Origin of the sequence: Hymenobacter qilianensis (genome assembly GCF_014638675.1) — a bacterium.
Lineage (GTDB): Bacteria > Bacteroidota > Bacteroidia > Cytophagales > Hymenobacteraceae > Hymenobacter > Hymenobacter qilianensis.
Map to the genome: position 1 here is coordinate 1782689 of NZ_BMFN01000001.1, position 57671 is coordinate 1840359.

Sequence of the window (57671 nt, forward strand, 5' to 3'; positions counted from 1 at the left end):
GCAAAGGGCTTTTCCACGTAAGCATCGCAGCCGGCTTTTACGGCTTCAATGGCGTGCAGGGCGTGCTGAAAATCGGCGGTGCCGATAAATACGGCGTCTACGGCCTTCTTAGCATACATCTCTTCGTTGTTGCGGTAAGCCGCCACGTCGTAGCCCAGCTTGGCTTTCCAGGCGGCCGCGCCTTCTTCCCGCCGCTGCTTCCAGATGTCCGACACGGCCACCACGTCGAAGTTCAGCTCCTTGTAGTGATTCATGAAGCAAGGCATGTGCGAGTCACGATGCCGGTCCGAGAAGCCAACTACGCCGACGCGCACCCTGTCATTGGAGCCAAGTATCCGCTTGTAGCTGCTGGCCGACCAGCTGACCTGCGAAAAAAGCACCCCAGCGCTGGCTAAGGCCGTTTGCTTAATAAATTGACGACGTTCGGTAGACATAGGATTTGGGTATATGGACGTAGAAAACCAGGCGGTCATGCAGAGCAACGCGAAGCATCTCGCGTGCTGATGCAGAAGTAGTAATTCATCATAAAAAGAACGTCATGCTGAGCGGAGTCGAAGCATCTCTACCGCTTCGCTGTGCACCGATTGAGATTAGTAACCAGTAGAGATGCTTCGACAAGCTCAGCATGACAGTTAGCTTGGCAACATCAGCACGCAAGATGCTTCGCTACCGCTCTGCCTGACGGCCTTAATAGCTGGAAAAGAGCTAATTAAAGCTATTGCTACTTCAGCTCTTTTATTTTGATGCTGCGGAAAGAAACCAGGTTGCCGTGGTCCTGCAAGAGGATGTGGCCCGCTGCCGCCTCGCCGAAATTCGGCCAGATCTTATACTTGCTCTGGGCCACTAAGTCCCGGAATTCCTGTGAGCCACGCACGTATTCGAGCACTTTCGCCCCGTTCAGGTAGTGCTCTACCCGGTTGTCGGGGTACACGACTACGCGGCCCACATTCCACTCCCCGATGGGGTGAAGAAAGCGCGGGTTCTTGTCAGCTTTCTGCAAATCATAAAGCGAGGCCAGGGTGCGGTTGCCGTCGCGGCCGAGCTTGGCGTCGGGGTGCAGCTCGTCGTCGAGAATCTGGTATTCCAAGCCAATGGCCGAGCCTTGGGTCTTTTCGTCCAGGGTCACGAAGTATTTCACGCCGCTATTGGCCCCCGGCGAGAGCTTGAATTCAAAAGACAAATCGAAGGCTTTGTACTGATCTTTGGTAACGATGTCGCCGCCGTTGGCCGCCTCTTTGCCCTCCGACGACAGCACGGTTAGCGCGCCGTCTTTGGTTTGCCAGCCCTGAGCCGGAAACGTCGCGGCCTTGGCGCTGCGCCAACTGGTTGGCGTTTTGCCGTCGAAAAGCAGCTTCCAGCCATGTTGTTTTTCGTACTCCGTCAGGTAGTTAGGCACAAAGTTGACCACGTAGATATCGGCGGGGAAAGCGCTGGGCTTCAGGTTCGTCGTCTTGATTTTGATGTTTTTGAAGTAGACTTTTTTGCCCTCCTGCTCTTTGGTGGTGATGCCATGCACCTGCAGACCAATGAATCCCCGCGGATCAACGGGATCTACCACGTAAGCCACGGGCTTGTCATTGATCCAGGTTTTCATCTCCTGGCCGATGCACTCCACTTTGATGTGGTTGTACTGGCCCACCTTGAAAAGCGGCTTGGCCTGGGGGTGCAGATCGAGCGGGTAGAGCCACTGCCGGCGCGCCTCATCATAAATGCCCCCCGACCAGCTCCGCTCCGACGGATCGACCTCCACCTGCCGGCCATACACCTTATTCTCGAAGCCCGGCGTGTTGAAGTGGCTGCGCGTCTGCACGCCCGAGTTGCTCACCGCGCTTTCAATCATGATGTCGAGCTCCAGCTGAAAGTCGCCGTACTCTTTCTCCGTGACCAGAAACGTGTTGCCCGAATTCATGACGGTCGTCCCGACGATGGCGCCGTTTTCCACTTTGTAATCGGCCGTGCCCGCCAAACGCTTCCAGCCCTTCAGGGTCTTGCCGTCGAACAGGTTCTGCCACTCGTCGGCGGTAGTAGCCGCCGCTTGGTGGGGCTGGGCGAAAGCCAGGAGGGCCAGGGCCAGGCCCGCAAGTAAAGATCGGTTTGTTTTCAAGGGGCGGATTGGATGAGGTTTGTAATCAGGTCGAGTCAAGCTACTAAAGTTTTGGCTATTCGCTTGCAGCATTCTGGGGTTGAGTCTGCTTTCCGGAAGCTTACTCAAGTCAGCCGCCGCCGCGACTGCTGTTGTGCTCAATCGGTAATAAAAGCCCCCCAGACCATCTTTGAGGGAATTTTGAACCAATACTCTTACGATAAGGAGCTTTTGATGACCTGTTTGACGACTACCACGGGCCGCGTCAGCAACGGCAAGGTGCTGATTAGGCGGCAGGTGTACACCCCGACTGATAAGCCTCAGCCAACCAACGTCACTTCCTGTTATAGACCAGTTGCCCCAAGCCATTTCTGACGCACAAAGCCCAAGGGATTTTTGTAATTAGCACATTGCCAATAACCTGCGTACCCAACACCTACGGTAGTGCTTCCGTAGGACTACACAACCACCTAATTCACCTGCTATTCATGACAACTACTGCTTCTTTCGATTCGGGGGTGCCCGTAACGGCTGCACGCGTTTGGCGCTGGCTCGCAGCTCTGAGTATTCTGGGTAACATTGGCCTGAACTACTACAGTCAGGCTTATCCCTTTAATGGGCAAACCATGGGCGCGGTGTCGGCCCAGTATCCGACGCTTATCACGCCCGCAGGCTATGCCTTCAGCATCTGGGGGGCAATTTTTCTGGCGCTGACCATCTATGCGGTGTGGCAGCTATTGCCCGCGCAGCGCCACAACCCTCTGCCCGATACCATAGCCGTGCCGCTCACTGTAGCTAGTCTGGCCACGGCCGCTTGGGTAGTGCTGTTTGCCTACGAGCTGATTGCGCTCAGTGTCCTCACCATGCTGATTATTCTGGGGGCGCTCATTATCGTGTATGGCCGGGCGCGGCGGCAAGTGCTGGCCGGTGAGGCTACGGGGTGGGCGAGCGTGCCGTTTGCCTTGTATCTGGGCTGGATTTCGGTGGCTTCGGTGATAAATATCACGCTCGGCTTGCGCGACATGGGCTGGCAAACGCCCCTGAATGTGGCTGTGCTGCTCGCGTTTGGGCTGCTGGCGGTGGTTGTGGCGCTAGGACTTATCATAAGCTGGGCTTTTCGGGAAAGCGTGTATCCGCTAGTGCTTGCCTGGGCGCTGGTGGCCATCTGGGTGGCGCAGCGCGCTGCCTACCCCGAGCTGGGCTGGGCTGCGCTTATTGGGGCGGCGCTGGTTGGCTTGGTGGGCGTTTTTCTGTCTCGAAGCCGCACGTAGCCGCCACCACCAACGGCCATTGACGATACTCGCCTAACTTGCGGCTCCATCTATTCTCCCACTTACTTCGCTTTCGCTTATGCGCCAAAACCTCGTTGCCGGCAACTGGAAAATGAACATGACTTACCAGGACGGTCTGGCCCTGGTATCTGAAATTACAAACATGGTAGCCGACGAGGTGACCAACTCGGACGTCCAGATCGTGATTTGCCCCCCAGCCCCTTTTCTGTCGGCTATAGGTCGGCAATTGCCGCAAGGCAGCAATTTCCACCTCGGTGCCCAAAATTGCCACCAAAAGGAAAGCGGCGCTTATACCGGCGAAGTTTCGGCCAAAATGCTGGCTTCCGTGGGCTGCGAATATGTGATTTTGGGCCACTCGGAGCGGCGCCAGTACTTCCGCGAAGACGATGAGCTGCTGAGCCAGAAGCTGAAAGCCGCGCTGGCCGCTGGTCTGAAGCCCATTTTCTGCGTGGGCGAAAGCCTGGATACGCGGGAGATGAACGAAACTAATGACTATATCGGTAAGCAGCTTCAGAACGGCTTGTTTCATCTGTCGAATGAAGAGTTTGAGCAGGTAGTTATTGCCTACGAGCCAATCTGGGCCATCGGAACGGGCAAAACCGCCACCAGCCAGCAGGCGCAGGAAGTACACGCCTTTATCCGTGAACAGATTGCCCGCGCCTACGACGCTAAAGCCGCCCTCGATACCACCATTCTCTACGGCGGCTCGGCCAATGCCCAGAACGCCCGCGAGCTGTTCTCCCAGCCTGACGTCGACGGCGGCCTCATCGGCGGCGCCTCGCTCAAGTCGCGCGACTTCACCGAGATTATCAAGTCCTTCTAAGTGCTAACCGCTGAGTTGAGCGAACCAAACTTGGCGACAAGTTTGTCTGGCAAGCAGGTGTATTCTTACTAAGAAATCATGACGTTTACTCTGCTGCTCGTGAGCTGGCTAACCCTGGGCTGGGGAATGAATTTTGCCCCCCAGCCGGCTTCTTCGCCAATTTTGCCCCCCAGCTCGGCCCAATCCATTGAGCCGTGCCGCATTTACGGCAGCATCTACCTCGAGACCGACCCGCGCCGCCGCAGCTACTGCTTCGCCACGGTGTATCTGGAGCCCGACCAAGCCTTCGCCGATGTGCTGATATTCAAGGAGTCCAACAAGCTATTTGCCGATAAAGCCGGCTTCTGGTACTTCACCATGGCCCGCGACTTCGCCGATTACGCCCTGTTCGTAACCGACAACCGCAACCTGGCCGACTTCAGCATTTACTACACCGATGTGCGCTCGTACGCCGGCTGCCGTAAGCAGTAAATAGCCCCCCAGCCACGCAAAAAGACAGCGCCCACCCAATGCATTTTGGGTGGGCGTTGTCTTTTTGCGCATTATGGTAAGCGGCGCCGGCTGTGAAGTAGTATGGGGGCTTAGCCCACCGAGCAACAACCGCTTTATAGCAACCGTATTATAGATGAGTTTTTCCTGCGAACTTTGCCGCCCCATCTTCGGGCGGCATTTTCGTTTCTGACTTTTCTTTTTGACCCTTATGGATTTTGTGGAAGTGTGCGTACTGGCCCCGCGCGAGTTGGCCGATATTCTGGTAGCCGAGTTGGCTGAGGTTGGCTACGACACCTTTGAGGACAACGACGAGGGTTTTTGTGCCTACATCGGGGAGGGCGATTTCAACCCCGATGCCGTGGCCGAGGTAATGGCCCGCTATTCCGGCATCGGTACGCTCGACTACAGCCACCGTATCATCACCCGCCAAAACTGGAATGCCGAGTGGGAAAAGAACTTTCAGCCGCTGGTTATTGCTGATAAAGTATCGGTGCGGGCGCCGTTTCATCCCAAACCCGAGCCCATTGAGTACGACATCGTGATTATGCCGCGCATGTCGTTTGGCACCGGCCACCACGAAACCACGGCCCTGATGATTGAAAACCAGCTTGGCGTTGACCACGCCGGCAAGCGCGTGCTGGACATGGGCTGCGGCACCGGCATTCTGGCCATCATGGCCGCCCAGCTCGGAGCCCGCGAAGTGCTGGCCGTGGATGTGGAGCCCTGGACCGTGGAAAACGCCGCCGACAATGCCGCTGAAAATCACTGCACCAACATCGAATGCCGCCTTGGTGGGGTGGAAGTGCTGGAAGGCGAAGCGCCCTTCGACCTGATTCTGGCCAACATCAACCGCAACGTGCTGCTGGAAGATATGTACGCCTACGCAGCCCTGCTGCCCACTGGCTGCCCAATTCTGTTCAGCGGTTTTTACCAGGAAGATCTAGCTTTGATTGAGGAAGAAGCCAAAAAGCATCAACTGGTTTTTCAGTCTCACCTCACCAAGAATAACTGGGTTTCCGCCGTGTTTACGAAAGTAGCGTAGCGCCCATGTGCGTTAGAGTATAAAAAAGCCCCCCAGCCATGATATTTTGATAGCTGGGAGGCTTTTTTGAGTATGGAAAGCTAAGGCATTGCTACACGCCGACTTTCTCCCGAATAGAAGAATCCCGAATAATCAGGTCAGGCTGGAGCACGATGCGGCGGGGCGAGAATTTGGCGCTTTTCTCCTCTACCAGCTCCAGAAACAAGCGCACCGCCGACTGGCCCATCTGCTCGCAGCGTTGATCGACGGAAGTGAGCATGGGCTCCGTGAGCGACGTAAATGACTCGTTGCTGAAGCCGACCAGCGCCATATCTTCCGGCACTCGTAGGTGTTGGGCTTTCAGCACCTGCATCGCCCCTACAATAGAGAAGTCGCTGGCCGAAAACACCGCATCCGGCACCTCTGGCAGCTGAAGCAGGTGCTTCATGCCGACAATGCCGTCTTCCAAGGTCATGTCGCAGTAAAATATCAAATCCTCGTTGATGGGCAGATCGTGCTCCCGAAGCGCATCGACGTAGCCCTGGCGGCGGTTTTTGTAAATATTCAGGTGCTGCGGGCCCCCAAAATGCGCAATGCGCCGGCAGCCTTGCGCAATAAGGTGTTTGGTAGTCAGATAGCCGCCTTCGCGGTCGTCAATTACCACCGCATTCACGTCCTGGCCTTCCAATACCCGGTCGAAAAACACGAGCGGAATCTCCCGCTTCCGAACCTTCTCGAAGTGCTTGAAGTCACGGGTGGTGCGGGCCAGCGACACCAGAATGCCTTCTACCTGCGCATTGATGAGCGTTTCAATGTTTTTGCGTTCGTGCGCAACGTCTTCGTTCGACTGGCAGATCAACACATTGAAGCCCGCTTTGCTGGCCACCGTCTCGATGCCGTGCATCACGGAGGAGAAAAAGTGACCGTCGATGTGGGGCACTATCACGCCCAGCAGATTGCTTTTGCCCTTGCGCAACGCCGCCGCCAGATGGTTGGGCTGATAATTAAGATCCTGCGCCAGCTTCCAGACCTTCTTTTTGGTGGTCTCGCTGATGCTAGAATGGTTGCTGAGTGCCCGCGAAATGGTTGAAACGGATACATTCAGCTCTTTCGCCATATCCGAAATGGACGCTCGCTTGCTGGCCACAGAAGTAGATTTTTAAGGAATAAGTAGATGATTGCGCAACACTCTGTGCAAAAATCTGCGCAAAACGTTGGGTAATTTACGCAAAAGTTATTTTACTTTTTACCTTCTGTGATACCCGGCCAGCTATCCGTGCGAAAGGAAGAAGCGGGCAGGTTTTCTTTGTTATAAAGATTGACAAACGGACTGTTTCCCCAGGCATAGCGCACGGCTACCGGCTTGGGTACCTGATCGCTGTAGAGCACAAGCGTATTGCCCTCCAGCTTGCCCTGCGCCCACACAAACTTGCGGTCGGCGCCCGCAATGGCAAAACCTTTCAGGTACGGCCCGCTGCTGTCTTTTAGCACAAGGCCACTGCCCACCTTCTCAAATTGCAGCCGAATGCGGCTGCCCTCCACCGTCATCGACTTATAAGTCGGGCCGGAAGACACGACCGATTTATCACGGTAAGCCACGCGCCGAGCCTCCAGGGCCAGGCGGTGCCCTACGTCCTGCTTGTTAAGGGGGTGAATATCGTTGGGGTTGCCTAGGTCCAGGGCCACGGCCATGCCGGTGCGCGGCTGCGCGAGCGTCATCATCTGGGCTTCCCGCAGCTCAGCCCAGGCGTAGTCGGCGGGTTGGTCTTGCTGGGGGCCAAAGCTGGCGAGCTGCACAAACAGGAATGGCAAATCCGGCTGCCCGAACTGCGTACGCCAATCCTGAATAAGAGCTGGAAAGAGCGTGCGATACTGATGCGCCCGCTCGGCGTTGCTCTCGCCCTGATACCAGATTACACCCTTCAGCGCATACGGGACCAAGGGGGCAATCATGGCGTTATAAAGCATCGTAGGCTGATTTTGGGTGCCGCCAGGGAAAGGGTTTTTAGGAACGCTAGCCGGGTCGTAGGCCGGCTGGTATTGCCACGGGCCCGTTAGCGGCATGGTTTGAGTGGCCGTTTGGAGAGATAGCTCTTCGGGCTTGCCCCAGATGCCCCCACCACCGCCCGAGTCCACTACCCGCACCGCAATGACGTTGCGGCCGGCGCGCACGGCCGTGGCCGGCACCGTGTAGCGCCTAGGCAGGGTGTAGCCGTTGGTGGTGCCCACCAATACCCCATTGAACCAGGTAGAGTCGCGGTCATCGATCTGGGCCAGCGAAAGGGTAAGCGGCTGACCAGCAGCGGCAGCCGGTAGCGTTACTTCTTTGCGCAGCCAGATAATGCCATCGAAGCGGCTGAGGTCCGGATGGTCGGTTTGATCTTCCCACAGGCCCGGCAACTGCATTGTGGGCCAGCTGCCAGGTGTGTAAGCCGGGTCGGCCCAGGAAGCCTGCCCCGGCACAAGGCCCCGATCCTGACTGGCGGGGCTTTTCTTCCACGCGGCCAGCGCGGCCTGATAGTCGGCCTGCTGGCGCGCCGGACCCGTACCAGACTCCAGCGCGGCCACCTGGGGGGCAAATTCCGGGAATTTGCGCAGGGCTACCCCGCTGGTCCAGGCTTCGGCGAGCGTACCGCCCCATTCGCTCGAAATCAGGCCGATGGGCACTTTGTATTGTTGGTGCAGGTCGCGCCCGAAAAAGTACGCCACCGCCGAAAAGCCCCCCACCGTCTGCGGGCTGCACACTTGCCAGCCTTCGCTCTTAAACTCCGCCTGCGGAACCGGGGCCGTGGCATCCTGCACATTCAGCAACCGAATACGCGGAAAGTTTGCCTGCGCTATTTCCTCCTTGAAGTTGACTACATTCTGCTGCAGCGGCCACTCCATATTCGACTGCCCGGAAGCCAGCCACACGTCACCCAATAAGATGTCGCGAATTTGGAGCGTATTTTTGCCCTTGATTGTCATTTCATAAGGCCCGCCGGCTGGCTGAGCTGGCAGCGTCACCGTCCATTTGCCCCCCGCTCCGCCCGTTTTGGCTGGGTAGCTTTTCCCCCGAAACGAAACCGTCACCGCTTCGCCCGCATCGGCCCACCCCCAGAGTTGCAGGGGTTTGTCTCGCTGGAGCACCATATGGTCGCCTACCAGCTTGGGCACCCGCACGGTAGCGTGCACCGGAAGCTGGGTAAGCAAAGCCAATAGGAGAGGCGAGTATTTGATAAGCTTCATAAATAGAGGTATTGAGAGGATAACAACTTGCTGAATGTCAAATAACGCCTTAGTGGTGCCTCAATAAGGCGGTCATACAGAGCGGAGCGAAGCATCTCGCGTGCTGATGCAGGAGTACTAACCTCACTACCGCGAGCGAGATGCTTCGCTCCGCTCTGCATGACGTTCTGGGGGCATTTTTGTGAAGCTTTCTACGTCAGGCGGGGCTGGGGCGTGTAGGTGGGGCCTTGGCAACGCGGGCCCTCAGGCGTCCAGAGGAGCGGGTCGATGCATAATTGCCGCTCTTTCATCGCCTCGTCCCAGGCATGATACACGAGCACTTCGGTTTTGCCATCGGGGCTCATGGCGTGGGAGTGGTGGCCGGGGCCGCGCACCTTGCCCGGTACTGAGTGCAGCACGCGGGCACCTTTCTCGGCGCCTGCATCGGAGTAAGGGCCAAGGATAGAGTCGGCCACCACAAAATCGACGCCGTAGCGGTCGGTGAGGAAGTTGGCGCCGCTGTAAAAGCAATAGTATTTGCCCTCGTGCTTGCGCATAAATGGGCCTTCCAGCGTGTGCCACTGCGCAAATACGCGGTTGTCGTAAATGGGCATGCGGCGGTTGGCCTCGAACAGCGTCCAGGGGTGGCGGGCCCGCATCACCGTGCGGCTTTCATTGGCCAGCTTGGTCATGTCGATAAGCCGATCTACCACAAGGCCGGTGCCCGGATAATAGCCGTCGTTGGATTCGGTGAAGTCGCGGGCGTAGAAGAGGTACCAGCTGCCATCGGTGTCCTGAAAAGGGTGTGCATCAATGGTAAACTTGCTTTCCGGCACATCCATCAGCGCCACTTCCTGATAGGGCCCGGCTGGCTTATCGCTGGTAGCCACGTGCAGGCGGTGGCCCACATTAGCATTGATGGCCCCGCCCCCTCGGGAGTAGTACATGTAAAACTTGCCATTGACAAATACGACTTCCGGGGCCCAAAAATCGGCCCCTTCCGAGCCGGCTGGCGGGGTGAGCGCGCCGCCTACTTCTTCCCAGTCATAGAGGTTTTTGGAAGTCAGAATGGAGAAGATACGGCCATCCTTTTTCTGGCTTTGGCCGGTGGTGGCAAAGGCGTAATATGTGCCCTCGTGCCGCAGCACAAACGGATCGGGAAACTGCCCGGCGTACACGGGGTTGGTATAGGTAGCGCCGGCTTTGCCGCCCCCGACAGCCTTTTCTGCGTCGGGGCTGGTGCGGGAGGTACAGTAAGGCAAAAAGGCCAACGCGCCCAGACCGAGCGTGCTAAGCTGAAGAAATTCGCGACGAGAAGAGTGAACAGACATATTGGGGGGCAAAATTGACAGATGAACGGGTTGATATTGAAGTGAGCCAGAGGACAGGCTAAGCCTTACTTGGTTTCTAAATCATCCTTGCTGGGCAGCTTCGGAAAGGGCGCGTGCGGCTCCATCTGGTACCAGAAAGCGGTAGAAGCTACATCATCCTGCAAGGGCAGGTAACGCCCGTTGTAGCGCCAGCCCAAGGCCTGAATAGTGATGCGCAGATCCTGCTGAAAGCGAACCGGATCCGGGATATGCCAGCGGTACATTCCAAACCGCGTATTGGCCTGATACAGCCCGTCGGGCCTGATTACCTGGTGCAAGCCCACGTAGGGCGTGGTGTACTCCTGGTACTGCTTGGTTTTCTTGTTTTCGAAGTTGTAGGAGCCCAAAAAGTAGTCTTCGGTGCCCGTGCCGTTGATAGTAGGCCACTGCTTGTCGCCATCCATATAAAACTTGATTTCGCCCTCGCCCCACCAGTCGTTGCTGTTCACGCCCCAGGCCATATAAGTACCTACATAGTGTCCGCGGCCTTTTACGCCATCCAGAATGGTGTAGGGAACCTTGTACTGGGTCGGGTTCTGACGCCGGAACTGGGCGTGAAAATAGGCTGCATCATTGGGCACATCGGTGAGCGTGTAGTCGATCTGGTAGTACAGCACCATATCCTTCTCATCGATATTCTCCATCGTGATGCGGCACTTTTTGCGAAAGGGCATCAGCCAGTAGGAGTTGAATGAGCTGCCAGGATTTACCACCACCGGAATGGAGTTGAGCATAGCTACTTGTCCCCAGCCCTGCCCAAAAAAATCGCCCACTGGCACTTCTACCGAGGGCTCTTTCTCATCATCCCAATACATGCGCAGAATAGCAAACCGCCACAGCCCGGTAGGCGTCATCCAGATGTGCTGAATGGCCCCCGAGCCGGTTATTTCGGCCACCGTAATGGACTGCCCGGCCTTGATGATTACGCTAGGGCTCACTTTCCAGCCCTGGCCTAAGTCGCGGGAGGCATTTTTGCCGGTGCCTTCCGTTGCCATGCCGCCTTTGCCCTTGGCGCCGGTAAAGTTTTCGGGGCTGATGGAGCGGGTCTGAGCGTCGGAGAGCCGGTAGAGGTTTCCCAGCTCTGAGCCCAGCCCATTGAAGGTGGCTTTTTGGGCCAATGCGGGCCAGAAACTACCAAAAAGCAGGAAAAAGAGTAGCGTGTTTCGTAGCATAAGCAGGAGTTAAACAGGATGGCTGAGCGGAACAATATGGCGGGTTAGCAGCAATGCAAGTATGCGCAATCGTTTGCACAATATAATAATCTGTCTTAGATTGCCCACATAGCCCGTCCAAACTTATCTGGGCAACTTCCTACTGGGTACGCAAAATCGGCCTTGGCAATAGCCGTTTCTCAGCAGATTAAAATCCACTAGCTTTCTTCTCTTCACTAGCAAGCTATGAGCAAGAGCCTTGCCTTCAAATGGGTTAATTCTCGCTTCCTGCGGCGGACGCAGCTCCGGCTACTGGTTGCTCCAACTTGACATGATGTCTGTTCCGGCGAGTAAAACAAACGTTTGCGTGTACTGCTCTATCTCCTGTTTGCTATGAACATCAGACAACGCTTTCTCTTCATTGTAGCTCTGCTTATCAGCTTGCCCTTTGTTAGTGGGGCCCAAACGGCGGCTACTTTCACCAATCCCTTGCTCGCCAATGGCCCCGATCCGTGGGTAATCCGGCGAGGCGACACGTATTATTACACGAATACCATGGGCAACCGCCTGGTGCTCTGGAAAACCAAAGACCTGAGCCAAGTGCGTGAGGCCAAGCCCGTAACGGTGTGGACGCCCCCCGCCACGGGGCCAAACTCCTATGAGATATGGGCGCCCGAACTACACTTTCTGGATGGCAAGTGGTACCTCTACTACACGGCCACCGACAAGGCTAACTTTGGTGACAAGACACGCTATGTATTCGTGTTGGAAAACGCCAGCGCCGACCCCACTACGGGCACCTGGACCGATCGGGGCAAGGTAAACACCAAGTACTCCGGCCTCGACGGCAGCGTATTTGAGCATAAGGGCAAGCGCTATTTTGTGTATTCGGCCTACGTGGGGCCGCAGAGCGTGCTGGCTATTGCGCCCATGCAGAACCCTTGGACCCTGCAAGCGGACAAGGAGGTTACCATTGCCACGCCCACCTTCGAGTGGGAAAAAGGCGGTGGACGCCAGATTCTGGAAGGACCGGAGTTTTTGCCCGGCAAAAAAGGCCAGCTATTTCTGGTGTACTCAGCCAGCGCCTGCTGGGACGACAACTACTCGCTCGGCATGCTCACAGCCGATCAGAATGCGGACCTGCTGCAAGCCAGCTCCTGGAAAAAAGCCCCCCAGCCGGTGTTCAAGAAGTCGGAAGCGAATAGCGTGTATGGCCCCGGCCACAACAGCTTCACTAAGTCGCCCGACGGCAAGCAGGACTGGATAGTGTATCACGCCAAAGACGCGGCCACCGGCAAATGCGAGCAGCGCAGCTCGCGCATGCAGCCCTTCACCTGGAATACCGATGGTACGCCCAACTTTGGAGAGCCCATCTCCATTAAAAAGCCGCTGCCCCGCCCCAGCGGCACCCCCAGATAAGGCTGGGGGGCTTTTTTCAATTGACTCATTCACCAGGGGCGGTCATGCAGAGCAACGCGAAGCATCTCGCGTGTTTAGCGAGAATAGTATCACAACGTCAGCACGCGAGATGCTTCGCGTTGCTCTGCATGACCGCCTGGAATAGTAGCGCCGCTGCAAATCACTTTATGAAAAAACTGCTGCTTTTGCTTCTGCTCGGCTGTAGCGTGGGGCCCGCCGCCTGGGCCCAAACGCCCGCTGCATCCGACGACAATACGTTTACCAATCCGCTCTTGCCCGCCGGCGCCGATCCGTGGAGCATTTACAAAGACGGCTATTACTATTATACCAACACCACCGGCCGCAACATCACGCTCTGGAAAACCAAGTCGTTGAGTCAGCTGAAAAACGCGGAGAAAAAGGTGGTGTGGACGCCGCCCGCCACCGGGCCCAACTCCAAAGACATCTGGGCGCCGGAGCTACACTTTCTGGGGGGCAAATGGTACCTGTATTACGCCGCCGACGCGGGCACCAACCAAACGCATCGGCTGTGGGTGCTCGAAAACTCCTCGCCCGACCCGCTACAGGGAACGTGGGTTGATAAAGGCAAAATCACGGACCCCACCGATAAATGGGCCATCGATGGCTCGGTGTACGACCACAACAGGCAGCTGTATTTCGTGTGGTCGGGCTGGTCGGGCGACGTAAATGGTCGGCAGGAAATCTACATCGCCAAGATGAAGAACCCCTGGACCATTGATGGGGCGCGGCACAAGCTGTCTACGCCCGTTTTTCATTGGGAGCGTAACGGCGACTTAAATAACCCAAATGATCCGCCTCACGTGGATGTGAACGAAGGCCCGCAGCTGCTGCGCCACGGCAATAAAATTCACCTGATTTATTCGGCCAGTGGCTGCTGGACCGATACGTACGCGCTGGGTATGCTCTCCGCCCCGGCTACCAGCGACCTGCTCAAGCCCGGCTCCTGGACCAAAACCATAACGCCGGTTTTTCAGCAGGCCCCCGCTCTCAAAGTATATGCTCCCGGCCATAACTCCTTCTTCAAATCGCCGGACGGCACCGAAGACTGGATCCTCTACCACGCCAACGACGAGGCAGGCCAGGGCTGCGGCCGGTTTCGTACGCCCCGCGCCCAGAAGTTCACCTGGAACGCCGATGATACGCCCAACTTTGGGCAGCCCATTTCGACTGGAATACCATTGCCAAGGCCCTCCGGCGAAAAGTAAGCGCTGCTAACGAAGCCACTAAGCAGCACGAAAGCAACTGTACATATACCGTTGCCGCCCGCTAAGGCCAGCAAGTAGCCCGGAACCGTTGAAAACAACCTTACATATCCACACTCTCCCCAACTTTTAAGCGCATGAAGAAAGCTCTGCTATTTATTCTGCTGTTGCTAGTGGCCACGCCCGACGTTCAGCTACAAGCCCAAAATCGAAAAACCAAAGCCGCCAAAACGTCCAAAGCCGCAGCTGGAACGCGCTGGACGCCGGAAAAGGCCAACGCCTGGTACAAAGCCCAAGACTGGATGTCGGGGGCCAATTTTACGCCCAGCACGGCCATCAACCAGCTCGAAATGTGGCAGGCTGCCACCTTCGATCCTGCTACCATTGATAAGGAGCTGGGCTACGCCGAAGGCATTGGCTTCAATACCATGCGCGTGTTTTTGCATCATCTGGCCTGGGAGCAGGACCCCGAAGGGTTTAAAAAACGCATGAATCAATATCTGGACATCGCCGATAAGCATAAGATCAAGACCATGTTCGTGTTCTTCGACGACTGCTGGAACAAGGACTATAAAGCCGGTCCGCAACCCGCACCCAAGCCCGGCATTCACAACTCCGGCTGGGTGCAGGACCCCGGCGGCGAGCCGACTTCCCAGGATTCGACCATGTTTCCGGTGTTGCAGAAGTACGTCACCGACGTTATGACACAGTTCAAAAATGACAAGCGCATTCTGCTCTGGGACTTATACAACGAGCCGGGCAACAGCAACCACAAGGAAAACTCATTGCCGCTGGTGCGCAACGTATTCCGCTGGGCCCGCGCCGTCAATCCCGATCAGCCGCTGAGCGTGGGCCTGTGGGCCTGGGATTTCGAGAAGCTAAACACCTTACAGGCGCTCAACTCCGATGTTATCACCTACCATTGCTACGACGACACGCCCGCTCACCAGCGCATCATCGAGATACTGGAAACCCACGGCCGGCCGCTTATCTGCACCGAGTATATGGCCCGTATTCGTGGCAGTCGGTTTGCCAACATTATGCCTTTGCTGAAAAAGCAGAACGTGGGAGCTATCAACTGGGGCCTGGTTGCGGGCAAAACGAACACGAAGTACCAGTGGGATACGCCCTTAGCCGACGGTAGCGAGCCCATTGAGTGGTTTCACGAAGTGTTTCACCCCGATGGCACTCCCTATCGCCAGGACGAAGCGAGCGTGATCAAACGACTAAACGCAGAAAAGGCGGACGCAGCCATCGAAGCGGCACTGAAGGTTAAGTAGTTCTTTACTTAACAAAAAAAGCCCCCTAGAACTGTTCTGGGGGGCTTTTTTATGGGCTAACCTTCTCCGCTCTTAGAGCTGAAGTTACTTTGCCTCCGTTTCTGAAGGCGCGGTCTGCTTATAATGCACGGCAGGCAAACTGCGCAGGCGTTCGGCCGCAAACTCTGCGGTTACGTCGCGCTGGGGATTGGCCAGCAGTTCGTAGCCTACCATAAACTTACGCACTGTAGCGGAGCGCAGCAGCGGCGGATAGAAATGCATGTGCAGATGCCAGCTTTCATGCGCTTGCCCGTCGGTGGGGCGCTGGTGCAGGCCGGCAGAGTAGGGGAAGGAAATCTGAAACAGGTTGTCGTAGCGAATCGTGAGCTGGCGCAGGATGACAGCAAACGCGTCTTTCTCATCGCTGGTCAGCTGCTCAATGCTGCTTACGTGGCGGCGCGAAACGATCAGCGTCTCGTAGGGCCACACAGCCCAGAAGGGCACTAGCGCCACAAAATGCTCGTTTTCGACTACCACTCGGGTTTTCTCCTGTAGCTCAACTTCCAGATAAGCACTGAGCAAGCTGCGGCCATGCTCGGCAAAGTAGGCGGCCTGCTGAACGGTTTCTTTCGCCGGGTCAGATGGCACCGTCCGCTGCGCCCAGATTTGGCCGTGCGGGTGCGGATTGCTGGCACCCATCATGGCTCCTTTGTTTTCAAATATCTGCACGTAGTTGATATCCGGCATCGCGCCCAACTCCAGATACTGCTCTACCCACAGGTCCACCACGCGCCGAATAGCTGGTTCGTCCATCTCGGGCAAAGTCAGATCGTGGCGGGGCGAAAAGCAGATAACGCGCGCCACGCCCGATTCGGATTCGGCGCGTAGCAGCCCGCCTAAGGTTATCTCTCCCACGGGCGCATCGGCTTGCAGAGCGGCAAAGTCATTGGCAAATACGAACGTGCTATCATAAGGCGGGTTCACAATGCCCCCCACGCGCGTGTTGCCAGGGCATAAGTAACAAGTCGGGTCGTAGGTAAGCCGCACATCGGCCGGGGTTTCTTCCTGCTGTCCCTGCCACGGCCGCTTCGAGCGGTGGGGCGACACCAGTATCCACTCACCCGTGAGCGGATTGTAGCGGCGGTGGGAATGTTCGGCGGTATCAAATGTCATGGCAAGTAGCGGTTGATTGTTAATAAATGAGCAGAACAGTTCTACCTGCCTGCTTCTACGCTTTCCACCACCTCCACGCCGCTCACGATAGTAGCCCGATAGGTTTCAAGCGTCAGATTCAGCTCCCGCTGGTAGCCGGCTGTCATGCTTTCTACAAAGGCATCTACTTTGTCGGTTTCCACTAGGTTAATGGTGCAGCCACCAAAGCCGCCGCCCATCATCCGGGCACCCAATACGCCCGGAAGCGGCCGGGCAAGCTCCACTAGTACATCCAGCTCCCGGCAGCTCACCTCGTACTTATCGCGCAGTCCGGCGTGGGAACCATACATTTCCTGCCCGAAGGCCTGAAAATTGCCCCCCAGAAGGTGCAGACAGGCTGCCTCTACCCGTAGGTTTTCCTCTACCACGTAGGAGCAGCGACGATACAGCACATCGCCTAGTTCGGTCTGATGCTCTTTAAGTTGGGTGAGCGTAATATCGCGCAGACTGTGCACCGTAGGGTAGTATTGCTTGATCAACGCCACGCCCTGCTCGCATTCCTGCCGACGGGTATTATACTCGGAGCTAGCTAGGGCGTGCTTTACGCCCGAGTTGCACAGAATCAGACGATACGTGGTGGTATCGAAGGGGAAGTATTCGTAGTCGAGTGAGCGGCAATCGAGGCGTACTACGTGACCGGCGCGCCCAAACAGACTGGCAAACTGATCCATCAGGCCGCTCTTTACCCCAGCAAACTCGTGCTCGGCTGCCTGCCCCATGTGGGCCAGCTCCAGACGATCAAATTTGCCCCCCAGCAGCTTGTTCAACGCAAACGCCAGCCCGCACTCTATCGCTGCCGACGACGACATGCCTGCCCCCAGCGGAATATTGCCCCCAAACACGCAGTCGAAGCCCGGCACGGCGAGGCCTTTCCTTTGCATCTGCGCCACCACGCCTTTCAGGTAATTTGCCCACTGCGTTTTGCCAGGCTTTACCTCTTCGGTCAAAGAAAAATCGTGGGTCTCATTCAGGTCTTGTGCCACTAGGCGGGCCGTATCACTACCGTTTAGTCCCACCGCAAAGTGAATCTCTTTATCTACTGCGGCGGGCAGTACAAAGCCACCATTATAATCAGTGTGCTCACCAATCAGATTTACCCGACCTGGAGCTCGCACCAAAAGCGGGGCATACCCGAAGTGGTTTTGGAAGGCAGTAGTTATAGATTGAGACGACATAAAGGCATACAGCTAAAATGAAACAAAAACAGGAGCGGGGCAACAGTAAGGCTAAAGGTGAGAAACCCGGTTGTAAAACGCAAACGATTGCGCCTATTAGTCACTAATAGGTGTAGATCATTACTATTGGCTTGGAGTAAGAAAATTGATACGAATGAATACTCGCGGGTAAGTGATAGGCTAGCCTGTAATTCAAGTAATTGACTCAGTTTGACAACGATCTAAAGCTGATGTAATGAGTTGAAAATGAAGTTATTAAATAAAATGATCATGGTCAAAATCGTAATTACAGCTGCTATTGAATTAAGTGTTTGAGCTGCTGAGTTATGGGCTTTACTACATAAAATTCCTTCTAAACTTATACATCAATCCGCCCACTAAAATACACTGGATGCGACTTGATATAATGCAGGATTTCCTGACGATTGTTTTATGTATGAATTGTTCAGCCAAGATAATTTGCATGGCATGTCTTGACATTAGTTGAATTTCCTGTTATCCTTACACCACCTAATCAGTAAATTAAGAGTCATAATGCCCGCTTGAGCGCATTCTTGCTGAAATTTTTCTGACTAGTACCACCACCGTTTCAGTTTACCCCGAAGATCAATGCTTCCTGGTTAGCTGATTTTTTTAGCAATGAGTCCGCAAACGTTTGCGCCATTACCTAAGATTTGCTCTCCATGCATATGTGCTTTCATTCTTCTTTCTTGAACTAACACCTTTCCCATCCTATCCTTTCCCTATGAAAAAGACTGTACCCAAGCTGCGTTGGCTAGCTGTTCCAGCGCTTATCTGCTACCTGCCGCTTACCGTAGCTGCTGAGGCTAGCGCAGCTGCTGGCGTGCGCGCGGCACTGCCTTTAGCTGTGGTAATACAAGCCCCTGACGTAACTGTAATTGGTCGTGTAACGGATGAAAAAGGGGAGGGCCTGCCCGGTGTGAACGTAGTAGTAAAAGGCACTTCCAACGGCACCAGCACTGATGTTGACGGACGTTACAGCATCACCGTGCCGGACAATGCCACATTAGTAGTTTCCTACGTGGGCTACACGCCCCGGGAAATTGCCGTAGGTGGCCGTACTACTATCGATGTGCCGCTGGCCCCTGATGCTCAAGCCCTATCGGAAGTGGTTGTGCTGGGCTACACGACCCAAAACCGCCAGAACCTGACCAGCGCCGTTAGTCCTGTGGATGTGGCCGCAGCTAAGCGCGCGCCAGTAGCCACTATTACGGAAGCGATTCAGGGCCGCACCACCGGCGTTCAGATTTCGAATAGTGGTACCCCAGGCCAAGCTCCTATCTTTAATATCCGGGGTATTGGCACCCTGAATGGCGGTAGTGCTCCACTGTTTGTAGTAGATGGCCTGTGGACGAACAACATCCGTGATTTAAATCCATCGGATATTGAATCGTTGACGGTACTGAAGGATGCGTCCTCAACATCCATTTATGGCTCTCAGGGGGCAAATGGCGTGGTAATTATTACCACCAAGAAGGGTAAAGCGGGTAAGCCAACCATTGGCTTCAATGCCTACGCTGGCGTACAGAATGCAGTAGACCGCTGGGATTTGACAAATGCCAGTGAGTGGGCAGCTCTCAGCCGTGAAGCCTACCAAAACGCCGGCCTGACGCCGCTTGCTTCCGCCCAAAATCCAGAGAATTTTGCCGACACTGACTGGCAGGATGAAATTCTGCGCACCGGCACCGTACAAGACTATAACCTCAACTTCTCGGGCGGCTCTACGGGTGAGAACTTTAGCACCAACTTCCTGATCTCGGGGGGCTATTTTAAGCAGAAAGGCGCCCTTATCGGAACCGACTTTGAGCGCTACACGCTCCGCCTTAACTCAGGCCTGACTGCCGGGCGCTTCAAGCTGAGCGAATCCTTGCAACTTGCCCACGCCCTCACCGACTTGCCAAGTGGGGCTCCCTTCCAGGATGCTATCCGTCTGCTGCCTACCATTCCGGTGTATGATCCTACGGAGAGCACTGGTAGCGGCTTTGGTTATGGCAGCCCAGCGGCAAATACCTTCGGTACAAACCCCGTTGCTTCTCAGCTCATCCGCGATGAGTCGCAGTACAACAACCGTTTGCAAGGCAGCGTCAATGCCGAGTACGCCTTCTTCGACTTTCTGTCTTATAAGTTGAATCTGGGGGTAGAAACGCTGGACTACGTTGACCGCAACTCTCGCAAATACGGCCGCATCACCCAGAACCAGCCCCAGAATGAGTACCAGTCCACGTATCAGGAGCAGCGCGGGGATAACTCCTTTCTGATTGTGGAAAACATTCTGGATTTCAACAAGCAGTTCGGAGATCATGGCATCAATGTAATTCTGGGCTACTCGGAGCAAAGAGGCAAAAACACCTTCTCGCGGGGCTTAAACCGCGGATACGGTACGGGCCCGAGCTACAACTTTGTGCTCAGTGCGGGTACTACCAGCCCAGAGGTTACCGGAACAGATTCTGAGTACTCCAAGCGTTCCTATTTCACGCAGGCCGTTTACGATTATAAGAACCGCTACTTGGTTACGGGTAGCTTCCGTCGCGACGGCTCCTCCCGCTTCGACCCCGACAACCGCTATGGTAACTTTGGTGCTGCTTCCCTGGGCTGGCGCATCAGCGAGGAAGATTTCCTGAAGGAATCGGCCCCTTACATCAGCAACCTGAAAGCCCGTGTCAGCTATGGCGTGAACGGTAATGATGCCATTGGTGAATACCGCTACCAAGGCGTTATTAATCAGAATGCTAACTATGTATTCAATGGTAACGTCATAACCGTTGGCTCCATCCAGACGACCATTCCCAGCCAAGGCATCAAGTGGGAATCGCGCTTTACTACCAACTACGGCATAGACCTGGGGCTTTTCGAAGATCGCCTCACTATGTCGGCTGACTACTACACTTCCCGCACGGAGGACGCGCTTGTAAACCCGCTTCTTCCCATTTATTTGGGTAATGCCGGTACGCGTCCTTTTGTGAACATTGGTGATATCGAGAATAAAGGCTTTGAGCTACAACTCGGTTATCAGGACAATCGCAGCGCCTTCACGTATGGTGTTACGGGCAACCTGACTACTGTTAAAAATGAAGTGTTGCGTCTTTCTCAGGAAGGACAGAGCATTCCTAGCGGCGTAACTCGGACAGAAGTTGGTCATCCGGTAGGTGCTTTCTTCCTGATTCCCTTTGATGGCGTATTCCAGACGCAGGAGGAAGTAACCAGACACGTAAATGCTGATGGCCGTGTTATTCAGCCTTATGCTGCTCCTGGCGACGCACGCTACCGCGATACGAACGGTGACGGCCAAATCAACGACTCAGACCGTATTTTCTACGATACCTCTATCCCGAAAATACAGTACGGCTTAGGTGCTAACGCTGGCTTTAAAGGAATTGACTTTTCCCTACTGTTTCAGGGCTCTGGCGGCAACGAATTGTTTAACGTAGCCCGCGCTACCATGGACCGCACCGACGATCCTGCCAACTTCCGCGCCGACTTCACGCCCTGGCGTCCAGATGCTCCGTCCAGCACGACGCCTCGTGCCTTGCAGGGTGGTGGCACTACGGCCAACCTGCGCGAAGCTGCTGCTTCCAATGCCCGGGGCAGCTCACGCTTCTTGGAAGATGGCTCTTACCTGCGCCTGAAAAACATCTCTATCGGCTACACTATTCCTGAGTCACTGACGGGTAAGGTGAAGGGAGTCAGCAATGTGCGCATCTACGTGACGGGCCAAAACGTGCTGACATTCACGGATTACAGTGGTCCAGACCCAGAGATTGTGAATGGCAACTTCTTCGAGCGGGGTGTAGACTTTAGCTCTTTCCCCAACCTACGCACCTTCACGGGCGGAATTCAGCTTGGTTTCTAAACTATTTCGGTTGATCGGCGCTTGTTCTTAGACGCTGATCTTGAACCTATTACCACCCTGTAATCATGAAAATAAATAAGTTTACTGTAGCAGCGCTGGCCGGCATTTTATCGCTGAGCAGCTGCGAAAAAGATCTGCTGGAAAAGGTAAATCCGAATCAGCCTTCAACGCAGGACTTCTGGAAAACACAGGACGATGCGGTCAAGGCAGTTACATCGGCCTACGGAACCTTGCAGTTGCCAGGCACCTATAGCCGCTGGTATTGGTTCGCGACGGATTTGCGCTCGGATGAAGGGTATAGCGCCAGCCCCTGGACGGACCTCGCCAACTTCACCCGGTTTCTGCAGCTCGATTACAATTTCGAGCCCTCCGAGGTAATGTGGACTGACCACTATCGGGGCGTGTACCGCTGCAACCAGATCATTGCCAACTTGCCCACCATCACAACGATAGATGCCGGGCTGAAGACGCGGCTGATGGCTGAAGCACACTTCCTGCGTGCTTTATACTACTTCAACCTGACATCCTTGTATGGCAATGTGCCGATGATTCTGGAAGTTTCGACGGCTACTTCGCGTGCGCCGCAAGGAACCATAGAATCAAACTACGCGCAGGTGCTGGCTGACTTAGCCATTGCCGAAGCTGGTTTGCCAACTGATTACACGGGCGCTGATATCGGGCGCGCTACCAAGGGAGCCGCGCAGGCGCTGATGGGTAAGACACTGATGCAGCAACGCAAGTGGGCTGAAGCTTCCGCTCAATTCACGAAAGTGATTAGCTCAGGCAAGTACCGGCTTGCCGATAACTATCTGGACAACTTCACGATGGGCACCGAAAACAATAGCGAATCTGTCTTTGAGGTGCAGTTCTCTGATGCCTTGCAAGGAGATGCGCAAGATGCTCCCGGCGGTTCGGAAGGTAACAACCGGGCACAGTTTTTTGGCCCCCGTGGTATTGGCTGGAGCGATGGCCAGCCCCGGCGCTGGGTGTTTGAAGAGTTTACGGATAAAACCACGACGGGCGGTGTAGATCCTCGCCGCGACATTACGGTGTTTAACTCGTCGATGCCTATTTATGGACGGACCTATGCGCAGCGCGGCTATAATGACCCGAATGAGTTGTTCTGGCGCAAATACCAGAATGACCGCACCCGGACATTTGAGGACTACCACTCAGGTATCAATATTCGCGTAATCCGCTATGCCGACATTCTGCTGATGCAGGCCGAAGCGCTCAATAACCTGGGGCAAACTGCTGCTGCCATTCCGCTGATTAATCAGGTGCGCACCCGGTCGGGGATAGTGCCACTAACAGGCAGCTTCAGCCAGGCGCAGATGAAAACGCAGATTCTGCATGAGCGCGCGACCGAGCTTGCTGGAGAGGGCGTCCGGTTCTTCGATCTGACTCGCTCGGGATTGCTTGATAATCAAGCCGGTGTTGATCAGATCAAGACGCGCGACCAGGACTTCCTCAACTTCGTGCCCGGCAAGTCGGCTTTGCTGCCCCTGCCCCGCACCGACCTCGATATTGATAAGAACATCAAGCAAAACCCAGGTTGGTAAGCTATTGCTGGCCGCGGGCGACTAGCCGCTAGTTATTTCCGTTCCGGGCCGGGACAGTGTGTGACTACCAGTCACCTCTGCTCTGGCCCGGAATTTTTTTGCTGCCGAGGACTGACCTGTAAAAAGCCCCCAGACGCATTCCTCACTTTACATCCTACTTATGCACTTGCTGTACAGTCGCTTTTTAGCGGTATTCGTCCTCTGTATTGGCTTCGTTGGATGTCAGCGCAGCACAACGGTACCAGATGTAGCTACCGCACCAGTACTGGGGGGCATTTCTTCGTTTTCTAATCCTGTTCTCAACGAAGACTTTCCCGACCCAACCGTTATCAAAGCTACTGATGGCTACTACTATGCCTACGGCACGCAAACGGAGCGAAAGGGCAAAGTGCTCAACATACAAGTGGCCCGCTCCCGCGACTTGGTTATGTGGGAGCATCTGGGCGACGCGCTGCCCCAAAAGCCTGCCTGGGCTGATACCACCCAAAACTTCTGGGCTCCGCATGTAAGCTTTCACGATGGCCGCTACTACCTCTATTATTCGGCCGAGCCCAACATGCGCAAGTATCCGGTGAAAGGTAAGGAAGTTAATGGTTTGTGTCTGGCAGTGGCTACAGCTACGTCTCCGGCTGGTCCTTTCATTGATAGTGGTCAGCCGATGCAGTGTGGGCCGGGGTTTGTCAACATTGACCCCATGAGTTTTGACGACCCCGCTACTGGGAAGCGCTTGCTCTACTGGGGCTCCGGGTTTGGTCCGATTAAAGTGCGAGAATTGGCCCCCAATCGTACCACTTTCGCGCCGGGCAGTACTGTTATTGATTTAGTTAAAGCTGATACTTCTAGGACCGCGGACAATTACGAGAAGCTGGTAGAAGGAGCTTGGGTGGTGCTCCGCGATGGGTGGTACTACCTGTTTTACTCCGGCGACAACTGCTGCGGACCCAAGGCCCACTATGCCGTGCTGGTGGCTCGCTCGCGGAGCGCTACTGGTCCCTTCCAAAAGATGGCTGAAGCCACTGGTCGCCCCAATAGCGCTATTCTCGTACGCAATGATCAATGGCTGGCGCCGGGCCACAACTCCGTAATTACCGATGCCGCTGGCCACGATTGGATTGCCTATCATGCCATAAACACGCAAAAAACTGCCACTAGTGGTCAGGCGGGCTCTGGTGGGCGGGTAATGCTCCTAGACCGGCTGGAATACCAGGATGGCTGGCCGCGTGTGGACGCCAATGGTACGCCCTCGGCAAGCCCTGTGCCTGCGCCTGTTATAAGCACTACGCCAGCGGCTAAATAACAGGATCGTGTTGCTCACCAATTTCATGTATTCTGCCCTATTCCCCTTTCTCTATTCTTGTCGATGCTACTAAAACCCGTCTTGCGTAAGCTGCTCACCCTCTCCCTGATCGTAAGCCTGGGAGGGTGTAAAAAATCAGAGAATTCCACCGTTGCGCCACCGCCCTTGGTGGTAGACGAAACAACGTATTCAACCCCGTTGTTGGCTTCTGCCCCTGACCCTTGGGTGTACCAAAAAGACGGCTTCTACTACTTCATGAGCACCACGGGGGGAAATTTATCGTTGCGCAAAACCGCGAAAATGTCGGAGCTGAGCAAAGCGCCGGCTAAGGTTATCTGGACGCCTCCGCCAGGCAACACGTACCGCGACATTTGGGCCCCGGAGATTTATTTTTTCGACGGCAAATGGTACGTCTATTTTAGCGCCGATCCATTCTGCTGCAATGGACACCGTGTGTTTGTATTGGAAAACTCCTCGCCTGACCCCACTACCGGCACTTGGGTTGACAAAGGCCGAATTGCAAATCCGACGGAGGACTTCTGGGCCATCGACGGGACGGTAATGGAGCAGAATGGGCAGCGCTATTTCCTGTGGTCAGGCCACCGGGAAACGGCCGATGGTGTGCAGCGCCTCTACATTTCCAAGATGAGCAATCCCTGGACGCTGACGGGGCCGCGTGTCGAGCTTTCCAGCCCTGAGTACGAGTGGGAAAAAAAGGGCGAACCGGACGTGAACGAAGGCCCCGAAGTGCTGAAGCACGGCAACAAAACATTTATCGTGTACTCAGCCAGCCATTGCTCAACCGACGACTACGCCCTGGGCCTATTATCGGCCTCTCAAACTGCTGATCCATTGGACCCCAAATCGTGGACCAAAACCCCAACGCCAGTCTTTGTTAAAAACCCCACCGGCAACGCTTTCGGACCCGGCCACAATGGCTTTTTCCAGTCGCCGGACGGGAAGGAGGACTGGCTGATTTACCATGCCAACGTGGCGACCGGGCAGGGCTGTGGCGATGCGCGGAGCACGCGCATGCAGAAGTTCAGCTGGAATGCCGATGGCACGCCCAACTTTGGCCAGCCAGTACCAACCGGCAGCAAACTGCCAAGGCCCAGTGGTGAATAATAAGCTTCCTTGGCTCTGAATACAGATTTTTTAGTAGCGTTTGCTCCCTACATACTCCTCCCTACTACTCGCTCTTCTTCCACAACCCAATCTTTCTTCCGTGAATAATTTGCTCTCCTCATTCTCCCAAAAAACTGGCTGGCTAGCAGCGCTGGGCGTCAGTGTACTGATTGGTTGTCAGCCGCCGGCTACCACTACGCAACCTGCCGAAAACCCTACTACGGTAGTTACACCCGAGCCCGCAACTCCCGTAGCGCCTGCGGCTCCGCCTATTCCTAACCCGGTGCTTCCCGGCGACTTTCCCGACCCCTCCGTAGCGAAAGTGGGCTCTACGTATTGGGCCACGGCTACTTCGTCGAACTGGGGCCCTGTCTTTCCATTGCTTAAATCCGACAACCTTACCGATTGGAAGATTGTCGGGCACGTGTTCCCAGAATTGCCCCCCAGCTGGGCCGACTACTATTTTTGGGCCCCCGAAATCAATCAGGACAATGGCAAAACCTACGTGTACTACTCCGCCCATAAGAAGGGCGGTAACCTGGCCGTGGGTGTAGCCAGCGCCGACCGTCCCGAAGGCCCTTACCGCGACCATGGCTTCCTGGTAGGACAGCCTGCTGGCTCCATCGATGGCTTTCCGATGCGCGATGAGAAAGGCCAGCTGTATCTTATCTGGAAAGAAGATGGCAACAGTGTAAAGGAGCCAACTCCCATCTGGGCCCAGCGCCTAAATGAAGAGCGCACGGCCCTGACTGGTGAGAAAACCGAGCTGTTTCGCAATACGGCACCCTGGGAAGGAAACCTGGTAGAAGGCGTGGCTATGGTGCGTCACAATGATTACTTCTATGCTTTTTATGCCGCCAATGGCTGCTGTGGCAGTGGCTGCACGTACGCTACGGGCGTAGCCCGCGCCAAAAGCTTGCTCGGACCGTGGGAGAAATACGAGAAAAACCCCATTTTGGCCCCCAACGAAACCTGGAAATGCCCCGGCCATGGTACAGTGGTACAGCACGACAATCGGTGGTACTTTCTGCACCATGCCTACGATAGGGAGGGATTCCAGAATGTGGGCCGCCAGGGTGTACTGAGTGAATTTACCTGGAATGCAGATGGGTGGCCCGAGTTTACGGGCGGCAGCACCCCAGCCGCGCAAACGGCGAACCTTGAGCAATATGACGTAACCGACGAGTTCGACGGAACCGCGCTCGGCTTAGCTTGGCAATGGCCTATTACTGCTAAGCCGAAAGTAGGAGTGAAGGATGGCAAATTGCAGCTTACGGCCCGCTCTGAAGCCGCGGGAGCTATGCTTGGCCAAACGACCTATACCACCAACTACACCGCCACCACCCAATTCGACCCCACGACTTTGCCCGCTGGCGTACAGGCCGGCCTCACGACCATCGGGAATGTGGAGAACACCTTGGCTCTTACAGCTGGCGGCGGCAAGCTCCGGCTGTGGCAACTGAAGAAAGGCAAGCGCGAAAACCTAGGTGAAACAGCCATGCCCAAGGGTAAGAATCTGACGTTGCGGGTGCAAGCTGAGGGCGGCACCAAATACCGGTTTGCCTACAGTCCAGATGGTGGCCAGACCTGGCAAAACGTGCCCGCCAGCGGCGACGCCATTGATGGCAGCTTTCTGCCACCCTGGGATTTGGGTGTGCGCGTGGGCGTCCTGGCCCAAGGCTCAAACTCGGCTACGGTCGCTTTTGATCGGTTTACGCTGGACAATCAATAGCAGAAGCAGCAAGTGCTTACTTTGCTAATCTTAGCGGGTAAGCTCTTGCATGTAGCTAGTGGATGTGAACAGAATTTGCCCCCCAAGCGCTATTTGCTATGACTCAATCCTTTTTTCGCTTCAAAAGCCGCAGCTCGTTAGCGGGAATACTGCTTCTTTTGACCTTGGCTAGCGGGTGGGCGTCGGCCCAGAACATGGTGCCGCTGAACCGGCCTACGTATTACCCGCGTGTCATTCGGCTACAGCACAGCGGCGCGGCCAATGGTCGGCTGCTGGCCAGCTTTGATTCGGGCAGAACCGGCAACATCTACGAAAGCCCGGATAATGGGCAAACTTGGCAGGCGGTAGCGGAAGTAACCGAGACCACGCCGCCCGGTAACTGTTGCAGTGGCTTGTATGAGGTGCCGCGCCAGCTCGGCAACACGGCGGCGGGCACGCTATTCTGGTCAACCTCGGTAGGTACGGATAAAGGTGGACGCGGCCCGTGCTCTATTCGCATTTACCGTAGCCTCGACCAAGGCCGCACCTGGAGCTATTTCTCAACCCCAGTCAGCGGGTTTATTGGGTTGTGGGAGCCGGAGTTTGGCGTGGACAAGCAAGGCCGATTGGTGGTGTACTACTCAAGCGAAGAGCGCAAAGCCAATGGCTACAATCAGATGCTGGCGCACAAAGTCTCGCTGGATGGTGGCCTGACCTGGGGCGAAGAAGTGCTGGACGTAGGCATGAACGACGGCAAAAGACGCCCCGGAATGCCTTTGGTAAAGCAACTGCCCAACGGCAGCTTCGTGATGACCTACGAAATTTGCGGCACTGGCTGCGATACCTACATTCGCACTTCGCCGGACGGCGTCACCTGGGGCGACCCAGCCCATGAGGGCACACGCGTAGAATCGACGGCGGGGCACCACTTTGAGCACGCACCCACCCTGGCCTGGGCCCCGGTACCGGGTAAGAAAGATGGTCAGCTACTGGTTATCGGGCAGATGTTGCTCAACAACGCCGACAACACCATAGCCCCCGACAATGGCAAAGTGTATATGGTAAATACGAACAACGGCATCGGTCCCTGGACTGAAGTGCCTGCGCCCGTTCCTGTACCCGATGCCAAAGACAATCCTTGCCCCAACTACAGCTCCCAGCTGTTGCCCTCCGCCGATGGCCTGACGGTACTGGAAGTAGCCCTCCGCATGACCGAAAATGGCTGTCGGGCCTTCTATAGCACAGCGCCAGTGAGCACTTCTACTTTTCAAAAAGGCTCCCCAAACAAGAAAGCGCGAAAGTCAAAGTAAATACGTGGCGCTTCCTGTACGTCGCGCGTTGTTGGGGCTATACTTGGGTATATTTTAATTTTGTCTTTGTGAGGGACTTAGCGAAGTAACGGGCGGTGAAGCGCAAAGCTTATTTCGCTGTATTCGGTAAGGTAAATATAAGTTGCAAAAAGCCCCCCAGCGATAAGTCTGGGGGGCTTTTTTGGTGCGCCTCTTCACCACGTACTTCCTGCTTTTCAATGTTAAGCAGCAAAGGAACGGATTCGTTAGTGCTATCAATTTTTGTATTTTGATAAGATTAGATAGCAATTGATAATTTCATTTATAGTGTATTCACTAGGTACTATCTTATATAAAAAGCCACAAATCTTGCGAATACGCGGTTTTCAGGGCCTCACTGCAAAAATCTGCGTGGTTTTTGCGAAATTGTAGCTGTCTTATTATGGTCCTGACGGCGTGAGTATGAAGCATATTGTCTTTGGTTGGTTTTGTTTGCTGATAATGGGGGGAAGCGTGCCTGTGTGGGCACAACAAGCCAAGCCCAAGCCACCGGTTGCGGCCGGCGCTGTGGCGGCGCCTCGACCGAAGGGCAAGCTTTCGCAGGAGCCAGCTCAGTATATTCTGGATGTGCAGGCCATGATGGCCAGCACCAACAATGCGGCGGCCAAAGCCTCCGCAGCCAGCTTGCAGCAGCTTTGGGCCAGCAATAAGCTCACGGCCACGCAGCAGGGAACCATTGTAGCCGTTTCCCAGCAGATGCTGGAAAAGAAATACCGGCCTCGGCCACACTTTGAATCCTTGTTCAACGCGGTGCTGGCGGGCGCCAATCAGAATCTCTCCGATCAGCAGATGACGGAGCTGCTTGGCGTAATAGCCAAAGCGGTGGAGAAAGAGGATCTACTGACGACCGAGAAGTTTCTGACCAACACCGCGCAGTTTTTGAACACCAAAACGCTCTATCGCTCGCGCTACAATAATCTGCGGGTAGTGGGGGGCAATTTTACCTTCGCCTACAACGAAAACGACAACCCGCTTCCTGCTCCACCCCGGCCCAAGCTGGTGGCGCCCACACCCGTGCCCGTAGCCAAAACGGAGCCGCTGCCTACTACGCCTGCCGCCAAGCCGGCTGCTAAGCCAAAGCCAGCGAAGAAGAAAAGCAATGATGGCTGGGACACCGCCGACCTCTGGGACTCGGGCAGCGACAATGGCTGGGGCAACGACGATGGCTGGGGCACGCCCAAGAAGAAAGCGCCAGCGAAAGCTCCCGCCAAAACCGCTGCCAAAACGCCGGCAAAAGCTGCTACGCCTGTAAAAGCGCCCGAACCTGCTCCGGAGCCCGTTTTCGTTGACAACAGCAGCTACGATACGTACATGGCACCGCCCACCCGCGGCCCGGTGCTTATTATAAAAGACGCCGACCTGCTGATGGCCACTCCCGGCGACAGCATTGTGCTGCGCAAAACCAGCGGTATTGTGGTGCCCGGCCGAAGCAGCTTTGTGGGGCAGGGCGGGCAAATGGCCTGGACCATCAACAACAATCCGGTCACGGCTGACATGACCAGCTACGACTTTGATATTGCCAAAGCCGAGTTCACCGCCGAGCCCGTTACCCTGACATACCCGGCGGTGCTTGAAGCACCTGTTGAGGGGGCTTTTTCTTACAAAAGCGTCAAGAAAAAGCCCGGCGCCACCGACTCGGGCTACCCGCGCTTTATCTCTCTGACCAATGACGCTCGGGTAAAAAACCTCGGCGACAACATTCGCTACGTGGGGGGCTTTTCCTTGGCTGGTAGCAAGATGCTCAGCGCATCGCTCGACGGTAGCTTGTCGCGCATTACAGTGGAGGCTGATGGCAAAACCAAGTTTGCGGCCACGTCGCGGGCCTATGTGCTGGGCGACTCTATCATTACGGCGGCCCGTGCCGGCGTTACTATTTATCAGGATAAAGCCGACTCTCTGACGCACCCTGGCGTGAAGCTCAAGTACAGCAAGCGCGGTCAGGTATTGCAGCTGAATCGGGAGGATGGCTTATATAAAACTACGCCCTACTACGACTCTTATCATCAGATGGAAATTGCGACGGAGCTGCTTACCTGGCCCATTCGCACGCCGCTGATCGACTTCTCGATGCTGACTGCCAAAAATCAGGTCACGGCCAGCTTCGAGTCGAAAGAGTTTTACACCAATACGCGCTACCAGCAAATCAAGGCCATTAATAAGCTGCACCCGCTGCAAATGGTGGTGGGCTACAGCCAGACGCACGGCGATGCCAAAACCTTCACGGTTGCGCAGATGGCCGCCGATTTGAAAGTGAAGGAAGCCAACGTGCGCTCTGCCGTATCCGGCCTCGCCCGCGACGGCTACGTGGCCTGGAATGCCAGCACCGACGAGGTGACCCTGCTGCCCAAAGCCACTCACTATGTGCGCTCCTCACGAGGTAAAAAAGACTATGACCACATCGCTATTAAATCGTTGTCGCCGGGCGGGAAGAACGCGACGCTTGACCTGAACAGCAACGATCTGATTGTGCGCGGCGTGGACCGCTTCAACTTCTCCGACGACTCAATAACGGTGTATGTGAAGCCCGACAGCAGCACGATTCGCATCCAGAAGAACCGTGGTGTGCTGTTCAACGGTACGGTGGTGGCTTCGGCCTTTATCTTCAAAGGCAAAGAGTTTAAGTTCGACTACGACGGCTTCTTCATTGATCTGGTGAAGATTGACTCCATCATCGTGAAGGGCAAAAACTCGAAAGGCTCGGTGATGAAGACGCGCAAAGACACCGACTTTGCCCTGACCAACAAGAAGAAAAGCTCGTCGGGTAAGCTCTACATCAACGACCCCAAGAACAAGTCGGGCCGCAAGCGGCTGGGCGCGTATCCTTCCTTCGACGCTTCCACCGGTGCTTACGTGTTCTTCAACAAGCCCGAAGTACTGGGCGGCGCCTACGATACAGCCGTGTACTTCGATATTCCGCCTTTCCGCCTTGACTCGCTCAATAACAAAAATCGTTCGGCCGTCGGGTTCAAGGGTACGTTCATGTCGGGGGGCATTTTGCCGCCTATCAAAACCAAGCTGAGTCTTCAGGAAGACGGTTCGCTGGGCTTCAACTACAATGCTCCCAAGGAAGGCCTGCCGGTGTACGGGGGCAAAGGTCGTCTGTACAACAAGGTGCAGATGAGCAACCGCGGTATTCAGGGCAACGGCGAACTGACTTACCTCGTGGGCAAGCTCCAAAGCGAGCAGTTTATCTTTTATCAGGACTCCGTCGTGACCTCCGGTAAGTCGGGAAATATTGCGCAGGGGCCACTCAATGGCGTGAATTACGCCAACGTAGCGCTGCTGCCGGGCTACGAGATGAAGTGGGTGGTGAAAGCCGACTCCATGTATATCAGTACCCCACGCGACGGCATGGCCATGAAGTTCTACGCCGGTGAATATGGCTTCAAGGGCACAACCGTTTTAACTCCTGGGGGGCTTTATGGCAACGGTGGGTTAGACGGGCCGCAGTCATTTATTCGCTCGCAGCAGTTTACCTTCTTGCCTACCAGCTATAAGGGTAAAAAATCGACGCTCAGCATCAAATCATCGGAAGCCAACAAGCCCGCCCTGACCGCCAACGAAGTAGCTTTCGATTACGATATCAAGCAGGGCTACGCCAACTTCACCCGCGAAGAAGGCAGCAAGGCCAGCATCGACCTGCCGTATTCTGACTTTAAAACCACGTTGAGTGGTGGCCGCTGGGACTTCAAGAAGAAATTCGTGCAGATGCGCGTGGCCCCCGGCGCCGACTCTACCAAGGCTTATTTCTTCTCTACCAAAGAAGAGCAGAAAGGGCTGAAATTCAGAGGCACTACGGGGCAGTACGACCTGAGCCGCTACCGCTTGGTAGCCGGTGGTGTGCCCTACATTGCTGCCGCCGACGCCTGGATCACGCCCGACAGCAGTAAAGTGTATGTGCTGGGCAGCGGCCAGATGCGATCCTTCCAGAACGCTGGTATCGTGATGGATACGCTGAGCAAATTCCACGAGTTGTATAAGGGCCAGATAGAAATTAAGTCGCGTACGTCCTTCACAGGCAATGCACTGTACAGCTACCAGAACGCTACGGCCGACTCCTTTGCCATCAAGTTTGCCAACTTCGCCGTCGATTCGGTGGCGGTGAAAGGGAGCTTGGCTAATGTCGGCAAGGGTGGCGGCAAAGGCTTACTGGGGGGCAAAAAAGAAAACATTATGAGCCCCTTGGCGCCGCCCACGGTGGCGGTGGCCAATATTCAGGCCGCTGATAAATTCAAGCTCGCGCCGCGGGTTCCTTATCGGGGCAATGTGCGCCTGAACTCCCAGCGTAAAGGGTTCATCTTCGATGGGCAGGCCCGCCTCGACTTCAGCTCCCAGCCTTCGGCCAGCGGCTGGTTTGCCGTTCAGGACAGCATCGACCCCAAAGACATGCGCATCAAGCTTCAGGATCTGACTTCGGAAGATGGCTCACCGATGCTTACGGGTCTGTTTATGTCGGGTAGCACGGCCAAATTATACCCGCTCTTCGCGGCTGTGAAGCCCGACGTAACCGACCTGAACGTCTTCAGGGTAGACGGCACCATGCGCTTCGACGCCAAAAAGCGCAACTTTACTATTGCCCGTCATGATGCCGATGACATTAACATCTATGAAGGTCAGGTTCTGAAACTGGATGATGCAACAGGAGTAATGAACTTCCGGGGCAAGATGGAGCTGATTGCCTCCAACAAAGACTACTCGCTGACCGCGGCAGGCGTAGGCAAAGCCAAGCCCGACAGTAACCGCTACGAGCTGGACACCTTCATGGCGTTCGACATTAACATGCCCGAAAAAGCCATTGAGGCTATGGCCGCCGATATAGCCGGCAGCATCAAAGGGGCTCCCGAGGCGCTAGATGGCTCGCAGAATGAGCTGTATAAGCTGGGTGAGTTTATTGGTAGCAAGGCAGTTCAAAGCTACGCGGCCCGCAAAGGCAGCTATGTGCCCCTGCAAAAGTTGTCTTCTAAATTGCTGCATACCCTGGTGCTGAGCAAGGTAAATCTGGAGTGGTCGGAGAAGAAAAAGGCCTGGTACTCGGTGGGCAAAATTGGCCTGGCTAGCGTAGGCAAAAAGGACCTGAATGCGCTGATTGATGGCTACATCGAAATCAAGCGTGAGAGCACCGGCGACGCGGTCGAAATCTACCTAGAGGCCGAGCCCCGCACGTGGTACTACATCAAGTACACCAACAACGTGGTGCTGGTCAAGGCCCAGCACGGCTCCTTCGATGAGATTATCAGTCTCAAAGCCAAGGGCGATTATAACACGGCCACGCAGTACGGGTTCTATCTCGGCGACGACCAGGAAGTGCAGCTCTTCCTCGACCATTTCCGCAAAGACTACTTGGGCGAAGACCTCAAAAAGCGCAAAGCGGCCCCCATTGTAAGTGGCAACGACGACACGAGCACATTCGACAACATGGGGGATACTGGCAAAAAGAAGAAAAAGAAGAAGCAGGACGCCGTAGTGGACGAAGGCACCACGCCCGCCGCTGACGCTCCGGTAGAAGAGCCTAGCCGCAAAAAGAAAAAGAAGAACGAAGCTGTAGATCAAGCCGCGCCACCCGCCGATGCGCCGGTGGAAGAGCCCAAAAAAGAAAAAAAGAAGAAGAAAAAAGCTGCCGAGGAAGACCCCTTCGGCGACTCCTAAAAAGTAAAAGCCTCTATACAAAAAAGCCCCCCAGAAACTTTCTGGGGGGCTTTTTTGTGAGTTGATCATTATATAGAGGCGGTCATGCAGACGAAGGAAACATCTTACGTGCGGTCGTTGCCATCATACACATATCTTCTGTCATCCTGACGAAGGAAGGACCTTATCACGTTGAAATACCTTGTTCAACTGCGATAAGGTCCTTCCTTCGTCAGGATGACAGAAGATATGAGAGCGAATGCTACTGTGTGCGTATAAGGCGGAGTCAACTTCTATCTTTGAGCAACTCCGCACCTGCTGCCTTTCCACCCTATGAACATTCCTATCGTGCTTGGCCTCTTGGTGGCCGCTTACCTTATCGGCTCCATCCCCACGGCTCTGTGGGTGGGAAAGTGGTTTTTCGGGCTCGATATCCGGGAGCATGGTAGTGGCAATTCGGGGGCTACCAACACCTTTCGGGTGCTGGGCAAGCGCCCCGGCTCGGTGGTGATGGCCATTGATGTATTCAAGGGCTGGGCCGCCACGTCGCTGGCTATGGTGATGCTGAACCAAGGAGCTATTCAGGCTGGTAACTTATTATATTTCCAGCTGGCCTGCGGCGTACTGGCCGTGGTAGGCCACATTTATCCCATTTATGCGGGCTTCCGGGGTGGCAAAGGCGTAGCCACTGTGCTGGGTATGATGCTGGCTATTGCGCCCGCGACCGTGGGCGTGTGTATCCTAATTTTTCTGGCCGTGCTGCTGCTTTCCCGCTACGTGTCGCTCTCCTCGATGGCCGCCGGCGTAGCCTTTGCGCTCTTGCAGCTACTGCCCCCGTTTCGGCCTGATAACTCGCTGCTGCTGGTATTCGGCTTCGTGCTGGCTGGTTTGTTGATTTACACTCACCGAGCTAATATCGGCCGCCTGCGGGCCGGGACGGAGAGCCGCGTGCCGCTGTTTGGGCGGAAGTAAAGGGCGTGACTATAGGCACTAAGCCGTCATTTTTGTCAATAGTATATTTCTCGTTGATTAGAAAAAGCTTGTAGCGGAGCAGAGCAGACTTTACTAAAATAACTGTCGGGCTTCTGTAACCTTCCCGATATAGCGCAGTGTCCATGAGCAAAACGTACTCAGTCAATTTCTGCTCAGCTCACATTCGACAACTGCTTCATGCGGGTACTACTTCTGACATCATTTCTTGGACTAGCAAGTTGCTCTCCAAGCGCTATCGTTCCCCAAGACGTGGTTGCGGCGCAAAAGCAAACGCTACCTGCCGTTCAGGATACGCTTGTTGATGTGGGCGGACACCGATTGCACTTCAATGTTTGGCCAGGCAAGGCGCCAGCTATTCTGTTTGAAGCGGGGGGCGGTGATGACTTATCCACCTGGAAAAAGATAGTAGAGCCCGTGTACCGCGCCACAGGAGCTACGGTAATTACCTACGACCGCGCCGGGTTTGGCAAGAGCGAGCTAAATGCTGATCGGATGAGCTTACATGCGCAAGTCGCGGACTTGAAATCAGGTCTTGCCAAGCTAGGAGTTGACGACAGATACGTGTTGGTAGGTCACTCATTTGGGGGGTATTTTTCTACGTTATTTGCTGCTCAATACCCTAAGCAAGTGAAGCATGTTGTGCTGCTGGATGCCGCGCATGTCGCCTTTTATACCGACGCGCGGGTGAGCAGCTTTCAAACGGAGTATGCGGCATTAAAGGCAAAGTTCAAGCAGGAAGACCAGGGCAAGTACTGGATGCTCGAAAATGCTATGGAGGATAAGCTGGAGATGGCCAAAAGCCCCTTTCCAGCCTCAGTTCCAGTTGTTGACGTGCTAGCAGAAACTCCTTACGGCAATAGCGAAGCAGAACGGGCCGAGTGGGCCCAGGTGCATGAGCAGTTCGTGGCTGCGGCACCCAACAGACGGTTGATAAAAGCCGCGGGCAGTGGGCACTATATTATGAGCGACCGGCCGGAGCTAGTCGTTGAGACGATTGCGCAAGCCTACCGTGAGGGCCAGGGTGGAAGAAAGGAATAAGGGAAGGTTGAACAGCGACGCTATTTGTTGGTAATTACAACTTATATCGTTTGGGGCAGAGCGCGTACCGTGTGCCCTGCTACCTTCGTAGTCCCAACTAACCTTACCGCCCCATGCCTACTTACCTCGACCAAAACAAGGAGCGCTTTCTGTCCGAGCTGCTCGATTGGCTCCGTATTCCGTCCGTTTCCGCTGACCCCAAGTTTCAGGGCGATGTGCTAAAAGCCGCCGACTTTCTCAAAGCCCGCCTAGAGGAAGCTGGTGTAGAAAACGTGGAGCTTTGCCAGACCGCCGGCTACCCTATCGTGTACGGCGACAAAATCATTGACCCTAGTTTGCCCACTGTGCTTGTGTACGGTCACTACGATGTGCAGCCCGCCGACCCGTATGAGCTGTGGACATCGCCGCCATTTGAGCCGGTCATTAAGGACGAGAAGATCTACGCGCGCGGCGCCTGCGACGATAAAGGCCAAGTGTATATGCACGTGAAGGCCTTCGAGATGATGAGCCAGGACGGTGGCGTGCCCTGCAATGTCAAGTTTATGATTGAGGGCGAGGAGGAAGTAGGCTCCAGCAACCTCAGCATCTTTGTGAAAGCCAACAAGGAGAAGCTGAAGGCCGATGTCATTCTGATTTCGGATACCGGCATGCTCTCCAACGACGTGCCCAGCATCGAGGTGGGCTTGCGCGGCCTGAGCTACCACGAGGTAGAAGTGACCGGCCCCAACCGCGACCTGCACTCCGGTATCTACGGCGGCGCGGTGCCCAACCCCATCAATGTGCTCTGCAAGATGATTGCCAGCCTGCACGACGAGAACAACCACATTACGGTAGCCGGCTTCTACGATAACGTGGACGAGCTAAGCGCCGAGGAGCGGGCCGAAATGGCCAAAGCCCCGCACTCCGACGAGGAGTTCAAAAAAAGCATCGGCCTAAAGGATATTCACGGCGAGAAAGGCTACAGCACCATCGAGCGCACCAGCATCCGACCCACGCTGGACGTGAACGGTATCTGGGGTGGCTACACCGGCGAGGGCGCCAAAACGGTCATTGCCTCCAAGGCCTACGCCAAAATCTCGATGCGCCTGGTACCCCACCAGACCTCGGCCGAAATCACGCAGAAGTTTCAGCAGCATTTTGAAAAAATCGCCCCCCAGGGCGTTACGGTGAAGGTAACGCCCCACCACGGCGGCGAGCCCGTGGTTACGCCCACCGATTCGGTGGCATACCAGGCGGCGGCCAAAGCTATTGAAACCACTTATGGTAAAAAGCCGGTGCCCACGCGCGGCGGCGGCTCCATTCCCATTGTGGCCATGTTCAAGTCGGAGCTAGGGCTGGATACGGTGCTGCTCGGCTTCGGCCTGGATTCCGATGCCATTCACTCACCCAATGAGCATTTTGGCGTGTTCAACTTCCTGAAGGGCATCGAAACCATTCCGCACTTCTACCGCAACTACGCGGCAGCCAGCAAGTAATAATTGCCTCTTCATATAGCAAAAAAGCCCCCCAGCACCGGTGCTGGGGGGCTTTTTTGCGTTATTTATTCTTATTAAAGAAGCGGTAAGCGACGTAAAACTGCAACGCTCCGTTTCGGGCTTGTAGCTGCTGCGTCTCATCCTCGGAAAACTGTACGGCCTTAAAGATATTGCTTAGGCCGCCCAGGTAGCGCCAGCCCGCGCTCAGGCCTCCCGGATCCTGGTAGCCAAAGCCAACGGCATATCCATACTCTGTCTGGCGAAAGGGACCTTCCTCCACGCTGAACTCCGTTACGCTTTCCAAGTTGCTCTTCACCGACAGCAGGCGCCCCATCTGTGGGCCGGCTTCAAAGAAAATGTCGGTGACAGTGTAGCGCAACAGCGCCAAGCCATCCAGGTAGTGCAGCTCCGCCAGAATGTTGGGTCCGTAGGCCAGCGACTTGTCGCCTTTGATGGTGTAAAGCCCTTCCGTCTGTAACGAAAACCGCTCGCCAACGCTCAGATTCAGCGTGGCGCCGCCGTGGTAGCCCACCCGAAACTTGCTGTCCTCTACATCCCGGCCGACGCCGCTGCTCAAATTGCCCCCCACCTTAATGCCGGGCCGCAGGCGCACAAGCTGCGCGTAGCTGGTGGTGCTGGCGAATAGCAGCAGGAGGAAGCCTAAAAGTGCCTTTATCATAAAATGCCGGGAGCGAAAGACTACTAACGAAGTCATCGGTCAAAAGTAGCTACAGATGCTGAAGCTTTTCTCGTAAGCTTGTAAAACAGAAAAAGGCTGTTTCTCGCATCTGAGAAACAGCCTTTTTGGCTTTAAAAACTACTCTCTAGTTGCCGCCGAAAACGTAGCCTAATGAAAATTGGATTACTGTGTTGCGCGTCTTCCTTTCGTCTGGCACATCTTTTAGAATAGAAGAGAGACCACCATTGTAGCGTACAGTCACGCTAGGACCGGAAGAAAACTGGTAGCCAACACCGGCCACATAACCAATGTCAAATCGGTTGTAGTCGTCAATATTATCATATTCACTGGTTACACGAGCAACCTCTTGTTTATCTTTTTTTCCTACTAAATAGCCAAACTGCGGACCGGCCTCAAAAATTAACCCATCAGCATTAATACGTGCAAGCACTGGTAAATCGACGTAGTGAGTGCGCGATGTATACTTAATATTATCTTCATCTACGCGATATCCCTTCTGCGAATAAAGCAACTCAGGCTGCAAGGAAAAGAAGCCATCACTGCTTAAAGGGGCATTAAGCGTAATGCCACCATGAGGGGCTATCAGAGATTTAAATTCAACATCTTGTGCTTTTTCGAAATTCTCTACGCCATTGCCAGCATTGTTGGCAAGGTTGACACCGGCTCTAATGCCCAGTTTTACGCCTTGCGCCTGGCTGAAAGAAGCAACACCCGCAGTAAGTAGGAGAGAAAGAAAAACCTTTTTCATTGGTTAAGAATAAAAATAAGATGGTTGACACGCTTTATACAGTTGAAAGCATGGTTATAATAGTTGTGCTTCATAATTATGCCAAATATTAAAATAGGCTAATAAATAATAAAAAAAACACCCAACTAGGTCGGTTGGGTGTTCTGTATGAAGGCTTTATAGATAACGCTAGCGGCTCGGAATTAGGTAGCCCAGCGACACCTGAAACACTTGGTTGCGGGCGTTGCGCAGTTCGTCGTCGCGGTAGCCAGCTTTGGCAAAATCGGTGAAGGAGCCGTTGTAGCGCAGGCCGATGAGCAAGCCCGCGTCGCTTTGATAGCCCAGGCCGGCCGCGTAGCCAATCTCGTTGCGGTTTACTTCGTCCAGGTTCTGCTCGCTCTGCACCTTGCTGAATACCGTGCTGTTGGTCGTGCGCTCCGACTCGTCTTTCACCTTCAATAGATAGCTATACTGCGGACCACCCTCGAAGAAAACGCCCCCCGTGTTGATTTTAAGCAGCAACGGCACATCAATGTAATTATAGGTCTGGGTGCCTTTGTAGGTATAGCTCTGGCCCAGGAAGGTGAACTGGTCATCGGCGTATTTGTATCCTTTCTGGGAAAACAACACCTCAGGCTGCACGGAAAGGAAGCCGTCGTCTACAAGGCCGATATTCAGCATAACGCCACCGTGAGCGCCAAACTTATTCTCGTATATGTCTTCGTTGGTCAGGTCGCCGGAGAGGTTGGAGTAGTTAGCGCCGCCCTTGATGCCAAAGCGGATGCCCTGAGCATGTGCATCGGAAGAAGCGAAGGCCGCAGCCGAGAGCAGAGTGGCAAGTACAAATGCAGTTTTTTTCATGGCGCAAAAGAAGTTTGGTTAGATAAATTGCATAGCTCAACCACAGACGAAAAGTGTGCCAGGGTCGCCAGAAATCAACGAAAACAGTATTATTTAAATTTTAAACAGCACAAAAAAACGGGTTGCCAAGGTATGGCAACCCGTTCTAAGAAGCTGAACTGCAACTACCTATTTCGTCGGAATCAAGTAGCCCAACTGTAAGGTGAAAGCATTGTTGAATGCTTTTGGCTCGTTGTCGATGTCCTTGGTGTCGATGAGGGAGTTGAAGCCGCGAGCATAACGCAGACCCAGGCTAATTCCGCCTTCGGTCATATAACCGATGCCAGCCACACCACTAATGTCGAACTGTGCCAGATCAGACTTGTCGGCATCACCGTTACCAAAGCCGATATAATCGTCAAAATCCGAGTTGTCTTCCGACTTTTCCGTCTGACCGTTCACGAATTTGGTGGTCAGCTCGCTCTTGTTTTTAGAGCCGAAAAGGTAGCTCACCTGCGGCCCCAGTTCAAAGAAAAGCCCCCCAGCGTTGATTTTGGCTAACAGCGGCACATCCAAGTAGTGCAGAACGCGCTGCTGCTCGTAGTCAACCTTGTCGATGTTGGTGTTGCCCACCTGCGCACCGGTCAGGGTAGAGCTTACCTCATAGCCTTTGCGGTTATAAAGCAGCTCAGGAGCAAAGGAAAAGAAGCCGTCGGAGCTAATTGGAACACTAAGAGCCACGCCAGCATTGTAACCCAACTTATAATCGCCAAAATCGGTGCTGTAGCCTGCGCCCGTGATTTGATCCACGTCGCTGCCGCTGATGTTCGAGTAAGTGGCACCGGCTTTTAAGCCAATGCGAAATCCGCCCGGGTCCTGAGCTTGGGCGACGGAAGCCGTCAGAAGGCCTAGAGCCAGTACTGCAAACTTTTTCATAAAAATGATAAAAAGGATTTGTAAAACATTGTAAATCTGGTATTAATGCCAGCAAGACAAACGAATGTCAGGCCCTCATACCGTAAAAACGAGTATAAAAGTTGCGGCTCAGGTAGTAATTAATGTTGAGGCAGCAGTGGCACAAACCTATTTCGAACGCCCCTGTTTCCGACAAGTACAATGAGGTCAGTAGCTTAGTGGTCATTTCAGAACCACCTTGTTTCCGGGGCGTGATGCCCTGGGTTTTGCTAATTTTGAGTCGCGACACGCTGCTCTATGGTTATTTTTGGTCGATTGAATTGGGGCAGTTTGGTTTTGGCTGCTTTCGTTGGACTGGGCTTAAGTGGCCAGTCGGTACAAGCTCAGGGTACAGATGCCGCTGGTGCGCCCCGTGGGCCGCTGGTGCTGGGAGCGTATGTGCAAGGGGGCTTTATTATTGCCCATACGCCGCGGGTAGCGCATCTGGTGCAGGCGCACCCAACGGGTTTTGAGTTGAACTGGCAGCGCCAGACCACCGGAAATGCCCCCTGGCACGCGTGGTATCGCTATCCGAAAGTGGGCGTGGCCCTGACTTACTACGACTACCGCAATCCGGTGCTGGGCAAGTCATACGCCGCCACCGTGTACCTGAACAAGGCGTTTCTGCGCACCGCCCGCCACGAGCTGAACCTGCGCATGGGCACGGGCCTTGGCTACTTTCCCGTGCGCTTCGACCAGGAAACCAATCATAAAAACCTGATTGTCAGCTCGCGCCTGAACGCGACTTTGCAGTTGCGGGCCGAGTACGATGTGGCCATTTCCGAGCATCTGGGCTTATTGCTGGGGGTGGGACTCAACCATTATTCCAACGGAGCTACCACCAAGCCAAACCTGGGTATCAATATCCCGACGGTGGTAGTGGGCCTGAACTATCATCAGCAGCGGCCGTTTCGACCGTTGGCTACGGTGCCGGGCTACGTGCCCGAGGATATTGGCCAAAACTTCCTCAACCTAAGCGGCACGCTCGGCTACAAGCAGCGCAACGAATCGAGCCGGCAGAAGTATCTGGTAAACTCGCTGACGGTGATTGCCGGCCGGCGCATCAATCGCAAAAGCAACCTGGTGGCTGGCGTGGAAGGCTTTTACGACCGTGGCTTGCTGGCCGAGCAGCGCGATACTGTTCGCAACGGAGAAGCGCTGATTGATGTGAAAAAAGCCGGGGTGCTCGTGGGCCATGAGCTGCTGTTTGGGCGTATGGCGGTGGTCACGCACCTGGGGGTTTATGTGTATAATCCCTACAAGTCGAACAGCTTTTACTACGAGCGCATCGGTTTGAAATACCATGTTACGGAACGGCTTTTCGGCTCCATTGACTTGAAAGTGCACCGCGGCGCCGCCGACGTGATTGAATGGCGGGTAGGAATGAAGCTCTAGCCAACCCCGTCATTGCAGCGCTTTCTGCGCGTTCCGGCACGATGAAAAAAGCCCCCCAGCATCTGAATCAGCAGCAATTCATCTGCCGGACCCGCTGCTTCAGCTATTGAATCCGACGCTTCAGAATCTTTTTTATCACTCAAAGTCCATTTTCGCCCACATTTGACAGCACCCAACCAGAATGGTTTGATAATCAACGCTTAGCCGCTGCTGTCATGGACGATATGTTATTGCTGAACCGCTGGATTCACATCGGCGCCGGATTTGTTGGCTTTTTCATGGCGCCAGCCGCGCTGGCGGTGCGCAAAGGCGGCGCGGCGCATCGGCTTTGGGGCCGAATTTTCTTTTGGTCTATGGTGGTGGCGGGCATTACGGCTATTTTTTCGGCTAGTGTCAAGGGCCTTACTTTTTTGCTGCTGACCGGTATTTTTAGCTTGTATCTGGCTTGGTTTGGCTATCGCTCCCTCTACCACAAGCACATGGGTCAGGGCCAGCAAGCTGCTGTCTACGACTGGGTAGGAGTAGGGCTGGGGCTGGTGGTTTTTGGCGGCACCATTATCTACGGAGTAGTGACGCGCAATATTATTTCGGTGGTGTTTGGTGGCATTGGGGCCAACTTTGCCATACAGCAGCTGCGAGCGTTTCGGCGTCCCGGTCCCTGGCCTGCAGGCCAATGGCTGCACAACCATATATCGGGTTTTGTGGGGGCTTATATAGCGGCAGTATCGGCTTTTTCGGCTACCAGTCTCTCGTTCATTCCCTGGCCCTGGAATTTTCTGTGGCCTACGCTGGTCATGGTGCCGCCGCTAATCTGGGTGCAACGGCGCTATAAGGCTAAATTCTCGCAAGGACAGCGGCCCGAAGAAGTAGTGGAAGTGCGTTTGCAGAAGCAAATGCCAGCATAGAGCATTAATCGACCAGTCATTTAACCGTCCGATTTAGGCCGCCGTGCCGAGAGGTAGCGAAGCATGACGGCCTTTTCAGGCAGAGCTAACGCACCAACGCCTGATTGATCCGCTTCACAAGCGCCGGGCCTTCGTAAATAAAACCGGTGTAGAGCTGCACCAGCGCGGCGCCGGCGTCTAGTTTCTCCTGCGCATCGGCAGCCGAAAAAATGCCCCCCACACCTATAATCGGCAGTTCGCCATCCGATTTTTGGTGCAAATACCGAACGACCTCCGTGGCACGCTGGCGCAAAGGCCGACCACTCAAACCGCCTGCGCCCAGCTGCTGAACCTGCTGGGGGGCAATTTGCAGCCCTTCCCGACTGATGGTAGTATTAGTGGCTACCAGACCGCTCAACTTGGTTTCGCGGGCAATGAGCAGGATATCATCGAGTTGACCATCCGTTAGGTCAGGCGCAATCTTGAGCAGCAGCGGCTTGGGCTTAGGGCGGGCTTGGTTGCGGCTCTGTACTTGCTGGAGCAGGTCAATCAGGGGGGCTTTTTCCTGAAGCTGGCGCAAATTGGGCGTATTCGGCGAGCTGACGTTGACCACAAAGTAGTCGACCACATCAAAGAGCGCCTCAAAACAAGCTATGTAATCGGCGGCGGCTTGCTCATTGGGCGTATCCTTGTTTTTGCCAATGTTGCCTCCAATAAGCATGGGCGAGCGGCGCCCACGGAGGCGGGCAGCCACAGCCTCCGCGCCGTCGTTGTTGAAGCCCATACGGTTAATCAGGGCCGCATCAGCGGGCAGCCGAAACAGGCGCGGCACCGGGTTGCCAGGCTGCGCCCGGGGTGTTACCGTTCCAATCTCGACAAAGCCGAAGCCCAGCGCCGCCAGCTCATCCGTGAGGTCAGCGTTCTTATCGAAGCCGGCCGCCAAACCAACCGGATTCTTGAATTTTAAGCCAAAAACCTCTCGCTCCAGGCTGGGATGCTGAAAATCGTAGAGGCCGCGCAGCAAGGCAGCACTGCCAGGCAGGCGGTAGCCGCGCTTAAGATTGTCGAAAACAAAGTGATGGGCGCACTCCGCATCGAGCTGGAAAAGAAGAGGTTTGACGAAGCGCTTATACATTTAACAAGTAACATTTATCAATTAACACTGTGCAACAAAGCTAGTAGTGTGAAGCATGTCAATCAGCTGATGTGCATTACTAATTGTTAACTGATAATTGTCAAGGATCATCCCGCCCAACCTTCCCGGTCTAGACTGCGGTACTGAATGGCCTCCGCCAGGTGCTCAATGCGGATTTCCTCGGTACCTGCCAGGTCGGCGATGGTGCGGGCTACTTTCAGGATGCGGTCGTAGGCGCGGGCAGAGAGGCCGAGGCGCTCCATGGCGGTTTTGAGCAGCGCCCGGCCAGCAGTATTTATTTGGCAAATGTCCTTCACCATCTGCGAAGGCATCATGGCGTTGGAGTGAATATCAGGGAAATTCTGGAAGCGGGCATTCTGCACCTTGCGCGCTTTCTCTACCCGCTGCTGAATGTCGGCGCTGCTCTCCGATTTGCGGGTTTCCGTCATCTGATCGAACGTGACGGGCGTGACCTCCACGTGCAGATCGATGCGGTCGAGTAGGGGGCCACTTACCTTGTTGAGGTAGCGCTGCACCACACCGGGGCCGCAAACGCATTCCTTCTCCGGGTGATTGTAGTAGCCGCAGGGGCAGGGGTTCATGCTGGCGATAAGCATGAAGTTGGCCGGAAACTCAATGCTCACTTTGGCCCGCGAAATGGTCACGCGACGCTCTTCCAGCGGCTGCCGCATTACTTCCAGCACCGTGCGCTTAAACTCCGGCAACTCGTCCAGAAACAGCACGCCATTGTGGGAAAGCGAGATTTCACCCGGCTGCGGATTGCCCCCGCCTCCTACCAGCGCCACGTCCGAAATAGTGTGATGGGGCGCCCGAAATGGCCGTGTAGTCAGCAGGGATGCATTAGTGCCCAGCTTACCCGCTACCGAATGGATTTTGGTGGTTTCAAGCGCTTCCTGCATGGAGAGCAGGGGCAAAATACTAGGCAAACGCTTGGCCAGCATGGTTTTGCCGGCGCCGGGCGGACCAATCATAATGGCATTATGCCCCCCGGCGGCGGCTATTTCCAGGGCCCGCTTAATGTTTTCCTGACCCTGCACATCGGCGAAGTCGGCGGTGTATTGGTTGACGCTGTGCTGAAATACGTCGCGGGTATCGATGCGCAGGGGGGCAATTTCCTCGCGCCCTTCAAAGAAGTCGATGGCCTGCTGCATGCTGTCCACCGGAATCACGTCGAGATTGTTCACGATGGCCGCTTCCTGGGCGTTTTCGCGTGGCAGAATAAATCCTTTGAAGCCTTCCTTGCGGGCCTGAATGGCAATAGGCAATACGCCGCGAATAGGTCGCAGACTGCCATCAAGTGCCAACTCGCCCATAATAATATAGTCGCCGAGTTGCTCGGTGTTTAGCTGCTGCGAAGCGTGTAAAATTCCCAGCGCTATCGGCAGGTCGTAAGCTGAGCCTTCCTTACGCACATCGGCCGGCGCCATGTTTACCACCACCTTGGTGCGCGGCATCCGATACCCCCGAAACTTCAGCGCCGACTCGATGCGCTGCTGGCTTTCCTTGATGGCATTATCGGCCAGGCCGACTACATAAAAATTCGTTCCCTGAGATACAACTACTTCAATGGTAATAGTATTGGCATTAACTCCCTGCACGGCCGAGCCGAAGGTTTTGGTAAGCATTGATAAAATCTAAATAGGATAAGATGAAAGCCGGGCAAAGATAGACACCAAAAAGCCGGCCTTTTTTAGAGGCCGGCTCTTTTAGCAGTGTTAATAAGGCAGAAGCAACTCAATTGATCCCGAACGTCATGCAGAGGCGGAGCCGAAGCATCTCGCGTGCTGATGTTGCTAAGCTAAACAACTGAACACGCGAGATGCTTCGCTCCGCTCTGCATGACGGTCTGATTGAAGGATATTCTAGGTTAAGCTTTTTTTAGCTCTCTGCTTTTTCGTTTACCAAGTCTTCAATCAGCATGATCATGATGTGAATGGCCTTGATGTGAATCTCCTGAATTCTATCGGCATAACCTGAATGCGGGGCGCGAATCTCGACGTCGCAGAGGGCGGCTAATTGCCCCCCATCTTTGCCGGTAAGGCCTACAATACGCATCCCGGCAGCTTTAGCCGCTTCGGCGGCGCGTAGTATGTTGGGTGAATTGCCGCTGGTACTTATGGCGAGCAGCACGTCGCCGGGACGACCCAGGGCTTGCACGAAACGGCCAAATACGTAGTCGTAGCCGTAGTCATTGGCTACACAACTCATGTGTGAAGCTTCGGTGAGGGCAATGGCCGCCAGTGCCGGACGGTCGTGGCGGTAACGGCCGCTAAGCTCCTCGGCAAAATGCTGCGCATCGCAGAGGGAGCCGCCGTTGCCGCAGCTCAGCAATTTGCCCCCCAGCCGCAAGCTGTCGGCCATAAGGCGCGCAGCCTGCTCGATGGCAGCAAGGTTGGCTGGATCAGCTAGAAAACGGTCGAGGACCGTGCGAGCCTCGGTCAGCTCAGCTTGAATGCGATTGGTAAGCGAATTGGTCACTATTAAGGTTGGGAAGAAGGATACTGCGAGGGCCGCGGTGTTTCGAGGTCGGCGGCGGAAGCGGGCGGAACGTTAGAATGCGGTGGGGTTTCTACCACATTAGGGTTGGGGGGCAAATTCGTGCCCGGCGCAGGGTCGGCAGGCACTACATATACCGGGTCGAGGCGGGTAGCCGTGGTTGCCGTTGGCGCTGGAGTAGGGGCGGGCGGTACTACTGGTGCTACGGGTGTGACGGGTACTACGAGCGGCGCGGTGGTAACAGGCCGAGCGGGGTTTGCCGGGGCTGATGTGGTAACGGGGCGCGCCTGCAAATCCCGGTCGCGCTGCTCCATCTGGTGATCATAAAGGCGGGCTTTCAGCTCGTTTACCTTGCCTTCCTGGCGGGACAGGTCGCGCTTCAAAGCCACATTGTACAGGTTCTCTACGATCAGCTCCAAAGCCAGCAATATGGCTCCGATGACAAACATCGTGTTATAAAATGTTGCCAATCCTAAGTCGCCACTCAGTCCCATTGACGACATCATAAAGTCGCGGGACGCGGGCATCAGCATGAAAAGCAGCGCCAGGAGCAAATACACCATGACGACCACATTAACTAAGCGTTTGAAAGCAAGCATAGGAGGAGAAAGCTAAGTGGAAGAAAAGCCGGTGGTCAAACCACGCGCGGAAGCCACAGGAAGCCACAACGGCGGGCTAAATATAGACGTTTACCCATTTTGGGCGCGCAGTGCAACCCTGGCACCATCCTGCTAAACGCAGCCAAGCCTTCAACGGTTGATTTTAAGTGCGTTTTTCATGGTCTGGGGGGCTTTTTAGGCAGAGCGCAACTTAAGGCCACCTATTTCTTTTCGCCCAAATTCTACACCAGCATACCGTTGGTTTGCATGCTGTTCAGGCGCTGATACAAGCCGCCGGCCTGCGCCAGCAGCTCGTCGTGGGTGCCGCGCTCCACGATACGGCCGTTCTGCAAGACCACAATTTCGTCGGCGTGCTGCACGGTGCTCAGGCGGTGGGCAATAACCAGCGAGGTACGACTGTGCATGAGCCGCGTCAGGGCTTCCTGCACCAGCTTTTCCGATTCTGTATCGAGGGCAGAAGTGGCTTCGTCCAAAATCAGGATGGGCGGGTTGCGCAGGATGGCGCGGGCAATGCTGATGCGCTGCCGCTGCCCACCCGAGAGGCGGGAGCCCCGGTCGCCGATCATAGTGTGGTAGCCCTCAGGCGTTTGCTGAATGAATTCGTGGGCATTGGCAATCTTGGCCGCCTCAATTACCTGCGCTTCCGTGGCTTCGGTATTGAAGCGGATATTGTTGAAAATGGTATCGTTGAACAGAATGCTTTCCTGAGTCACAATGCCCATTTGCTCGCGCACGGAGTGAATGGTGCAGTCGCGCACATCGTGTCCGTCGATGAGAATTTGCCCCCCAGTGGGGTCGTAGAAGCGCGGCAGCAGGTCGGCCAGCGTTGACTTGCCGCTGCCCGATGGACCAACCAGGGCCACGGTTTTACCTTTGGGAATAACGAGGTTGATGTCGGTGAGTACGGGCTGGTCGCCGTAGCTGAACTGCAAATTGCGCAGCTCAATCTGGTGCTGGAACGGCGGAAGCACGTGCGCGTCGGGCTTGTCGCGGATAATGGGCTCTGTATCGACCACTTTCAGAATTCGCTCACCAGCAACTAGGCCCCGCTGAATGTAGCTGAACGCCCCGCCCAGCGCTTTCACGGGCACTAGTACCTGCGAAAACAGAATCAGATAGCCAATAAAGTCCGACGCCGTCAGCTCCGATTCGCCCGACAAAACCAGCGTGCCGCCATAGAATAGCAAGCCTGCCACCACACCCACACCCAGAAACTCGGAGATAGGTGACGACAAATCGCGGGAGTTGGCCATAGCCCGCAGCGTACGCGCATACTCGTTGTTCTGCGCCCGAAACTTGCCCATAATGTAGGGTTGAGCATTGAAGGCCTTGATAACCCGAATGCCCCCCAGCGTCTCGTCAATCACCGTAAGCATGGTGCCCAGCGACTCCTGGCTTTGGTGAGCCTGCCGCTTTAGCCGCTTCGAAATACCCGAAATCAGCAAGCCCGATACCGGCAGAATAAGCAGGGTAAACAACGTCAGCTTCACCGACATGTACAGTAAGAGCACGAAATACGCCACGATAAACAGCGGATCGCGGATAACGCCGGTCAGCGTGTTTACCACCGAACCTTCTACTTCCTGCACGTCGTTGGTGAGGCGCGACATCAGGTCGCCTTTACGCTCGCCCGAAAAGTAGCCGAGCTGTAATTGCGTGATGCGCTCATACAGCGCGTGGCGCATATTGCGGATCACGCGGGCCCGAACCCGGGCGATGATGCGCAAGCCCAGATAGCGGAACAGATTGCTTAGAAACACCGAAACAATCAGCACCATACACACGAAGCTCAGCGCGCCCAGCTTGCCCCGCGAAAGCGTGACCTGCGTGAAGTAGTAATCGAAAGTCGTTTTGATGTAGTCGATGGACAGCGCAAAGTCCGGCGGTGCGGTGGCAGTAGCGGTATGCTGCTCTGTGGTGCCAAACAGCACGTTGAGCAAAGGAATGACCAGCGTAAAGTTGCAGAGCCCGAATATGATGCCGAGCACCGTATACAGAAAATACAGGGGCACGAAATCGGCGAACGGCCGCGCATAGCCCAGAATGCGGAGGTAGGTTTTCATGGAGGCCGCAAAGGTAAGCATTAGCGCAGCCCTCGTTCAATCGGCCTCTATCCGACCACTTTCAGCAGCCATTTCTTTACCCAGGCATTCCGGGCCAAGCCAAAACCAGCATTTACCAGCCAGGGTTTGCTGGAAATAAACCGCATAAGCCGGTAGCTGCGGGCCAGCTTCTTGCCTATCTGCTGATACACCGCCTGCTCGTACCAGTGCATTTGCGCCGCGCTGAAATCCTGCTGCTCAAAGCAGCGCACGGCTTGCTTAGCCGCCAGTATGCCGCTTTGAATGGCCGTATCGATGCCGTGGCCCTGTAGCGGGTCGATGAGCGAAGCTGCGTCGCCGCAGAGCAGGAAGCGGGCGCCACTAATAGGCCGGGATTTGCCCCCCAGCGGCAGCCCAAAGCCGCTTACTTCGCTTAGTTGGCTGGCCTGGGCAAACCGTGGCGCCACCTGCGGATGCTCGCGGGTAATAGCCAGCAGCACTTTCTTTAAATCCAGCTTTTGGGCCGCCACATCAGACGAAAGCATGCCAAAGCCGACATTATACACGCCGTTGCCGACCGGGAAAATCCAGAAATAGCCAGCCAGATACTCGCGTAGGAAATAGAACTCGGTGGTGGTTTCGTCGGTGTTGGTGAGGCCCTGAAAATAGGCGCGCACGGCTACGCACTGGTGGGCACGGTCGAGGGGGCGCTGGGTAAGCTTGCGGGCCGCTACCGAGTTAGCGCCGTCGCAGCCAATAAGCAGCTGGCAGGTAAGTGGCGCTTGCCCGTTGGCGGACAGCAGCGTGACTTGCTCAGCCGACACGTGCATATCCTTGACCGGAAAAGCGAGCTGAACGTGCGTTTCGGTGTGAGCCCGTACCATTGCCAGCAGGCGTGCGTCGAAGTGCAGACGGGGGCTGTTGAAGGTTTGAATTTGCCACCGCACCCGGATGTCGTCGCCGCTGGGCGCAAACAGCCGGCTGTCGCGGGTTTCGGCTTTTTGCGGCAGCGCGTACAACTCCTCATACAAAGCCGGCGAGAGTTTCCGGATGGCTTTGAGGGCCAAGCCCGGAATGGCGTCTCCGCATACTTTATCGCGTGGAAACCGGTCTTTATCTACCAGGGCCACGCGCAAACCGCTATTCTGCAACGCCAGCGCGCAAGCCGTACCCGCTGGTCCGGCCCCGAGAATAACGACATCGTAGTGGTTGGTCATGAAGAAATGCGGCCCGCCCGAGCTGTTAAAACTCGTAGAGGCGCTGCGCAATATTCCAGCGGAATGCCAGAGAAGGGTACACCGTGCTATTGGTCAGGTTATCGACGTCGGGGCTGGTTATGCGGCGCATAATCAGCTTCGCATCAAGCCATACATTATGGCGGGCCTGATACGTGGCAGTAAAATCGGTGTGAATAAGATTGGTTTGGATACCATCGCCCACCCGGAAATCCTCTATGCGCACGTTGCCATCGGGCTGGAGCGGTCGGTTGGTGTAGGGCAAACGTACGTTGCCGCCGTAGTTAACCAGAAAGCCGTTTTCGTCTGTTATGTCATTGCCCTGCACGGTGTAAAATCCTTTGGCAACCAAGTTCAAGCGTGGCAAGGGCTGGTAGCTGACAATGCCCAGCAGCTCCACCAAATTGCCCCCCATCGGGTGCGCCAGCGGCTGGTTGTAGTGCTGGTAGTTGCGGTACTGATCGAGGTGCTGGTAAGTGTAGGGCCGGATATAGTTTACTTCACCCTGAAAATCAAGGTTTTGGATACCTGCTACATTAATGTAGCGGCCACCCAGCTGCACCGATTGCTTGTTGCGCCACGAGCCTTTGCCCGCACGCGCCTCACTGATAACGAACTCATCCAGCACCACCTGCCCATACAGCTGCAACCGCCGCTTGATATTCCACTTGAAATCAAGGCCCAGCAAGGCGTTATCATTGGAGCCAATAGCCTGCTCTACAGAGCGGTAGAAGATGATGGGGTTGAGGTATTGCAGCTCGTAGCGTCCCTTGCCGCGACCAAAAACCACCGATTCAAATACGCCTACATTAAAGTTAGGCGCCAGATCGAGGCTGAGGTGATGGAGGGCGAAGTACTTCTTTTGATAAATCGTGTCTTGGTTGGCCTTTTCGGCCGTCATTTCCGCAAACAGGTTCTGGTAATTGAATTTCCAGATGCGGGTATTAACCTTCAAAAACAGGTAAGGCGCCGCGTAGTCTGACAGGATAAGCGAGCGGTAGCCGTTGCCGATGGTGTTGCGGTCGTAGCCAAACTGTAGGTTGATGTGCTTGGTGGCCGAGTAAGTGAGGTAGCCGCGCCCCGAAAGGAAGTCGTACTGATCGGCGCGGTTTTTATAGGTTTTCCAGAAAGCCTCGTGGGGTACGATGTTGTCGCGCAGCACCCGTTGCTGCACATAAAAGGGCGCGGCCGTCTGATTATCAGCCAGGAAGGTATAGAAGCCCAGCTTTTCGTCGATGGTGCCTTCCACCTGCACGCCGCGCGTATTGAGGTAGCGCAAGCCGTCAATGTCGGTGTCGCGGCCCACGGAAAGGTTGGCCACAGGATTTACGCGTAAGGTGAAGCCAGGCGTTTCGACATGGAAAAAATCGGACTTATTACGGTAGAAACGCCCCAGCACCGGCTTTTCCGACGTATTTACCGCGACATCCTGCTTGGTAGACTGCCAGTTGTCGCGCAATAGATATTCAGCGTTAAAGCGGTCGGCGCGAGTGATGCCGGCAGTGGTGCTGTCCCGCAGAATGCGCTCTGCCAAACGGGCTACGCTGGCGCGGGTGTAAGGTCGTACCGAGGTATGCGGGTCGTTGAGCGAATCGGGGCCGAAAAGGATAGCATAGCGGTCGATAAGCCGATACACGTCGCTGTCGAGCGGCACATACGTAGTGCCCTGCACATCACTTTGGGGCTGGACTGGAACGGCCGGTTTGGCGCCCAGCGTGTCGATTCTTAGATAAGTGGGGCCAGCTGGGTTTACCTGGGCAACGGCCTGCCCGGCCAGAAAGCTCAACGCGGTGAGCAGCAATAATGATTTTCTCATACTAATTAGTAGGACCAAACGACCACTGAGGCGCCCGGCCGTGCAAAACTACGCACTTGGGGGGCAAATTAGGTTGCGCGCGAAAATCGGTCCGGCTTCGCTGCGTAAAAGGTTAGCAGGCCGGTTTGCTGAAACTTTTTGCCCTAAAAAAGCCCCCCAATGCCGTGCTCCTTCTTCAAGTTGCCGTACTAAGCTTCTAAACTTTCATATTCTCCCTTGCCGCTTCGCTATATCCGCCATTCTGAGCTCGACCTGCCCGCCTGGGAGGCTTGCGTAGCAGCCGCGCCCCAAGCGCTGCCGTATGCGTGCGCCTGGTGGCTGGCAGCTACGGCTGGGCGCTGGGATGCGGTGGTGGAAGTGATGGAGGACACGGGTGCATACGCCTCTGTGTTTCCGCTACCAATAAAAACGAGGCCCTGGGGGCGCGACGTGTATCAGCCGCCTTTTACCCAGCAGCTTGGCCTGATTACCACTGCCGCCAGCCGCCACCGCCATGTGCTTGACTATCTGGCGTTGCTGCCCGCAGGGCGTGTTGCACATCTGTACTTGCAGCTAAGCACCAAAAACGAGCTGGTAGCTGCGCCGCCTGGCTTTAAGCTGACGCAGCGCCAAACCTACCAGCTCAGTTTGGCGCCCGTTTATAATACGCTGCTGGCTTCCTACGCACCCGACTACCGCCGCCGTATTAGCCGAAGCAAGGAGCAGCCTCAACATCTGGTTGTTACAGAAACTATGTCGGCGGGGGCTGTTATTGACTTATTCAAAAGAGAGAAAGCCGCTGTCGGTTTGAAGAACCAGGAATACCAGCACTTGCAGGCTTTAGTGAAGGCCTTGCAGGCGCACAGCCGGTTGCTGATACTGGAAGCGCGGGCGCCAAACAGCGGCGAACTGCTGGCCGGAGCGTTGTTTGTCTGCCATGCCCATGTTATCATTTATTTGTTCGCGGCTGCCTCGCTGGGGGGCAAAAAAGCCGGTGCCCCACTGCTGCTGCTCGACCATGTAATTCAGCGCAATGCGGGCTCGCCCGGCTTAGTTCTCGATTTTGAAGGCGGAATGATTCCTTCTATTGCTCGTTTTTTCGCCAACTTCGGCGCCACGCCCGTACCCTACGCGGCCCTCACTCAAACCCGCCAACCCTGGTATCTGCAATGGATGCGCTAAACCCAACGCCCGAAGCTACTCCCGACCTTTCTGAGCGCGTGCACATCGTGTGCGCCGAGCCTTCCATCGCCAATCACTTTCTGGCCGAGCTGCGCGACGTGGATGTACAGCGCGACAGCCTGCGCTTCCGGCGCAACCTTCAGCGCTTAGGCGAAATCATCGCGTATCGCATCAGCTCTTTGCTCAGCTATACCGACAAAGCCGTACAAACGCCACTGGGCACGGCCAACAGCCAGCAGCTCCGCGACTTTCCGGTGCTAGCTACCGTATTGCGGGCCGGTTTGCCATTTCATCAGGGCTTTCTCAATTATTTCGATCAGTCGCCCAGCGCTTTTGCGGCCGCTTACCGCATTGAAGGCACATCACAAGTGCAGGTGCAGGTCGATTATCTGGCCGCGCCTTCCTTGGATGAGCGGGTACTTATTCTGGCCGATCCGATGTTAGCTACGGGCAAATCATTGGTGCTCACCTATCGGGCAATGCTGCGCTTTGGCACACCCCGACAGGTACACATCGCGGCCGTTATTGCCAGCCCGGAAGGCGTAGCGTACGTAACCCGCGAAATTCCGGAGGCCACGCTTTGGGTAGCTGCCGTGGATGAAGGCCTGAATGCCCAGGCCTATATCATGCCAGGCCTCGGCGACGCCGGCGACCTCTCGTACGGAAGCAAATTGTGAGCAGGATAGCGCTTATGAGAAACCAGCTTTACTAACACGGCATATAATCGGCAGCATACGGGGAACCAAAGGTGGCACCAGCTTCGTGTTACCTTTACGCCCGAAGCTGTTGGCCGTTTTTGCTATTCAAGCTGTAAATACTCCTTGCTCGTGCTACCCGAACTTGCCAAACAACTGGCCCAATACGCATCTGTTTACCTACTGAGCTCTCTCAAGTTCTTTGCCGGCCCGGTTGCGGGCACGGCAGCGGGTTTGTCTTTCGCTCTCACGTGGGGGCTGACCGTAGCTGGTATGATGACGAGTGTAGTTATTGTGTCGGGGGTGGGCCGTGCCTGGGCGCTGCACCTGCGGAAACGGCGTCAGCGTAAAGGCAAGCCCGTATTTAGCAAGCGCAGCCGTCGTATCGTAAGCATTTTTCGCCGCTTCGGCATGCCCGGTATTGCTTTCCTGACGCCTATTCTGTTTAGTCCCATCCTCGGTACCGTCATTGCTACTCAATTGCATGTGCCTCGCTCACGGATTCTGCTGCATATGCTGTGGAGTGCGGCCATTTGGGGCGTTGCTCTCACCTTCGTGACTATCGAATTCAGTCATTTGCCCATCTTTCAGCACTGACACTTAGCTGCGGGATATAATTACGTAGAAATGCCCCCCAGACCGTCGGTCTGGGGGGCATTTCTACGTAATGAAAATTAGGACCAGAATACCCGGAAATAGGTATTGCCTAATGAAAAATTATGGTGTTGCTTTGATGTGAAGTAAGCTATAAATATTTGTGCTTAAGACAGTTCAGTTTACCTAGTGTCTTATTATCTTTAGCTCTACCCGCTATCTATATTCTCGTTCCTCTCATCAACGCTGCTATGAAACCTCAATCCTTCACCTTGCAAGGTCGCCCTTCCACCATACACGAACGGTCATCTGCCGCTCCTGTATTAGTATTTCTGCATACCAATGCTTTAGGAGTCAGAGTGTACCTACCGCTTTGCGAGGAGACCGTGCGGGCGGGCTACCGCCTGATGGCATGCAGTGAGTAAGTTGTCGGGTATCGCCTGACTTTCTATTTGCGGCGACCGCGGGCTTTGGCTGCTGCTTTTTTCGCCGGCGACGACGCCCGCCCCTTCGACGGATTCGCCTTGCGCCCCTTTACGCTCCGGTTCGGGCCTTCCACATAAGGCAAACCAGTGCGCTTGTCGATGTCCTTTTGCAGCGGAACCTTCTTCTCGTGGAATGCGCCCTTGAAGTTTGGATCGAGGCGGCGACGACGCTCGTCAATCTCCCGATCCATACCTTGCTGCTCATCGAAAGCGGTAGGAGCCACCGCTACGTCGGGTGGCAGGGGTAACTCCGGAATCGTCTGATTAATCAGCTCCGCAATGCGGCCCATATGGTGCATTTCGGCAGCGTTGGCAAACGTAATAGCCGCGCCCGTGTGCTGGGCCCGACCCGTGCGGCCAATGCGATGCACGTAGTCGTCGTAAATCAGCGGCACGTCGAAGTTGATGACGTGGCTTACCTGCGGCACATCGATGCCGCGAGCCGCTACATCGGTGGCTACCAAAAAGCGCAGCTCACCAGCACGGAAAGCCTCCATCGCGTTGATGCGTACGTTCTGGCCCTTGTTGCCGTGAATGGCTCTTACTTCACCCGTGCTTTTGCGCCCCAGAAAATGCGCCACGTTATCGGCGTGCTCTTTGGTGCGGCAGAAAATCATAACGCGGTTGAACACTTCCTCATCGCGCACCAGGTAGCCCAGCAAGTTGATTTTGGTGAGCAGGTTGGGCACCTGATACAGCGCCTGACTGACATTTTGGGCAGATGTAGCCGCCGGAGTCACTTCCACCCGCACCGGGAACTCCAGAAACTCCTCGCTCAGTGTTGCTACCTTATCCGGCATAGTGGCCGAAAACAGCACGTTCTGCCGCTTGGTCGGTATAACTTCCAGAATGCGCCTGATTTGGGGCATAAAGCCCATATCCATCATTTTGTCGGCCTCGTCGAGCACCAAGGTTTTCAGTTCTTTCAAAACCAAGTCGCCCTTCAGATATAATTCCAATAGGCGCCCCGGCGTGGCAATCAGAATATCAACGCCCTGAGCAATAGTTTCAATCTGTGTTTTGGGCCCCAAGCCGCCATAGATAGCGAAAATGCGCAAATCGGTTTGGGTGGCGAGGCGCTTCAGGTGCGTTTCGAGCTGAATAGCCAATTCGCGAGTGGGGGCCAAAATCAGGGCGCGGGGATGCGTACCCTGCGCGTATTTCACCTTCATCAGCAAAGGCAAACCAAAAGCGGCGGTTTTGCCGGTGCCCGTCTGCGCGATACCCAGCACGTCGTGTCCGGCAAGCAAAAGCGGAATAGTTTGCAGCTGAACCGGCGTAGGCTCCGTAAAGCCTGCTTCAGCCACGGCCGTAAGTAGCTGCTTATTGAGCTTGAAATCGGCGAAGGAAATGGGTTGGGGCGTGGCGTCGGACATGATGAAAAAAGCTAATGCGAAAGACAAAGGTACGTGACTCTGGTAGGAGCGCGACACAGCACAGCTAGTCGTGGGCTGACAGTGGGGGGCAAAATTTGTAATTCAGCGGAGTGATGTAGAAGCTAAACGGCTGGCGGCGCATTTTTACGAACTATGTGTTGCGATAAAAAAACTCTCTCATAATTTTTGAATAACCCCGGCAGACCGCTACTTTTGTCCCTCCATTACCCATCTGGTAGGCATAGCTCAGCTGGTTAGAGCATCGGATTGTGATTCCGAAGGCCGTGGGTTCGAGCCCCATTGCTTACCCTGAAAAGGTCCCCGAAAGTTTTTTCCGGGGACTTTTTTTTTGTTTGTGCCGTTGTCAACTTCAAATCATCTGCTTGAATCACCTTTATTCCCTCTTCTTATGAGTCTGGTAGTTATCGGTTCGGTGGCGTTCGACGCCCTGGAAACGCCTTTCGGCAAAACGGACAAAATCATCGGTGGCGCGGCTACTTATATCACGCTGTCAGCTTCTTACTCCGTAAAGCCGGTGAAGCTGGTGGCCGTAGTAGGCGACGATTTTCCGCAATCGGATGTGCTTTTGTTGCAAGAGCACGGCGTTGACACAGAAGGCTTGCAGATAAAAGAAGGGGAGAAGTCGTTTTTCTGGTCGGGCAAGTATTCGACGGACCTGAACTCGCGCGAAACCCTACAGACGGAGTTGAATGTGCTGGCCG

The 57671-nt window shown here is 55.2% G+C and carries 44 protein-coding genes and 1 tRNA gene (2 of these 45 running past the window's edge); 25 read left to right on the top strand and 20 right to left on the bottom strand.

From position 1 onward, the window contains the following. Both IEW06_RS07600 and IEW06_RS07605 read right to left on the bottom strand, forming a co-directional pair. A protein-coding gene (locus IEW06_RS07600; RefSeq protein ID WP_187733220.1) for a Gfo/Idh/MocA family protein crosses the window boundary here: on the bottom strand, positions 1-434 show its 5' end (the start). Its footprint begins 922 nt before the window's first position; the window shows 434 of its 1356 coding nt (coding positions 1-434); it begins with the start codon at positions 432-434; its stop codon lies off the left edge, out of view. Between the two features lie 287 nt (positions 435-721). Then, on the bottom strand, positions 722-2104 hold the full coding sequence (locus tag IEW06_RS07605) for a 3-keto-disaccharide hydrolase (protein WP_229743067.1): 1383 nt from the start codon (positions 2102-2104) through the stop codon (positions 722-724). Between the two features lie 51 nt (positions 2105-2155). Here IEW06_RS07605 and IEW06_RS07610 point away from each other — a divergent pair, with 51 nt between their 5' ends. The 5 genes from IEW06_RS07610 (at position 2156) to prmA (ending at position 5732) form a co-directional block, all read left to right on the top strand. After that, complete coding sequence (locus tag IEW06_RS07610) at positions 2156-2458, top strand: hypothetical protein (RefSeq protein ID WP_187734369.1); 303 nt, start codon at positions 2156-2158, stop codon at positions 2456-2458. Positions 2459-2571: 113 nt separating this feature from the next. Further along, positions 2572-3354 carry a TspO-related membrane protein gene (locus IEW06_RS07615; protein WP_188547867.1) on the top strand — a complete coding sequence of 261 codons (783 nt, stop codon included), beginning with the start codon at positions 2572-2574 and terminating at the stop codon, positions 3352-3354. A gap of 79 nt (positions 3355-3433) precedes the next feature. Continuing rightward, entirely contained in the window at positions 3434-4198 is a 765-nt protein-coding gene (gene tpiA, locus IEW06_RS07620; RefSeq protein WP_187733217.1) for a triose-phosphate isomerase, read from the top strand. 78 nt (positions 4199-4276) lie between these two features. Continuing rightward, positions 4277-4669 (top strand): 7(1) septoil knot domain-containing protein, encoded by a 393-nt coding sequence (locus IEW06_RS07625; RefSeq protein ID WP_229743068.1) that lies wholly within the window; start codon positions 4277-4279, stop codon positions 4667-4669. Between the two features lie 229 nt (positions 4670-4898). Continuing rightward, positions 4899-5732 (top strand): 50S ribosomal protein L11 methyltransferase, encoded by an 834-nt coding sequence (gene prmA, locus IEW06_RS07630; protein WP_188547869.1) that lies wholly within the window; start codon positions 4899-4901, stop codon positions 5730-5732. 91 nt (positions 5733-5823) lie between these two features. Here the strand turns inward: prmA and IEW06_RS07635 are convergent, their stop codons facing one another. The 4 genes from IEW06_RS07635 to IEW06_RS07650 form a co-directional block, all read right to left on the bottom strand. Further along, the gene (locus tag IEW06_RS07635) at positions 5824-6858 is read right to left on the bottom strand and encodes a LacI family DNA-binding transcriptional regulator (RefSeq protein ID WP_187733216.1); all 1035 of its coding nucleotides are present in this window, start codon (positions 6856-6858) and stop codon (positions 5824-5826) included. A gap of 92 nt (positions 6859-6950) precedes the next feature. Beyond that, a complete protein-coding gene (locus tag IEW06_RS07640; RefSeq protein ID WP_188547871.1) occupies positions 6951-8939 on the bottom strand; it encodes a sialate O-acetylesterase in 1989 nt (662 codons plus the stop codon). A gap of 191 nt (positions 8940-9130) precedes the next feature. Beyond that, complete coding sequence (locus IEW06_RS07645) at positions 9131-10249, bottom strand: glycoside hydrolase family 43 protein (RefSeq protein ID WP_187733213.1); 1119 nt, start codon at positions 10247-10249, stop codon at positions 9131-9133. A 65-nt stretch (positions 10250-10314) separates the two neighbouring features. After that, a complete protein-coding gene (locus IEW06_RS07650; RefSeq protein ID WP_187733212.1) occupies positions 10315-11460 on the bottom strand; it encodes a glycoside hydrolase family 172 protein in 1146 nt (381 codons plus the stop codon). A 372-nt stretch (positions 11461-11832) separates the two neighbouring features. Between IEW06_RS07650 and IEW06_RS07655 the strand changes: the two genes are divergently transcribed. The 3 genes from IEW06_RS07655 (at position 11833) to IEW06_RS07665 (ending at position 15361) form a co-directional block, all read left to right on the top strand. Next, entirely contained in the window at positions 11833-12858 is a 1026-nt protein-coding gene (locus IEW06_RS07655) for a glycoside hydrolase family 43 protein (protein WP_187733211.1), read from the top strand. A gap of 167 nt (positions 12859-13025) precedes the next feature. Next, entirely contained in the window at positions 13026-14084 is a 1059-nt protein-coding gene (locus IEW06_RS07660) for a glycoside hydrolase family 43 protein (RefSeq protein ID WP_188547873.1), read from the top strand. Between the two features lie 134 nt (positions 14085-14218). Next, the gene (locus IEW06_RS07665) at positions 14219-15361 is read left to right on the top strand and encodes a cellulase family glycosylhydrolase (protein WP_187733210.1); all 1143 of its coding nucleotides are present in this window, start codon (positions 14219-14221) and stop codon (positions 15359-15361) included. A gap of 84 nt (positions 15362-15445) precedes the next feature. Here IEW06_RS07665 and IEW06_RS07670 read toward each other — a convergent pair whose 3' ends face one another. After that, positions 15446-16513, bottom strand: coding sequence for a UDP-glucose--hexose-1-phosphate uridylyltransferase (locus tag IEW06_RS07670; RefSeq protein ID WP_188547875.1), 1068 nt, complete (start codon positions 16511-16513; stop codon positions 15446-15448). Between the two features lie 41 nt (positions 16514-16554). Continuing rightward, the gene (gene galK, locus IEW06_RS07675; protein ID WP_188547877.1) at positions 16555-17727 is read right to left on the bottom strand and encodes a galactokinase; all 1173 of its coding nucleotides are present in this window, start codon (positions 17725-17727) and stop codon (positions 16555-16557) included. A gap of 745 nt (positions 17728-18472) precedes the next feature. On the opposite strand from galK, the gene IEW06_RS07680 reads away from it, so the two are divergent. From IEW06_RS07680 to IEW06_RS07725, 10 genes are all read left to right on the top strand, one after another. After that, the gene (locus IEW06_RS07680) at positions 18473-21598 is read left to right on the top strand and encodes a SusC/RagA family TonB-linked outer membrane protein (protein WP_188547879.1); all 3126 of its coding nucleotides are present in this window, start codon (positions 18473-18475) and stop codon (positions 21596-21598) included. Between the two features lie 65 nt (positions 21599-21663). Then, the gene (locus IEW06_RS07685; protein WP_188547881.1) at positions 21664-23160 is read left to right on the top strand and encodes a RagB/SusD family nutrient uptake outer membrane protein; all 1497 of its coding nucleotides are present in this window, start codon (positions 21664-21666) and stop codon (positions 23158-23160) included. A gap of 160 nt (positions 23161-23320) precedes the next feature. Continuing rightward, positions 23321-24457 carry a glycoside hydrolase family 43 protein gene (locus IEW06_RS07690; RefSeq protein WP_187733204.1) on the top strand — a complete coding sequence of 379 codons (1137 nt, stop codon included), beginning with the start codon at positions 23321-23323 and terminating at the stop codon, positions 24455-24457. Positions 24458-24520: 63 nt separating this feature from the next. Beyond that, positions 24521-25582 (top strand): glycoside hydrolase family 43 protein, encoded by a 1062-nt coding sequence (locus IEW06_RS07695; RefSeq protein WP_188547883.1) that lies wholly within the window; start codon positions 24521-24523, stop codon positions 25580-25582. A 100-nt stretch (positions 25583-25682) separates the two neighbouring features. After that, the gene (locus IEW06_RS07700; RefSeq protein WP_223284730.1) at positions 25683-27314 is read left to right on the top strand and encodes a family 43 glycosylhydrolase; all 1632 of its coding nucleotides are present in this window, start codon (positions 25683-25685) and stop codon (positions 27312-27314) included. A gap of 98 nt (positions 27315-27412) precedes the next feature. Then, complete coding sequence (locus tag IEW06_RS07705; RefSeq protein WP_187733203.1) at positions 27413-28603, top strand: sialidase/neuraminidase family protein; 1191 nt, start codon at positions 27413-27415, stop codon at positions 28601-28603. 441 nt (positions 28604-29044) lie between these two features. After that, positions 29045-34288 (top strand): hypothetical protein, encoded by a 5244-nt coding sequence (locus IEW06_RS07710; protein ID WP_188547885.1) that lies wholly within the window; start codon positions 29045-29047, stop codon positions 34286-34288. Positions 34289-34600: 312 nt separating this feature from the next. Further along, a complete protein-coding gene (gene plsY / locus IEW06_RS07715; RefSeq protein ID WP_187733198.1) occupies positions 34601-35239 on the top strand; it encodes a glycerol-3-phosphate 1-O-acyltransferase PlsY in 639 nt (212 codons plus the stop codon). Positions 35240-35509: 270 nt separating this feature from the next. After that, complete coding sequence (locus IEW06_RS07720) at positions 35510-36298, top strand: alpha/beta fold hydrolase (RefSeq protein WP_187733197.1); 789 nt, start codon at positions 35510-35512, stop codon at positions 36296-36298. A gap of 113 nt (positions 36299-36411) precedes the next feature. Beyond that, positions 36412-37773: a dipeptidase gene (locus IEW06_RS07725; RefSeq protein WP_187733196.1), complete on the top strand. Its 1362-nt coding sequence runs from the start codon at positions 36412-36414 to the stop codon at positions 37771-37773. Positions 37774-37834: 61 nt separating this feature from the next. Here the strand turns inward: IEW06_RS07725 and IEW06_RS07730 are convergent, their stop codons facing one another. The 4 genes from IEW06_RS07730 to IEW06_RS07745 all read right to left on the bottom strand — a co-directional run bounded on the left by IEW06_RS07730 (position 37835) and on the right by IEW06_RS07745 (position 40976). Next, positions 37835-38488: an outer membrane beta-barrel protein gene (locus tag IEW06_RS07730; protein ID WP_229743069.1), complete on the bottom strand. Its 654-nt coding sequence runs from the start codon at positions 38486-38488 to the stop codon at positions 37835-37837. A 109-nt stretch (positions 38489-38597) separates the two neighbouring features. Then, a complete protein-coding gene (locus IEW06_RS07735; protein WP_187733194.1) occupies positions 38598-39221 on the bottom strand; it encodes a porin family protein in 624 nt (207 codons plus the stop codon). A gap of 168 nt (positions 39222-39389) precedes the next feature. Next, positions 39390-40061: a porin family protein gene (locus IEW06_RS07740; protein WP_188547888.1), complete on the bottom strand. Its 672-nt coding sequence runs from the start codon at positions 40059-40061 to the stop codon at positions 39390-39392. Positions 40062-40229: 168 nt separating this feature from the next. Then, positions 40230-40976: a porin family protein gene (locus tag IEW06_RS07745; protein ID WP_187733191.1), complete on the bottom strand. Its 747-nt coding sequence runs from the start codon at positions 40974-40976 to the stop codon at positions 40230-40232. Between the two features lie 315 nt (positions 40977-41291). Between IEW06_RS07745 and IEW06_RS07750 the strand changes: the two genes are divergently transcribed. Next, the gene (locus IEW06_RS07750) at positions 41292-42389 is read left to right on the top strand and encodes an acyloxyacyl hydrolase (protein ID WP_188547890.1); all 1098 of its coding nucleotides are present in this window, start codon (positions 41292-41294) and stop codon (positions 42387-42389) included. 215 nt (positions 42390-42604) lie between these two features. After that, complete coding sequence (locus IEW06_RS07755; RefSeq protein WP_187733188.1) at positions 42605-43294, top strand: DUF2306 domain-containing protein; 690 nt, start codon at positions 42605-42607, stop codon at positions 43292-43294. Between the two features lie 85 nt (positions 43295-43379). Here IEW06_RS07755 and IEW06_RS07760 read toward each other — a convergent pair whose 3' ends face one another. The 7 genes from IEW06_RS07760 to IEW06_RS07790 form a co-directional block, all read right to left on the bottom strand. Further along, positions 43380-44408 (bottom strand): quinone-dependent dihydroorotate dehydrogenase, encoded by a 1029-nt coding sequence (locus IEW06_RS07760; RefSeq protein ID WP_187733187.1) that lies wholly within the window; start codon positions 44406-44408, stop codon positions 43380-43382. Between the two features lie 107 nt (positions 44409-44515). Then, positions 44516-46054, bottom strand: coding sequence for a YifB family Mg chelatase-like AAA ATPase (locus IEW06_RS07765; RefSeq protein WP_187733186.1), 1539 nt, complete (start codon positions 46052-46054; stop codon positions 44516-44518). Positions 46055-46307: 253 nt separating this feature from the next. Next, entirely contained in the window at positions 46308-46907 is a 600-nt protein-coding gene (gene lpcA / locus IEW06_RS07770) for a D-sedoheptulose 7-phosphate isomerase (protein WP_187733185.1), read from the bottom strand. Between the two features lie 2 nt (positions 46908-46909). Beyond that, the gene (locus IEW06_RS07775) at positions 46910-47524 is read right to left on the bottom strand and encodes a hypothetical protein (protein ID WP_187733184.1); all 615 of its coding nucleotides are present in this window, start codon (positions 47522-47524) and stop codon (positions 46910-46912) included. 242 nt (positions 47525-47766) lie between these two features. Continuing rightward, positions 47767-49608, bottom strand: coding sequence for an ABC transporter ATP-binding protein (locus tag IEW06_RS07780; RefSeq protein WP_188547892.1), 1842 nt, complete (start codon positions 49606-49608; stop codon positions 47767-47769). Positions 49609-49655: 47 nt separating this feature from the next. After that, positions 49656-50804 carry an NAD(P)/FAD-dependent oxidoreductase gene (locus IEW06_RS07785; protein ID WP_187733183.1) on the bottom strand — a complete coding sequence of 383 codons (1149 nt, stop codon included), beginning with the start codon at positions 50802-50804 and terminating at the stop codon, positions 49656-49658. A gap of 25 nt (positions 50805-50829) precedes the next feature. Further along, positions 50830-52638 carry a capsule assembly Wzi family protein gene (locus IEW06_RS07790; protein ID WP_187733182.1) on the bottom strand — a complete coding sequence of 603 codons (1809 nt, stop codon included), beginning with the start codon at positions 52636-52638 and terminating at the stop codon, positions 50830-50832. A gap of 216 nt (positions 52639-52854) precedes the next feature. On the opposite strand from IEW06_RS07790, the gene IEW06_RS07795 reads away from it, so the two are divergent. From IEW06_RS07795 to IEW06_RS07805, 3 genes are all read left to right on the top strand, one after another. Further along, complete coding sequence (locus IEW06_RS07795; RefSeq protein ID WP_187733181.1) at positions 52855-53799, top strand: GNAT family N-acetyltransferase; 945 nt, start codon at positions 52855-52857, stop codon at positions 53797-53799. After that, positions 53787-54476: a uracil phosphoribosyltransferase gene (gene upp, locus IEW06_RS07800; RefSeq protein WP_187733180.1), complete on the top strand. Its 690-nt coding sequence runs from the start codon at positions 53787-53789 to the stop codon at positions 54474-54476. Before IEW06_RS07795 ends, upp begins: the two co-directional genes overlap by 13 nt. Before the next feature lie 150 nt (positions 54477-54626). Further along, complete coding sequence (locus tag IEW06_RS07805; RefSeq protein ID WP_187733179.1) at positions 54627-55091, top strand: hypothetical protein; 465 nt, start codon at positions 54627-54629, stop codon at positions 55089-55091. Between the two features lie 445 nt (positions 55092-55536). Here the strand turns inward: IEW06_RS07805 and IEW06_RS07810 are convergent, their stop codons facing one another. Beyond that, on the bottom strand, positions 55537-56949 hold the full coding sequence (locus IEW06_RS07810) for a DEAD/DEAH box helicase (RefSeq protein WP_187733178.1): 1413 nt from the start codon (positions 56947-56949) through the stop codon (positions 55537-55539). A gap of 235 nt (positions 56950-57184) precedes the next feature. Between IEW06_RS07810 and IEW06_RS07815 the strand changes: the two genes are divergently transcribed. Both IEW06_RS07815 and IEW06_RS07820 read left to right on the top strand, forming a co-directional pair. Next, positions 57185-57258: transfer RNA gene (locus IEW06_RS07815), tRNA-His, on the top strand. 100 nt (positions 57259-57358) lie between these two features. Further along, positions 57359-57671: the 5' end (the start) of a PfkB family carbohydrate kinase gene (locus tag IEW06_RS07820; RefSeq protein ID WP_187733177.1), read on the top strand. The gene runs 617 nt beyond the window's last position; the window shows 313 of its 930 coding nt (coding positions 1-313); it begins with the start codon at positions 57359-57361; its stop codon lies off the right edge, out of view.

Coding starts and splice junctions, on each gene's coding strand:
- IEW06_RS07615 (WP_188547867.1), top strand. CDS start 2,572: ATGACAACTACTGCTTCTTTCGATTCGGGGGTGCCCGTAACGGCTGCA.
- tpiA (WP_187733217.1), top strand. CDS start 3,434: ATGCGCCAAAACCTCGTTGCCGGCAACTGGAAAATGAACATGACTTAC.
- IEW06_RS07625 (WP_229743068.1), top strand. CDS start 4,277: ATGACGTTTACTCTGCTGCTCGTGAGCTGGCTAACCCTGGGCTGGGGA.
- prmA (WP_188547869.1), top strand. CDS start 4,899: ATGGATTTTGTGGAAGTGTGCGTACTGGCCCCGCGCGAGTTGGCCGAT.
- IEW06_RS07640 (WP_188547871.1), bottom strand. CDS start 8,939: ATGAAGCTTATCAAATACTCGCCTCTCCTATTGGCTTTGCTTACCCAG.
- IEW06_RS07645 (WP_187733213.1), bottom strand. CDS start 10,249: ATGTCTGTTCACTCTTCTCGTCGCGAATTTCTTCAGCTTAGCACGCTC.
- IEW06_RS07650 (WP_187733212.1), bottom strand. CDS start 11,460: ATGCTACGAAACACGCTACTCTTTTTCCTGCTTTTTGGTAGTTTCTGG.
- IEW06_RS07655 (WP_187733211.1), top strand. CDS start 11,833: ATGAACATCAGACAACGCTTTCTCTTCATTGTAGCTCTGCTTATCAGC.
- IEW06_RS07660 (WP_188547873.1), top strand. CDS start 13,026: ATGAAAAAACTGCTGCTTTTGCTTCTGCTCGGCTGTAGCGTGGGGCCC.
- IEW06_RS07665 (WP_187733210.1), top strand. CDS start 14,219: ATGAAGAAAGCTCTGCTATTTATTCTGCTGTTGCTAGTGGCCACGCCC.
- IEW06_RS07670 (WP_188547875.1), bottom strand. CDS start 16,513: ATGACATTTGATACCGCCGAACATTCCCACCGCCGCTACAATCCGCTC.
- galK (WP_188547877.1), bottom strand. CDS start 17,727: ATGTCGTCTCAATCTATAACTACTGCCTTCCAAAACCACTTCGGGTAT.
- IEW06_RS07680 (WP_188547879.1), top strand. CDS start 18,473: ATGAAAAAGACTGTACCCAAGCTGCGTTGGCTAGCTGTTCCAGCGCTT.
- IEW06_RS07685 (WP_188547881.1), top strand. CDS start 21,664: ATGAAAATAAATAAGTTTACTGTAGCAGCGCTGGCCGGCATTTTATCG.
- IEW06_RS07690 (WP_187733204.1), top strand. CDS start 23,321: ATGCACTTGCTGTACAGTCGCTTTTTAGCGGTATTCGTCCTCTGTATT.
- IEW06_RS07695 (WP_188547883.1), top strand. CDS start 24,521: ATGCTACTAAAACCCGTCTTGCGTAAGCTGCTCACCCTCTCCCTGATC.
- IEW06_RS07705 (WP_187733203.1), top strand. CDS start 27,413: ATGACTCAATCCTTTTTTCGCTTCAAAAGCCGCAGCTCGTTAGCGGGA.
- IEW06_RS07710 (WP_188547885.1), top strand. CDS start 29,045: ATGAAGCATATTGTCTTTGGTTGGTTTTGTTTGCTGATAATGGGGGGA.
- plsY (WP_187733198.1), top strand. CDS start 34,601: ATGAACATTCCTATCGTGCTTGGCCTCTTGGTGGCCGCTTACCTTATC.
- IEW06_RS07725 (WP_187733196.1), top strand. CDS start 36,412: ATGCCTACTTACCTCGACCAAAACAAGGAGCGCTTTCTGTCCGAGCTG.
- IEW06_RS07730 (WP_229743069.1), bottom strand. CDS start 38,488: ATGACTTCGTTAGTAGTCTTTCGCTCCCGGCATTTTATGATAAAGGCA.
- IEW06_RS07735 (WP_187733194.1), bottom strand. CDS start 39,221: ATGAAAAAGGTTTTTCTTTCTCTCCTACTTACTGCGGGTGTTGCTTCT.
- IEW06_RS07740 (WP_188547888.1), bottom strand. CDS start 40,061: ATGAAAAAAACTGCATTTGTACTTGCCACTCTGCTCTCGGCTGCGGCC.
- IEW06_RS07745 (WP_187733191.1), bottom strand. CDS start 40,976: ATGAAAAAGTTTGCAGTACTGGCTCTAGGCCTTCTGACGGCTTCCGTC.
- IEW06_RS07755 (WP_187733188.1), top strand. CDS start 42,605: ATGGACGATATGTTATTGCTGAACCGCTGGATTCACATCGGCGCCGGA.
- IEW06_RS07760 (WP_187733187.1), bottom strand. CDS start 44,408: ATGTATAAGCGCTTCGTCAAACCTCTTCTTTTCCAGCTCGATGCGGAG.
- IEW06_RS07765 (WP_187733186.1), bottom strand. CDS start 46,054: ATGCTTACCAAAACCTTCGGCTCGGCCGTGCAGGGAGTTAATGCCAAT.
- IEW06_RS07775 (WP_187733184.1), bottom strand. CDS start 47,524: ATGCTTGCTTTCAAACGCTTAGTTAATGTGGTCGTCATGGTGTATTTG.
- IEW06_RS07780 (WP_188547892.1), bottom strand. CDS start 49,608: ATGAAAACCTACCTCCGCATTCTGGGCTATGCGCGGCCGTTCGCCGAT.
- IEW06_RS07785 (WP_187733183.1), bottom strand. CDS start 50,804: ATGACCAACCACTACGATGTCGTTATTCTCGGGGCCGGACCAGCGGGT.
- IEW06_RS07790 (WP_187733182.1), bottom strand. CDS start 52,638: ATGAGAAAATCATTATTGCTGCTCACCGCGTTGAGCTTTCTGGCCGGG.
- upp (WP_187733180.1), top strand. CDS start 53,787: ATGGATGCGCTAAACCCAACGCCCGAAGCTACTCCCGACCTTTCTGAG.
- IEW06_RS07810 (WP_187733178.1), bottom strand. CDS start 56,949: ATGTCCGACGCCACGCCCCAACCCATTTCCTTCGCCGATTTCAAGCTC.